Origin of the sequence: Phocaeicola acetigenes, from assembly GCF_027529745.1 — a bacterium.
GTDB classification, from domain to species: Bacteria; Bacteroidota; Bacteroidia; order Bacteroidales; family Bacteroidaceae; genus Phocaeicola; species Phocaeicola acetigenes.
In genome coordinates, this window is sequence record NZ_JAPZVM010000003.1 from 288,358 (window position 1) to 346,028 (window position 57,671).

Consider the following 57,671-nt stretch of genomic DNA (forward strand, 5'->3'; position numbering starts at 1 on the left):
CCTTTTTTAATATCACTTGAGGGGATAACACTCTTTATTGAAACTACAATAACATCCCCAACAGAGGCATAACGTCTCTTTGTACCGCCTAAAACGCGGATACAAAGAGCTTCTTTAGCACCACTGTTGTCACATACTGTAAGTCTGGATTCTGCTTGTATCATAATTACTTAGCTCTTTCGATAATTTCAATCAATCTCCATCTCTTAGTTTTGCTCAAAGGACGAGTTTCCATGATACGAACAGTATCGCCCATCTGGCATTCGTTCTTTTCGTCATGAGCATGGTACTTTTTCGTTTTAGAAACGAACTTACCATAAATAGGGTGTTTTTCCTTAAACTTAGCAGCAACAGTAATGGTCTTATCCATTTTATTGCTAATCACAACACCAGTTCTTTCTTTTCTTAAATTTCTAGCTTCCATGAGGACCATTATTATTTGTTAAGTTCTCTCTGACGCAATTCTGCTTTCATACGCGCAATAGTTCTGCGTAACTTCTTAATCTGTGCAGGATTTTCCAGCGGAGAGATCGAATGATTCAAAACCATTTGATTGTAATTGGCAACTTCAGTCTGAATTCTTTCTGCCAATTCGTTGGTAGCTATTTCTCTAATTTCTGCAATCTTCATATCCATTAAGCATTTTGACTTGCGTCGTAATCACGTCTAACAATAAACTTAGTAGTAACAGGAAGTTTCTGTGCTGCAAGACGCAGAGCTTCTTTTGCTACTTCGAAAGATACACCTTCAACTTCGATCAAAATACGACCCGGAGTTACAGGAGCTACGAAACCTTCCGGAGAACCTTTACCTTTACCCATACGTACATCGGCAGGCTTACGAGTAATAGGTTTATCCGGGAAAATGCGGATCCAAATCTGACCCTGACGCTGCATATATCTTGTTACAGCAATACGAGCAGCTTCAATCTGACGTCCAGTGATCCATCTTGTCTGCAATGACTTGATACCAAATGAACCAAAAGCCAGCTGATGACCTCTCTGGGCATTACCTTTTGCACTACCCTTCTGCTGTCTTCTGAATTTTGTCTTTTTCGGTTGTAACATAATTCCTAAAATTCAAATTCGTTAGCGATTGTTGTTTTTCTTTCTGCGGAAATTCTTTCCACCATTGTTACTATTTCCACCACGGTTGTTTTCTTTGCTCTGAGTAAAGTTAGGAGCCAACTCACGTTTTCCATAAACTTCACCACGGCAAATCCATACCTTAATACCCAGCAAACCAACTTTTGTCAAAGCTTCTGCGTGACAATAGTCGATATCAGCACGGAATGTATGCAGCGGAGTACGACCTTCTTTGTACATTTCAGAACGAGCCATTTCAGCGCCATTCAAACGTCCAGAGATCAACACTTTGATACCTTCAGCTCCCATGCGCATTGTGTTAGCAATAGCCATCTTGATAGCGCGACGGTAAGCGATTTTGCCTTCAACCTGGCGAGCGATATTATTAGCAACAATCACAGCGTCGAGTTCAGGTCTCTTCACTTCGAAAATATTAATCTGGATATCCTTATCAGTGATCTTCTTCAACTCTTCTTTCAACTTATCAACTTCCTGACCACCTTTACCAATGATAATACCCGGACGAGCAGTACATACAGTAATTGTCACCAATTTCAGAGTACGTTCAATAACGATTCTTGAAACGCTGGCTTTTGCAAGTCTGGCATTCAGATATTTACGAATTTTGCTGTCTTCCAACAAAGCGTCACCATAGTTCTTGCCACCGTACCAATTAGAATCCCATCCTCTGATAATTCCTAAACGGTTGCTTATCGGATTAACTTTCTGTCCCATCTAGTCTTAATTTTTATCATTAGTATTCTTAGAATCAACGAACAAAGTCACGTGATTTGAACGTTTGCGAATTCTGTAACCTCTACCCTGTGGAGCTGGTCTCATTCTTTTCAGAGTTGCACCTCCGTCAACATAAATCTTTGTTACAAAAAGTTCGCCATCTTCAGCTTTGCGTTCGTTTTTCTGTTCCCAGTTAGCAATAGCAGAGCGCAACAGTTTTTCCACTCTTGCAGAAGCTTCCTTAGAAGAAAACTTCAATACACCAAGTGCTCTATTTACCTCCATGCCACGAATCATATCTGCAACGAGACGCATCTTACGTGGAGAAGTAGGCACATTTTGCAATTTTGCAAAATACATGGTTTTAAGGGCTTCTTTTCTTTTTTCAGCCGATATTTTTTTTCTTGCTCCCATTATTTATTACTTTATTATTTCAAATAAGTGTCCTGTTATTTTTTCTTGTTACCAGCGTGTCCACGGAAAGTACGAGTTGGAGCAAATTCGCCCAACTTATGACCAACCATGTTTTCTGTAACGTAAACAGGAATAAATTTGTTTCCGTTATGAACTGCAATTGTATGCCCAACAAAATCAGGCGAAATCATTGAAGCTCTAGCCCATGTCTTAACAACTGATTTTTTGCCGCTTTCATTCATAGCAAACACTTTATTTTCCAGTTTTACATTAATATATGGACCTTTTTTTAATGAACGACTCATAAATACTCAATTAATCAGTTGTTATTATTTTCTTCTTTCAATAATATACTTAGAAGACTGTTTCTTAGGTGCTCTTGTCTTCAAGCCCTTAGCATACAAGCCTGTACGTGATCTCGGATGACCTCCTGACTGACGTCCTTCACCACCACCCATCGGGTGATCAACAGGGTTCATAACAACACCACGGTTGTGAGGACGACGACCTAACCAACGAGAACGTCCTGCTTTACCAGAAGCTTCCAAAGCATGGTCTGAATTACCAACACTACCAACTGTAGCTTTACAAGCACTTAAGATCTGTCTTACTTCACCTGAAGGCAATTTGATTACACAGTATTTACCTTCGCGAGAAGTCAACTGAGCAAAGTTACCAGCCGATCTTACCAAAGCAGCACCTTGACCCGGGCGCAATTCAATGTTGTGAATTACAGTACCCACTGGGATGTTTTCAAGCGGAAGTGCGTTACCAATCTCAGGCGCCGCATTCGCTCCAGACATCAGAGTGCTACCAACTTGCAGTCCATTAGGAGCAATAATATATCTCTTTTCACCATCAGCGTAGAACAACAGAGCGATACGTGCCGAACGGTTTGGATCGTATTCGATTGTTTTTACAACTGCTGGAACACCGTCTTTATTTCTCTTGAAATCGATAATACGGAATTTTCTCTTATGACCGCCACCAATATAGCGCATTGTCATTTTACCTACGTGGTTACGACCACCAGTAGAACGCTTTCCATATACAAGAGATTTTTCTGGTACCGATGCAGTAATCTCTTCAAAAGTACCAATAATTTTGTGTCTCTGCCCCGGTGTTGTGGGCTTAAATTTACGTACTGCCATCTTTTATTTAAATATTGCTATAAAAATCAATAGTATCACCTTCTTTCAATGTAACGATTGCTTTCTTATAAGCATTTGTACGTCCATTGATAAGACCTGATTTAGTATAACGGCTCTTGTTCTTTCCGGCATAACGGATAGTATTTACATCAACAACAGTCACGTTATACAAAGCTTCGATTTCACTCTTAATTTCTAACTTGTTAGCTTCAGGACGAACAATAAATCCAAAGCGGTTGAACTTTTCAGATATTGCCGTCATCTTTTCTGTAACCAACGGTTTAATAATCATTCCCATATTACTTCAGCCTCCTTTAATTATTTAACTAAGGTTTCCTCGATAGCTTTCAATGCGCTTTCTGTAACAACAAGAGTTTCTGCGTTCAATACAGAGTAAGTATTCAGCGCAGAAGCAATTGCAAGATTTGTACGCTCTAAGTTACGAGCAGACAAATATACGTTTTTATTTGCTTCCGGCAAAACCATAAGCAGCTTTTTACCAGCTACTTTAAGATTATTCACAACATTTACAAATTCTTTAGTTTTAGGAGCTTCAAAAGTGAAGTCTTCTACTACGATAATGTTGTTAGCCTGTGCTTTATAAGCCAAAGCAGATTTACGTGCCAAAGCCTTAACTTTCTTGTTCAATTTGAACCAATAGTCACGTGGTTTAGGACCAAACACACGAGCACCACCTACCAACAGCGGAGAGTTGATGTCACCACGACGTGCACCACCACCACCTTTCTGACGGCCTAATTTACGAGTAGAACCACTGATTTCGCTTCTTTCTTTAGACTTGTGAGTTCCCTGGCGCTGATTAGCCATGTACTGTTTTACGTCAAGATAGATAGCGTGATCATTCGGAGTGATTCCGAAGATAGCTTCATTCAAAGCAACCTTTCTTCCGGTATCTTCACCCTTAATATTTAATACGTTAACTTCCATTATTTCTCAATTATTACGATTGAACCTTTGCAACCTGGAACAGAACCCTTAATCAAAAGCAAGTTGTGTTCAGGAATCACTTTTAATACCTGTAAGTTGTGAGTAGTTACTCTGTCACCACCCATTTGACCACCCATGCGCATTCCTTTGAATACTTTTGCAGGGTAAGAACAAGCACCGATAGAACCCGGCTTACGAGCACGGTTGTGCTGACCGTGAGTAGTCTGACCTACACCACCAAAACCATGACGTTTAACAACACCCTGGAAACCTTTACCCTTAGAAGTACCGATTACGTCTACATAGTTAGTATCGTTAAACAATTCTACAGTGATAGTATCACCTAAATTCAATTCTTCTGAGAAATCTTTGAACTCGGCCAAGTGTCTCTTTGGAGTTACCCCAGCTTTTTTAAAGTGACCCATCAACGGTTTAGTAGTATGTTTTTCCTTTTTGTCCTGGAAACCTACCTGAACAGCTGCATAGCCATCTTTTTCTACACTCTTAATCTGAGTAACTACACAAGGACCAGCTTCGATAACAGTGCATGGTACATTCTTACCATCAGCACTGAAAACGGATGTCATTCCGATTTTCTTTCCTAATAATCCTGGCATTTCAGTTAATTTTTAATTGATTAAACTTTAATTTCTACTTCTACCCCACTCGGTAATTCCAATTTCATCAAAGCGTCTACTGTTTTTGCAGTTGAGCTGTAGATGTCGATCAGTCTCTTATAAGAAGACAATTCAAACTGTTCACGTGACTTCTTGTTTACGAAAGTCGAACGGTTTACAGTAAAGATACGTTTGTGAGTTGGCAATGGAATAGGACCGCTAACAATAGCACCTGTAGCCTTCACAGTTCTTACAATCTTCTCTGCAGACTTGTCAACCAAGTTGTGATCGTAAGATTTCAGTTTAATTCTGATTTTCTGACTCATTTGTTTAATTTAAATTATAATGTTTAATGAATAAGATGAAGCATGAGGGCTAAGAGTCATTCGCTAGCCCTCATCGGCTTCAAGCTATTTTATTTACGACTAATTGTATTATACCAAGTCTACGCGACCCTTCACTTCTTCCAACACAGTCTTAGCGATTGAGCTAGATACCTGTGCGTGGTGATCGTATGTCATAGAAGAAGTTGCACGACCAGAAGTAATAGTACGCAAAGCAGTTACATAACCGAACATTTCAGACAGTGGCACCATTGCTTTAACGATACGTGCACCAGAACGGCTTGTTTCCATACCTTCTACCTGACCACGGCGTTTGTTCAAGTCACCGATTACATCACCCATGTTTTCTTCCGGAGTTACTACTTCCAGTTTCATGATCGGTTCCATCAATACAGGAGCTGCTTTAGCACAAGCATTTTTGTAAGCCTGGATTGCACAGATTTCGAATGACAACTGGTCAGAGTCTACCGGGTGGAATGAACCATCTTTCAAGACAACCTTCAGAGAATCGAGCGGGAAGCCAGCCAAGATACCATTCTTCATTGCAGTCTGGAAACCTTTCTGTACAGAAGGGATGAATTCCTTAGGAACGTTACCACCCTTCACTTCGTCGATAAACTGCAAGCCACCCTGTTTGAAGTCTTCATCAACCGGACCAACAGTAACGATGATATCAGCAAACTTACCACGACCACCAGACTGTTTCTTATAAACTTCACGCAATTCTACAGTCTTAGTAATAGCCTCCTTGTAGTTAACCTGAGGACGACCCTGATTACATTCTACCTTGAACTCACGTTTCAAACGGTCGATAATGATATCCAAGTGAAGCTCACCCATACCAGAGATAATTGTCTGACCACTCTGTTCGTCTGTACGTACAGTAAATGTCGGGTCTTCTTCAGCCAATTTAGCCAAACCGTTAGACAATTTATCCAAATCTTTCTGAGTCTTAGGCTCTACAGCGATACCAATAACCGGTTCCGGGAATTCCATAGATTCCAATACGATCGGAGCTGTTTCATCACACAAAGTATCACCAGTACGGATATCTTTGAAACCTACACCAGCACCAATATCACCAGCACCGATTACTTCTACCGGATTCTGTTTGTTTGAGTGCATCTGGAACAAACGAGAAACACGTTCTTTCTTACCAGAGCGAGCATTAAAGATATAAGAACCAGCTTCTACCTTACCAGAATAAACACGGAAGAAAGTCAAACGTCCTACATATGGGTCTGTAGCGATCTTAAATGCCAATGCTGAAGTTTTTTCATCTTCAGAAGGCTTACGATCTTCTTCAGCTCCAGTGTTAGGATTTGTACCGATAATATTCGGAGTATCCATCGGAGAAGGCAAGAAAGCACAAACATAGTCAAGCAATGTCTGAACACCCTTGTTCTTGAAAGAAGAACCACAGAACATAGGAACGATATCCATCTTCAAAGTACCTGCACGCAATGCACGCAAGATTTCTTCTTCTGTAATAGTAGAAGGATCGTCAAAGTATTTTTCCATCAAAGCTTCGTCGAACTCAGCTACTTTTTCCAGCATCTTATCACGCCATTCCTGAGCTTCGTCAACCAAGTTTGCAGGGATTTCTTCTACATCATAGTCAGCACCCATTGTTTCATCGTGCCACAAGATAGCTTTCATCTTGATCAAGTCAACAACACCCTTGAAAGTTTCTTCTGCACCAATAGGAATTACCACCGGACATGGATTAGCACCCAAAACATCCTTCATCTGGCGAACTACTTCAAAGAAGTCAGCACCAGAACGGTCCATCTTGTTTACATAACCAATACGAGGTACATTATATTTGTCAGCCTGACGCCATACTGTTTCTGACTGAGGTTCAACACCACCTACAGCACAATATGTAGCAACAGCACCATCCAATACACGCAAAGAACGTTCTACCTCAGCAGTAAAGTCAACGTGTCCCGGAGTGTCAATCAAGTTGATTTTATATTTATTACCAGCATAGTTCCAGTAAGTAGTAGTAGCAGCAGATGTAATAGTAATACCACGTTCCTGCTCCTGTTCCATCCAGTCCATAGTTGCAGCACCATCGTGAACTTCACCAATTTTGTGAGTCAGACCAGTGTAAAACAAGATACGTTCAGAAGTAGTTGTTTTACCAGCATCGATGTGCGCCATGATACCGATGTTACGGGTCAAATGCAAATCATGTTTAGCCATTTTATCTTCCTGAATTTTAAATTAATATTTGACTTGATTAGAATCTGAAGTGAGCGAAAGCACGGTTAGCTTCAGCCATACGGTGCATATCTTCTTTACGTTTGAAAGCACCACCCTGTTCGTTGTAAGCATCCAAGATTTCAGCAGCCAACTTGTCAGCCATAGTTTTACCACCGCGTTTACGAGCGAAGGCAATCAGATTCTTCATAGAGATTGACTCTTTACGATCAGGACGAATTTCAGTAGGAACCTGGAATGTAGCACCACCGATACGGCGAGATTTTACTTCCAACTGAGGAGTTACATTTTCCAATGCTTTTTTCCATACTTCCAAAGCAGAAGTTTCTTCGTTAGGAAGTTTTGTACCAACTGTTTCCAGAGCATTGTAGAAGATTTCGTAAGAAGTATTCTTCTTTCCATCATACATCAGATGGTTTACGAATTTAGAAACCTTCTGATCATTAAATACTGGATCCGGAAGGATCACACGTTTTTTTGGTTTTGCTTTTCTCATTTTGTTTGATAATAATGTTTAGTTTGGGGCTGCATCTCTGTTTTCTTCAACGCTTCCTCTGAAGCATTTACTCAACCTTAAAGCTTTTCCAACAAACCAAAACGAATTAATAAAAAGTCTTTTTACTTATTGCAACAAATTATTTCTTACCTTTTGCTGCCGGAGCCTGTCCTGGTTTCGGACGTTTAGCACCATATTTAGAACGTCTCTGAGTACGTCCAGCTACACCAGCTGTATCCAATGTACCACGAACAATGTGATAACGTACACCCGGAAGGTCTTTCACACGACCACCACGAACCAATACGATTGAGTGTTCCTGCAAGTTGTGTCCTTCTCCCGGAATGTAAGAGTTCACTTCCTTAGAGTTTGTCAGACGCACACGAGCAACTTTACGCATTGCAGAGTTCGGTTTTTTCGGAGTTGTAGTATACACACGTACGCAAACACCACGTCTCTGAGGACATGAATCCAGCGCCGGAGACTTACTCTTCTCAACCAAAACCGTTCTTCCTTTTCTTACTAATTGTTGAATAGTAGGCATTTTGTTTGATTTTTAATTATTATTATATTGTTTATTCGTATTATCTAATCCTATTCGAAACTATACATTTCGGGCTGCAAAATTACAAATAACTTTTTAATATACAAACAGATTTAAGAGAAAAAAGTTATTTAACTTCTTTTTTCTTAGGGAGAAAGAAAAATCGGGAGATTAAACAGAACAAATTTATTACAAAGCCCCTGATTGTGTATCGTAAAAGCCATTTTCAGCCTTTCCGGACAAGCAAAAAAAATATCGCAGTCCTGATTATAATTCAGAACTGCGATTATTTTTTATCTATTTTTAACAAAGTCAATACAAATTATGCTTCGCCTTTAAAATCGCTCAATGGCGGAACAAAAGTTTTACTACCTGCCTGCTGTTGTTCTTCCGGCATACGGATAGGACCAAATTCTTTTTCAAATTTAGCTACATTGTCCTGCAATGCATACATCAAGCGTTTTGCATGTTCGGGAGTCATCACAATACGAGACTGAACTCCAGCCTTCGGCAATCCCGGCATGATACGGACAAAATCCACAACAAATTCAGAAGTAGAATGAGTAATTATAGCAAGATTTGCATAAGTGCCTTGAGCAACTTCTTCTTTCAGCTCAATCTGAAGCTGATTATTTTTGTTTTCGTTTTCCATGATTAAATTGATTTAAATTTAGTTGTTTTTTATTGTGATGGCAAAAGTAAGGAAAAAGTTGAACTTACCTAATAAAAATTAAAATTATTCGTCATTTTCTTTCTTCAAAGCCTTCCGAAGCCATTCTAATGGCATTTTTCATTTCTTTTTTATTATTTCATTATCCGCTTTTTCTCATAATTTACGAATAGGCACTACGTACTTCCCGATTATTTATTGAAAAAATATTCAACTTTCGAGAACAATACCATACTTTTCTTTGTTTTATATACAGAATAAAGAAAGAGAAAAAGTTTAATTGCTTTCCGAAGGGCGGAAGGCGCAAAAAGATGAAAATTATGAAAACAAACGAAGATGTAATTACCATGTTACAGTATCAAATCAAGCGTTACCAGACAATGGGAAACGGAACTATGTGTCAGACACTGCAAAGCAAACTGCATAAACTTATAACTAAGCAAAGAGCAGCTACAGTATAACACCAAGACTAAACATCACTATACAACAACTAACTGCCTCAAAATGCTGGATGCATTTTTGAGGCAGTTTTTTATTTTATCCTATCCTAAGTTGTCTTCACTCTTCCTTCTTCCAACAAAAGCTATCGTCATTGGCCCCAGACAATTCAAATAAAATCTCATATTCAACGCCGATGGCTTTAAAACCAACGTCGCCGGCTATAAATTCAGCGACGTTATCTGTACAGCCAGCGACGTCGGATGAAGCACTCTCCTCTTCCCCAAACACAAGAAGTACTATTCCAAAGACAAGAAACAGCTTTTCTTGCATGCTGTGTACACTTTCTTAACAGACTTATCGGATATACTTACAAGTATCAGAATAAGTAAACTCTGTATCCGGCTCGTTTTCCATCTTTATACGAAGCATAAAATGATAGTTCTTACCTTCCTGTAATTGTTCAGAAGTATTCAAAGCCAGTTTTACCTGTTCATATGACTTTACAGCTGGAATATCTGCATGTGCAATAAGGCGTTGTTTATCTCCTTCTACAAGATAAAGTTCAAGTTTCGATTTACCCGAAGTTTTCAGGCCGTAATTGTCGACCAGGACTTCCAAAGAAGCAGAACTTCTTATTATCGGCTTTCTTGCAGACAAGATAGGTGGAGTATAATCAACCCAAGGAAGACGCATATACCCAAAAACCATATCACCGGTTTTCGTCTGTCCGATAATCTTAGGAGCAAACTCATCCCCTTTAATATGACAGGCCTTTGCATCAAATATTACAATCATATCATTTCCTTTCTGTAAAGTACCAACTACTTTACTGCCTTTTCCAGAGTTTACTTCCTCAGACGAACCGAAGCGCAAGCTCTTCAATTCCAAATCGCGGGAAGGCTTGAAATCTTTCTCAGCCTGAATCAATACCCGCGCCTCTTTTGTTTCTGCAGTGATGGGCTTTTCATTCAACATGGTCAGCAACATACCCGGATTTAATGGAATGGTCAAATTCTTGGAACTATGCCTATCATTAGGTAAATCTTCATTCTTCAACGTATCTATAACCGCAAAGTTGGCTTGGACAGCTCTTCCATATTCATCTTGCAGCACTTTCAGACGCTCATACTTGAACCAGTTCTCACATAATCCATCTTTATGTACAGAAATTATCCCTGGCAAATAAGCCTCCCCCGGATCTGTCACCCAATGTACCCCATCTTTCGAGCGCTGATAGAAAGCAATTCGTCCCAACCAGTCATTTACAATCAGATGATATTGCACATGATCCCTCCATACCACCGGATCTTCAAACTCCCCTTCCACATCTGGATAAACTCTTTTATCCGTAATCTGATTATAGGTAGACAAACCGGTTTCACTAATCCAGACACCACCTCCACGACAAACCATCAGAGTCGAACCGTCTTCTCTTTTTGCAAAAGTCAGATTGCTCAACCCCTCTATAATTTTACGGTCGCGTGCATCAAAATCAAATGTCTTGTAAGTCCAAGGACCATTGACACTATCCGACAGATAATATCCATCAATCACATAAATCACATATTTTCCATTCTTTGCCTGAAAAATTTCAGGGTTATGTCCCGGTCCTATCGTATCCCTTATCACATAAGGTCCTACAGAATTATCACATATGGCATGATAAACAATGGACTCAGGCCAGGTATGATGGCCCTTGGGAGACTTTTCGGGCCAACCACATACATACAAATGGTATTTTTGGTCAGGACCTTTTATAATTTTTCCACCCCAATAAGAACGTTCTTCATCTTCAATGCCATTGTCTATATAGCGAGGCAGCACATTATTTCCACCCCACACATCTTTCGATAGCTTTCCTTCATGCATTGGAAGAAAACGGTCAATAAAACGTGCTCCTTTCACTAAATTATTCCACTCTGCCGGACGAGGGCGGGTTGTAACTTGTGCATTCAGCATTACATTGCCTAAACCCAGCAGCAAAACAACAGAGAATACAAACTTCATAGTTTTAAATATTTAGAACCTGTTTCAATGCTCAGTGCACATTAAAACAGGTTCTTATGTATTTTAGATTTATTCAAAGATTTAAAGTACAAAACTACCTTTTAAAGGTAAATTATCAGACGCTCCTCCAATCATTACATTATACTTACCGGACTCTGCAGTGAAAATTAAATCCTTATTATAAAAAGACAAGTCTTTTCGGGTTAAGGCAAAGGTTACCTCTTTGCTTTCTCCTTTTTTAAGGAAGATTTTCTTAAAACCTTTGAGCTGTAAAGCAGGAACTACTATGGAGCTTACCTCATCGTTTACATACAACTGTACAACTTCTTCCCCATCGTATTTTCCGGTATTTGTTACCGTACATGTAATATACTGTATCACATCGCCGCCATCACCTGCCGATAATTTCATGTCACTATACTCAAATTTAGTATAACTTAATCCATATCCAAAAGAATACAGCGGTGTTCCGGGAGAATCCATATAGTCGCGCTGAACACCCTGAGAATAATGAACCGGTATCTGACCTTCATTACGTGGCACGGAAACAGGCATTCTTCCGCTTGGATTATAATCTCCAAACAAGACATCAGCTATACCATTTCCACCCTGCTCTCCAGGATACCAAGCCATGAGCAACGCATCTGATACGTTTTCTGCCAAATTCATATTCAACGGACGACCAGCTATATATACAATAACAAGAGGTTTGCCTGTTTGCGCTATTGCTTTTATCAGTTTTTCCTGATCGCCCAACAGGTTGAGTGTAGCACGGTCGAAGCCTTCTCCGCATTCCATATCGGGTAAAATACCACTATCTTTTGCTACTGTAGCTGCACCGGTATGAATATACTTGGTCTTAAAATCACGGGCACTCGAACCACCTACAGCCAAAATAACTACATCCGACTTACGGGCTGCTTCTACCGCAGCCTGAATGTTACTTTGTGTTGTATCCCGAATAGCACAGCCTTTTACATATTCTACTTTGGCCTTAGGCAGTTTATTCTTGATACCATCCAATAGAGTTACTATTTTTTCACGCTCTTGAGGTGCAGTATAATCGCCCAGATAATTATACATGACATCTGCATTAGGGCCAATCACTGCAACTTTCTTCAAATTTTTCTTAAGTGGCAGCAGACCGTTATTCTTTAACAATACGGTACCTTCTTTTGCCACCTGACGGGCAAGCTGTTTATGTTCATCACAGTTCACTACTTGTCTGGCACGCTCGGGTGAGACATAAGGATTTTCAAACAACCCCATCTGAAATTTCAATCGCAATACATTGGCTACTGCTCGATCGATATATTCTTCTTCTATCTTACCGTCTTTTACAGCTTTTACCAAAGTGCTGTACGACTTAGCTCCCAAATCCATATCTGTTCCTGCCTTTACAGACTGAACGGCTGCATCCTGCAAATCAACAGCTACATGGTGGGTTTCTGCCACTCCATCAATACTGGCCAAATCCGAATAAACAAAACCTTCGAATCCCCATTGCTTACGTAATAACGAATCAATAAGAAAAGAATTGCTGGTACATGGAATACCGTCAATAGAATTATAAGAAGTCATCACAGTTGCAGCTTTTCCTTCTTCTACAGCCTGACGGAAACCTGGTAGATACTCATTAAGCAAAGCTCTCATTCCTATGTCAGCTGGATTTCCGTTGTGTCCTCCTCTTGGAACGCCATAGGCTGCCAAATGCTTCAAGGTAGAATAAACATGGGCTCCATCTTTGATGTCATCTCCCTGCATACCCTGCACAAAAGCTGTACCCAAACATCCTGTCAGATAAGGATCCTCACCAAAAGTTTCTTCTACACGCGACCATCTAGGCTCACGGGAGATGTCCAATACGGGACCATAGCCAATGTTTGCACCCTGAGAACGTGCTTCCAGACCAATGACCTTTCCCATTTGATAAATCAAATCTCTATTCCATGTGGAAGCCTGAGAGATGGAAGTAGGAAATACAGTTGTCCCAATAGCCATATGTCCATGCGGACATTCTTCCGCAAACAGAATAGGTATACCTAAACGTGTGTTTTCTACTGCATATTTTTGCAAGGCATTCAAAGCTTTTGCAGACAACTCCGGATTAAGTCCGGTTTCCAATGTTTTCTGAGTCCACGGATCGGCTCTAAGTACAGCCCAATACGAACCCAAAGGAGCTGCACTCATCTGCTTTTTAAACAATTCAGAGATAGTTACACTATCTGAACTTACCTTAGTATACATTTCCCAACCTAAGGGACAACAGATTTGACCGACTTTCTCTTCAAGAGTCATTCTATCCAACAAGTCTTCTATACGGTCTTCCACCGAAGCAGAGGCCTGCTTATAAATAGGCTGTTGGGCTGTAGCGGTGATACCGCATGCACATAGCATGATAGCTAAAAATTTTGTTTTCATTGTATTTATTTTTCGTTTAAGGGAAAGTCAATGCTTCGATATACTTTCAAAACCATAACTTAACCTGTTTCTATTGAAGGTAACACTATTGTCAAGGCACTAAATTTTCTTCAAAAACAAAATATAATATAAAGTATAATATTATGTTCTTCTACTTAAATTGATGGAATGACCGCCTTAACTAGCACAAATTTAATAAAAGAATCTTATTACAAAATGCCATACAATCTTTTATTGTAACTTTTTAAATATAAAGCTATCATACTGAATATAAGGTTATTGTATATTTTACTTTGGACTAGTCCTCGTCTCAAAAAGGAAATAGTTTAAGTATACAACCCTATAGTTATCAACCTTTTGTTCTTACAATTTTCCAGCTTAAAGAAACAAACTTCAGTCAATAGTTATTGTAAAACAAACAAGAAGCCTTTATAAAAAAAGAGCTGTGTCAGAAAACTGACACAGCTCTTAACTAACAATTTTATTTTATCCTATAACTATAATAGCATTCAGGATGAGTCTTTATAGAAAAGATTATTCTACTTCACTATAATCAAGTACATTCTTGCGATTTGCCAAGATTCTGTCGTATTCTTCTTTCGAACCTACTACAATCTTTTCAAACTCACGCTGTCCTGTTCCGGCAGGAATCAAATGACCACAAATCACATTTTCTTTCATACCTTCCAGACGGTCTACTTTACCGTTGATGGCAGCTTCATTCAAGACTTTTGTAGTTTCCTGGAATGATGCAGCTGACATAAAGCTTGAAGTCTGCAATGCAGCACGGGTAATACCCTGCAGAATCTGAGTAGAAGTAGCAGGAACTGCATCACGTACTTCTACGAGCTTCATATCACGACGCTTCAGGATACTGTTTTCATCACGCAACTTACGCGCTGTCACAATCTGACCCGGCTGTAAGTTTTGAGAATCTCCAGCATCTACTACCACCTTCTTACCCCAGATACGATCGTTTTCTTCATTGAATTCCAAACGGTCTACTACCTGTTGTTCCAAGAAACGAGTATCTCCTGGTTCGTCAATCTGTACTTTACGCATCATCTGACGTACGATGATTTCGAAGTGCTTGTCATTGATCTTCACACCCTGCAAACGGTATACATCCTGAATTTCGTTTACAATGTATTCCTGAACTGCAGTAGGACCTTTAATTGCCAAGATGTCAGCAGGAGTAATTGCTCCATCCGACAACGGAGTTCCGGCACGTACATAGTCGTTTTCCTGTACAAGGATCTGCTTAGACAAAGCTACCAGATACTTCTTCACATCACCAGTCTTCGAAGTAACGATGATTTCGCGGTTACCACGTTTAATCTTACCCATTGTAACCTCACCGTCAATTTCTGAAACGACAGCAGGGTTAGACGGGTTACGAGCTTCGAACAGCTCTGTTACACGAGGCAAACCACCGGTAATATCACCAGCCTTACCTACGGCACGAGGTATCTTAACCAAGATATCACCAGCTTTCACCATCTGGTTGTTTTCTACTACAACGTGACCACCTACCGGCAAGTTGTATGTACGCAAGATTCCACCGTTTTCATCCAAGATATGCAATGAAGGAATCTTAGTCTTATCTTTAGACTCTGTAATAATGATTTCACGCAAACCAGTAGCTTCATCAGATTCTACTTTGTAAGTTACGTTTTCAATTACAGATTCAAAATCAATCTTACCAGCAGCTTCAGTAACAATTACCGCGTTGAACGGGTCCCACTTAGCAATAAGTTTACCTTTCTCTACTACATCGCCATCAGAAGCATACAATTTAGAACCGTAAGGAACGTTGTGAGTAGACAAGATAATACCAGTATTTACATCCACAAAGCGGAGTTCGGCCAAACGACCAACAACAATCTTAACTGGTTCTCCTGTTTCCTCTACAGCATCAACTGTACGGAGTTCTTCAAATTCCAGACGAGCATCATTTTTAGCAACAATACTTGCATTAGCAGCCATGTTACCAGCGATACCTCCGGCGTGGAATGTACGCAGAGTCAACTGTGTACCCGGTTCACCGATTGACTGTGCAGCAATTACACCGACAGCTTCACCCTTCTGAACCATACGGCTGGTTGCCAAGTTACGTCCGTAACATTTTGCACACACACCCTTCTTAGATTCACAAGTCAATACAGAACGTATTTCAACGCTTTCGATCGGTGATTTTTCAATTTCTTCTGCAATAGCTTCTGTAATTTCTTCACCTGCTGCTACAATCAGTTTACCTGTTGTCGGATGAATAATATCATGTACAGATACACGACCCAAAATACGCTCATACAAGGTAGCAATTACCTCATCATTATTCTTCAATGCTGTACAAACCAGACCACGCAATGTTCCACAGTCTTCTTCATTGATAATTACATCATGAGAAACATCGACCAAACGACGAGTCAAATATCCGGCATCGGCAGTCTTCAACGCTGTATCGGCAAGACCTTTACGAGCACCGTGAGTAGAAATAAAGTACTCCAACACTGACAAACCTTCCTTAAAGTTAGAAAGGATCGGGTTTTCAATAATCTGAGCACCTTCTGCACCGGCTTTCTGCGGCTTCGCCATCAAACCACGCATACCAGACAGCTGACGGATCTGTTCTTTAGAACCACGGGCTCCAGAGTCCAACATCATAAATACAGAGTTGAATCCCTGATCGTCATTCTTAATTGTCTTATATAGAATATCAGACAAATCACTGTTTACGTGTGTCCAAGTATCGATAACCTGGTTATAACGTTCGTTGTCGGTAATGAAACCCATGTTATAGTTCATCATGATCTGTTCGATTTCTTCATTACCACGTTTTACCAGCTCCTCTTTTTCCTTCGGTATGATAATATCACCTAAGTTGAACGACAAACCACCTTCGAATGCCATCTTATAACCTAAGTTCTTAATACCATCCAAGAATTCACAAGCACGTGCAACACCTACAGCCTTGATTACATCACTAATGATATCACGCAAAGATTTCTTAGAAATGATTGTATTCAGATAACCGCATTCATCTGGAACAAGTTCATTTACAATAACACGTCCTACAGATGTTTCTTTAATCATCTTCTTCACGATGTTACCATTTTCATCCAGATCGTTTGCAACCACACTGATAATTGCATGAATATCTACTTTACCTTCATTATAAGCAATCAAAGCTTCTTCCGGTCCATAGAAAATCAAGCCTTCACCTTTAGCGCCTTTACGTAACTTGGTAATATAGTACAAACCAAGTACCATATCCTGAGCAGGCACAGTAATAGGTGCACCATTCGCAGGGTTCAAAATGTTATGCGACTGAAGCATCAACATCTGAGCTTCCAAAACAGCTTCATTGCTCAATGGCAAGTGTACAGCCATCTGGTCACCATCGAAGTCGGCATTGAACGCAGTACATGCCAATGGATGCAACTGAATAGCTTTACCTTCAATCATCTTAGGCTGGAATGCCTGGATACCCAAACGGTGCAGAGTCGGAGCACGGTTCAACAATACCGGATGACCCTTCATCACATGTTCAAGGATGTCCCAAATAACCGGTTCCTTACGGTCTACAATCTTTTTCGCAGACTTCACAGTTTTTACAATACCACGCTCAATCAATTTACGAATGATAAACGGTTTGTACAATTCTGCAGCCATCAATTTAGGAATACCGCACTCACCCATCTTCAATTCTGGACCAACGACGATAACCGAACGTGCAGAATAGTCAACACGCTTACCCAACAAGTTCTGACGGAAACGTCCTTGTTTACCTTTCAAACTATCAGAAAGAGATTTCAACGGACGGTTTGCATCTGTTTTTACAGCACTTGATTTACGAGAGTTATCAAACAATGAATCCACAGCTTCTTGCAACATACGTTTTTCATTACGCAAGATTACTTCAGGAGCCTTAATTTCAATCAATCGTTTCAAACGGTTGTTACGGATGATAACACGGCGGTACAAGTCGTTCAAGTCAGAAGTTGCGAAACGACCACCATCCAGCGGTACCAACGGACGTAATTCAGGAGGAATAACCGGTACAATACGTACAATCATCCATTCCGGTTTGTTACGTCCACGAGAAGCACGGAATGATTCCACTACCTGCAAGCGCTTCAAAGCTTCATTTTTACGCTGCTGTGAAGAATCATTATTTGCTTTATGACGCAATTCATAAGAAAGAGCATCCAAATCCAAACGAGTCAGCAAATCATAGATTGCTTCTGCACCCATTTTGGCAATAAACTTATTTGGATCGCTATCTTCCAAATATTGATTTTCTTTCGGAAGAGTATCCATAATATCCAGATATTCTTCTTCAGACAACAAATCATATTGATTAATGCCATCCTCAGCCTTAATACCCGGCTGAATTACCACATAACGTTCATAATAAATGATAGCATCAAGTTTTTTTGTCGGTAATCCCAACAAATAACCAATTTTATTAGGCAAAGAACGGAAATACCAAATGTGTGCTACAGGCACTACCAATTGGATATGTCCACTACGTTCACGACGAACTTTCTTTTCTGTAACCTCTACACCACAACGGTCACAAACAATACCTTTATAGCGAATACGTTTATATTTACCGCAATGGCATTCGTAGTCTTTTACCGGACCAAAGATACGTTCACAGAACAGACCATCTCTTTCCGGTTTATAAGTACGGTAGTTGATCGTTTCCGGTTTCAATACTTCACCATAAGAATTCTCCAGAATCTCTTCAGGAGAGGCCAGTCCGATTGTAATCTTTGAAAAATTACTCTTTATCTTAGTATCTTTTCTAAAAGCCATACTTTATATTTTATATAAATAAAGAATTAAGAATGAAGAATTTTCAAGGAATGAAGAGTTAAGAATAATAATGATTAATTCCACCTTCTTCTTAATTCTTCATTCTTCATTAAAAAATTTATTCCAGCGTAATGCTTAAGCAAAGACCTCTCAACTCATGCAATAACACGTTCAGAGATTCAGGAATACCCGGAGTTGGCATCGGCTCACCCTTCACAATAGCTTCATAAGCTTTAGAGCGTCCTACAACATCATCAGACTTAATAGTCAAGATTTCCTGAAGTACATGGGCAGCACCAAATGCTTCAATAGCCCAAACCTCCATTTCTCCAAAACGCTGACCACCAAACTGTGCTTTACCACCAAGCGGCTGCTGAGTAATCAAAGAGTACGGACCGATAGAACGTGCATGCATCTTATCTTCAACCATGTGTCCCAATTTCAACATATAAGTGACACCTACGGTAGCTGGCTGGTCGAACTGTTCACCTGTACCACCATCATACAAATATGTCTTACAATAGCGTGGCAAACCAGCTTTATCAGTCCACTGATCCAAGTCGTCCAATGTAGCACCATCAAAAATAGGAGTAGCAAACTTCACGCCCAATTCTTTTCCGGCACGTCCCAATACAGCTTCAAATATCTGACCAATATTCATACGAGAAGGCACACCCAACGGATTCAAAACGATATCAACAGGAGTACCATCTGCTAAGAACGGCATATCTTCCTGACGTACCACACGAGAAACAATACCCTTATTACCGTGACGACCCGCCATTTTATCACCAACACCAATCTTACGTTTCTTAGCAATATAAACTTTAGCCATCTGAATAATACCAGAAGGAAGCTCATCACCGATAGTAATTGCGAATTTCTTACGTTTCAGTTCAGCATCCAATTCTTTGTATTTCTTCAAATAATTTACAATCAAATCACGAATCAAATCATTCTTATGAGCATCAGCAGTCCATTTACTCAATTGAATAATTGTATAATCCAAAGATTCGAGATCACGTTTTGTAAACTTAGCCCCCTTTGCAATTACTTCAGTTCCCAAATAGTCTTTTACACCTTGAGAAACCTTATCAGCAGTCAAAACGAGCAATTTGTTTACCAATATTTCCTTAAGAGCAGCGGCTTTTTCTTCGAACTCTTCATTCAATTTCGGCAAAATAGCTTTATCTGCATTCTTTTCACTACGAGTTTTAATAACGCGTGAATACAACTTCTTATCAATTACAACACCACGCAAAGAAGGAGAAGCCTTCAAAGAAGCATCTTTCACATCACCTGCCTTATCACCAAAAATAGCACGCAACAACTTTTCTTCAGGAGAAGGATCTGATTCTCCCTTAGGAGTGATCTTACCAATCAAAATGTCTCCTGGCTCAATACGAGCACCAATACGTACGATACCATTTTCATCCAAGTCTTTGGTTGCTTCTTCACTAACATTCGGAATATCTGAAGTAAGCTCTTCCATTCCTCGTTTAGTCTCACGAACTTCCAAGATATACTCATCTACGTGTACAGAAGTAAGAATATCTTCACGAACGACACGTTCATTCAATACGATAGCATCCTCATAGTTATATCCCTTCCAAGGCATATAAGCAACCAAAAGATTCTTACCTAAGGCCAATTCTCCATTCGCAGTAGAATATCCTTCTGTCAAGATATCTCCCTTCTTCACTCTTTGTCCTTTACTACAAATCGGACGAAGGTCAATAGTCATGCTTTGGTTTGTCTTACGGAACTTCGGAATACGATATTCTTTCAATGCAGGCTCAAAACTTACAAACTCTTCGTCTTCTGTACGGTCGTACAAAATACGAATAGTTGTAGCATCTACGAACTCAATTACACCATCACCTTCTGCAGCAATCTGTGTACGTGAATCCTCACACAATTGTTTTTCGATTCCAGTACCTACAATTGGAGCTTCAGTTCTCAACAAAGGAACAGCCTGACGCATCATGTTAGATCCCATCAACGCACGGTTCGCATCATCATGCTCCAAGAAAGGAATCAAAGATGCCGCAATTGAAGCAATCTGCTGAGGAGCTACGTCCATCAACTCAACTTGATCTGGAGTAACAACCGGATAATCTGCATCACGACGAGCTTTAACTTTGTCACGAATAAATGTACCATCGTCATTCAATGGTGCATTACCCTGTGCAATAATCTTATCTTCTTCCTCTTCTGCAGATAAATATTCTATACCTTCTGGAGAAAGATCTACCACAGCATTGTTTACCTTACGATAAGGAGTTACAATAAATCCTAGATCATTAATCTTCGCATATACACACAAAGACGAAATCAAACCGATATTCGGACCTTCAGGAGTTTCAATCGGACACAAACGACCGTAATGAGTATAGTGAACGTCTCGAACCTCAAATCCGGCACGATCTCTTGACAAACCACCAGGACCCAATGCAGACAAACGACGCTTATGAGTAATTTCTGCCAACGGGTTTGTCTGGTCCATGAACTGAGACAATGCATTTGTTCCGAAGAACGAGTTAATTACAGAAGAAATTGTTTTTGCATTAATCAGATCAATCGGAGTAAATACTTCATTATCTCGAACATTCATACGCTCACGAATAGTACGAGACATACGAGCCAAACCAATAGCAAACTGATTAGAAAGCTGTTCGCCGACAGTACGTACACGACGGTTACTCAAGTGGTCGATATCATCAACATCTGCTTTCGAGTTAATCAACTCTATCAGATATTTAATGATTTCAATAATATCTTGTTTTGTCAACACCTTGACATCCATATCCGTATCCAAATTCAATTTTTTATTGATACGGTAACGGCCTACCTCACCCAGGTCATAACGTTTTTCAGAGAAGAACAAGTTGTTAATTACCTCACGTGCACTTGCATCATCCGCAGGATCAGCATTACGCAACTGACGGTAAATATACAACACTGCTTCTTTTTCCGAGTTACTTGGGTCTTTCTGCAATGTGTTGAATATAATAGAATAATCAGAAGAATTTGCATCTTCATTATGAACAAGGATATTCTGTACTCCCGATTCAATTATCAAATCAATATGTTCAGCTTCAATAACTGTTTCACGATCAATAATAACCTCATTACGTTCGATAGATACAACTTCACCAGTGTCTTCATCTACGAAGTCTTCTGTCCATGTTTTCAATACACGAGCAGCCAACTTACGTCCAACGACTTTTTTCAGATTTGCCTTATTTACTTTGACATCTTCTGCAAGATTGAAAATTTCAAGAATATCTTTATCATTTTCAAAACCAACAGCTCTCAACAAAGTCGTAACAGGTAATTTCTTCTTACGATCAATGTATGCATACATTACATTATTGATGTCTGTAGCAAACTCAATCCAAGAACCTTTGAATGGAATAATACGTGCTGAATACAATTTTGTTCCATTTGAGTGGATACTCTGTCCAAAGAATACACCCGGAGAACGATGCAACTGAGAAACAACAACACGCTCTGCACCATTAATAACAAAAGTTCCTTTTGGAGTCATATAAGGAATAGGACCCAGATACACATCTTGAATGACTGTATCGAAATCTTCATGATCGGGGTCTGTACAATAAAGCTTCAATTTAGCTTTCAAGGGAACACTATAAGTCAACCCACGTTCCAGACAATCGTCAATAGAATAGTGAGGCGGATCAATATAGTAGTCAAGGAACTCGAGCACAAAGTTATTACGCGTATCTGCAATAGGGAAATTCTCTGCAAATACTTTATACAAACCGTCATTCTTACGTTTTTCGGGCGGCGTATCTAACTGCAAGAAGTCTTGAAACGACTTCAATTGAACTTCCAAGAAATCCGGATACTGCATCGGATTTTTAATAGAAGCAAAGTTAATTCGTTGATTGTTAATGTTTGAAGACATCTGTATAGAGTTTTTATTGTTATAGGGAAAAACACAGAATTGACGACATATAAGAGAAGAAATCAGTCAATTTAATCTGTATAACCCTGTCAACTTAATATAGACGCAAAAAGGTTAAGAATCCCCTCTAAAGAGGATTCTTAACCGAACTACCTGATTTACAGGATAATCTTATTTAAGCTCAACTTCAGCTCCAGCTTCTTCCAAAACTTTCTTCAAAGATTCAGCTTCGTCTTTAGCCAAACCTTCTTTAACTACGCTAGGAGCACCGTCAACCATGTCTTTTGCTTCTTTCAAGCCAAGACCACAAGCTTCTTTAACGGCTTTAACAACCTGCAATTTAGCAGCACCTGCGCTCTTCAAAACTACATCGAATGAAGTTTTTTCTTCAGCAGCAGCTGCAGCACCTGCAGCAGGACCAGCAGCAACAGCTACAGCTGCAGCAGCAGGTTCAATACCGTATTCTTCTTTAAGGATAGTTGCAAGTTCATTAACTTCTTTTACTGTCAAGTTAACTAATTGTTCTGCAAAAGCTTTCAAATCTGCCATTTTTGTATGATTTTAATTGTTTGTTACTAATTGAATGTAAAGTTTTTTATTATTCTTTGTAATCAGTGTAAAATTATTCAGCGCGTTCGCCCAAAGTTTTAAGCACACCATGAATAGTATTTCCACCTGATTGAAGAGCTGAGATAACGTTCTTCGCAGGAGACTGCAGCAATGCCACGATATCTGCGATAACTTCGTTCTTACTCTTAATTGTTGCGAGAGCTTCGAGTTGATCAGCACCTACATAGAATCCTTCTTCTGCATAAGCAGCCTTCAATGCAGGAACACCATCTTTGTATTCTTTCAACAACTTAGCAGGAGCGTTCGCAGTTTCGCAGAACATTACTGAAGTTGTACCTTTCAAAGAATCAAACAATGGAGAATAGTCAACATCCATGCCCATCAGAGCCTTGTGAAGCAAAGAGTTCTTCACAACTACCAGCTTAATACCAGCCTTAAAACATTTTCTTCTCAATTCACTAGTTTTAGCTGCATCCATTGCAGTAGTGTCAATCAAGTAGAAATGTCCGTATTGCTTAATAGTATCAGCCAATTGACTTATAATTACGCCTTTATCTTCCTTTCTCATGATTCCTCCTTAATAATTAGATTTCTTCTACTGTTTTAGGGTCAATCTTAATACCCTTACTCATAGTACTTGAAAGATAAATACTCTTAATATAAGTACCCTTAGCTGTAGTTGGTTTCAGTTTAATGATAGTAGCGATAAATTCTTTCGCATTTTCACGGATCTGGTCAGCAGTGAAAGAAACCTTACCAATTGAAGTATGAACGATACCGCTCTTATCAACTTTAAAGTCAATCTTACCTTGCTTAACTTCCTTAACAGCCTTAGCTACATCCATAGTTACAGTGCCACTCTTAGGATTCGGCATCAATCCACGAGGACCGAGTACACGACCCAGAGCACCGATCTTACCCATGATAGACGGCATAGTGATGATTACATCAATATCAGTCCATCCACCTTTGATCTTTTCAATATATTCATCAAGACCAACATAGTCAGCGCCAGCTTCTTTTGCAGCAGCTTCAGCATCCGGTGTACACAGAACAAGCACTCTTACCTGCTTACCTGTACCATGAGGAAGAGAAACAACACCTCTTACCATCTGGTTAGCCTTACGAGGGTCTACACCTAAACGTACGTCAATATCTAATGAAGCATCAAACTTAGTAAAAGTAATATCTTTTACAAGCTGAGCAGCTTCTTTCAGTGAGTATGCTTTCCCTGCTTCAATTTTTTCTGCAGCCAACTTTTGATTTTTTGTCAGTTTACCCATTATTAATTGAAGTTAATTAGTTATTACCCGGGAAGTCACCTTTTACAGCGATACCCATACTTCTAGCTGTTCCAGCTACCATTGTCATAGCAGCTTCGATAGTAAAGCAGTTCAAGTCAACCAACTTATCCTGAGCGATAGTACGAATCTGATCCCAAGTAAGTTCAGCAACTTTCTTACGATTAGGTTCAGCAGAACCACTCTTAATCTTAGCAGCCTCGAGCAACTGAATAGCTACAGGAGGAGTTTTGATTACAAAATCAAAAGACTTGTCTGTGTAGTAGGTAATGATAACAGGCAATACTTTACCTGCCTTGTCCTGGGTTCTGGCGTTGAATTGCTTGCAAAACTCCATGATATTAATACCCTTAGAACCCAAAGCAGGTCCAACGGGAGGTGATGGATTTGCAGCGCCTCCTTTAATCTGTAATTTGATTAGTCCAGCAACTTCTTTAGCCATTTTCTTAAAATTTAATATAAATAATCAACGAACAGAATAACACACGTAACAAAATGCATTATTCCTTTTCTACATCCGTAAAGCCTAATTCCAACGGAGTTTTCCGTCCGAATATTTTGACCATTACTTTCAGCTTGCGTTTTTCCGCACTAACTTCCTCAATGACACCACTGAATCCGCTAAAGGGTCCTACGCTAACTTTCACTGTTTCTCCTACGGTATAAGGAATGTTAGTATCCTCACTCACCTCCTGGAGTTCATCAACCGTACCCAGTATTCGATTCACTTCTGATTGTCTCAGAGGAACTGGATGCTCTTGTCCACCTAAGAAACCAATTACGTTAGTAATATTTCTCAAATGATGAGCAACTTCGCCTACCAAAGCAGCCTCTACCAAGACATAACCTGGAAGATAACTTCTTTCCTTCACAATTTTTTTACCATTGCGAACCTGATAAACTTTTTCAGTAGGAATCAACACCTGAGACACGTATTCACCAAGGTCAGTATTGCGCATCTCTGCTTCAACATACTCCTTAACCTTAGATTCTTTACCACTTACAGCACGAAGTACGTACCATTTTTTTTCAATCTCAGACATTTTTCAACTGTTTATTAGTGCGGATAGATAACGTCTTCCATGATAAACCGGAAGGCAGAATCCATAAGAAAAACAACGAGTGCAATAAGTAGGGAAGCATATAAAACAACTACTGCACTACTAGAAAGTTCTGAACGAGTCGGCCATGATACTTTATGGACTAATTCGTCATAAGATTCTTTACAATAATTCGTTATCTTTTTAAACATATTCATTTAATATTAGCACGGGAAGAGAGGCTCGAACTCCCGACACTCGGTTTTGGAGACCGATGCTCTACCAACTGAGCTATTCCCGTAAAAATAGTTCCCGAAAAATCGGGAACTATAATATTTATTTCAATGACAAATATTAGTCAAGAAGTTCAGTAATCTGACCAGCACCTACAGTACGTCCACCTTCACGGATAGCGAAACGCAAACCTACGTTCAATGCAACCGGATAGATCAACTCTACGTTGATAGTTACGTTATCACCCGGCATTACCATGTCTGTTCCTTCCGGCAAAGTGATTTCACCTGTACAGTCCATAGTACGCAGATAGAACTGAGGACGATATTTGTTATGGAATGGAGTATGACGACCACCTTCTTCTTTCTTCAAGATATAAACCTCAGCTTTGAATTTAGAGTGAGCTTTAACCTGACCCGGGTGACACAAAATCATACCACGTTTGATTTCATTCTTGTCGATACCACGAAGCAACAAACCAACGTTATCACCAGCTTCACCCTGATCCAACAATTTGCGGAACATTTCAACACCAGTAACAACTGATTTCTTATCTTCACCAAGACCCAAGATTTCAACTTCATCACCAACTTTGATCACACCAGCTTCGATACGACCAGTAGCAACTGTACCACGACCAGTGATTGAGAATACGTCTTCAACCGGCATCAAGAATGGTTTATCTACATCACGCGGAGGCAGAGGAATCCAGTTATCAACTGCATCCATCAATTCCATTACTTTTTCTTCCCACTGAGGAACACCGTTCAATGCACCCAAAGCAGAACCACGGATGATAGGAGTATTATCGCCATCGAAGTCATAGAATGACAACAATTCACGCATTTCCATTTCAACCAATTCCAACATTTCTTCGTCATCAACCATGTCGCATTTGTTCAAGAATACAACCAGACGAGGAACGTTTACCTGACGAGCCAACAAGATGTGTTCACGAGTCTGAGGCATAGGACCATCAGTAGCAGCAACTACGATGATAGCACCATCCATCTGAGCAGCACCAGTAACCATGTTCTTAACGTAGTCAGCGTGTCCCGGGCAGTCTACGTGAGCATAGTGACGGTTAGCAGTCTGATATTCTACGTGAGAAGTGTTAATAGTGATACCTCTTTCTTTTTCTTCAGGAGCGTTATCGATTGAATCGAAAGAACGCAATTCAGAAAGACCTTTCTTTGCCAATACAGTTGTGATGGCAGCAGTCAAAGTGGTTTTACCGTGGTCAACGTGACCAATAGTACCAATGTTAACGTGCGGTTTCGAACGTTCAAATTTCTCTTTAGCCATAGCTTTACTTGTTATTTATTTTGATTAATAATCAGCTTTACAAATCCACGAGCTGTTACCGGGACTTGAACCCGGGACCTCTTCCTTACCAAGGAAGTGCTCTACCGCTGAGCTATAACAGCAAAAGAAGAAAAAAGAGCGGAAGACGGGACTCAAACCCGCGACCCTCAGCTTGGAAGGCTAATGCTCTATCAACTGAGCTACTTCCGCAAATCAAAAGTGGGCAAAGATGGATTCGAACCACCGAAGGCGTAAGCCAGCAGATTTACAGTCTGCCCCATTTGGCCACTCTGGTATTTGCCCCACTTTCAAAGACCATAGTATCATCTTCTTCGAGCCTCTTGTCGGATTCGAACCAACGACCCCGAGATTACAAATCACGTGCTCTGGCCAACTGAGCTAAAGAGGCAAGAAACTTTGCAACCAAAGCTATTTTCATAACTTAGCGGCTGCAAAGTTAGATATTATTTTTTAATCACAAAATAAATCGTGCATTTTTTTATTTTCCTTGTTGTTTTTCTTTTGCTTTCAACAACTGCTTGGAAAGCGCATCCATGCACACATCTATCGATTCTTCGAATGTATCACTTATTTTTTCAGCGTAAAACTCTGTATTCAGCGCCAAAACACGCACCCCAGCCTCTTTATTCATAGCTGTTTCAGGTTTTACAACTTTTAAAGACACCTCTACTTTCTTTATATTATCACAAAACTTCTCGAGCTTTTCTGCTTTCTTTTGAATAAAGCCTTCTAGCTTTTCAGACGCATCGAAATGAATTGATTGAATTCTTACTTCCATAAATACCTCCTTTTCTTTACGCTCGGGGATGAGCTTGTTCATAAACTTTTTTCAACTCTTCAAAAGTTGTATGTGTATAAATCTCTGTTGCCATTAAATTTTCATGTCCCAACAATTCCTTTACAGCTTCAATTTCCGCATCATGATTCAACATCGAAGTTGCGAATGAATGCCGCAAAACATGAGGACTCTTCTTCTTTAATGTAACAACTTTTGCAAGGTTACGCTTTACTAAAAGGTATACTGCCGTCGGAGTCAGCATCCGCCCATCCTTCCGGACAAAAAACGCTTCACACACCCCAGCACAAATTTCATTTCTCAACGAAAGATAAAGCAACAAATCTTCCTTTAATTGCTCCGCAAAAGGAATCAAGCGCTGCTTATTTCTTTTTCCTGTCACTTTTATCACACAAGCCGAAAAATCGACATCCCCATCTCTCAGATTAACCAATTCAGACCGACGCATTCCTGTCAGATAAAACATCTCTATAATTAAACGATCCCGCACTCCTTCAAATCCAGAGCCAAAATCCGTCTGATCCAGCAATCGATCCATATCAGCCTCCTTCACAAAAACAGGCAACGGCTTTTTAACCTTCGGCCCCTGTACTTTTGCAACAGGATCCGCCGTCACATATCCTCTTTTTAAAAGGTAGCGATAAAACGACCGGAGCGAACTCAGCTTCCGATTTACCGACGTAGAAGCAAAACCACGATCCATCAAGCTGACAACCCAGCCGCGTATCAAATCCGCATCTACAGCAAGCAAATCCAAATCTTCGCTCACCCCCTTTAAGTATTCTTCAAACTCACGAAGATCCAACTCATAGCCTACCACTGTTTTATCGGAATAATTCTTCTCAAGTTCAAGATACTCCAAAAAAGATTCTTTCAACATAAGAAACATCGCCTTTTAATGTCAGCAACGAATTTATGAAAAAGAAATCAATAATTCAAGAAATTTTGCAGAATTATTACTCTTCTACTTGTTGCATTTTCTGAACGTAAACGGCACGTTCCATTTTCAGTCTTTTCAAAACAGACGGTTTATCATACTGCTGTCTGCTTCTCAATTCTTTCACAACACCTGTTTTTTCAAATTTTCTTTTGAACTTTTTCAGCGCTTTTTCAATGTTTTCGCCTTCTTTTACTGGAACTACAATCATGTTTTTAAAATTAAAATATGTTGTTAATTAATTATTTGCAGTCAAATTGCGGTGCAAAATTACACATACTTTCTTTATTTACAAAACTTTCCAACACATTTTCTTGATAATTACACAGAAATACTATCTTTGTCTGGTCAATACAACTTTTTTTAAGACAATATCAATATGAAAGATACAATAAAAGAAAGAATCGCCTCCCTGCGACGCTTCATGCAAAAAAAACAAATCAACGCTTTTATTATTCCCAGTACCGACCCACATGCAGGAGAATATGTACCGGAACATTGGGAAGCCAGAAAATGGCTGTCTGGCTTTACCGGATCTGCCGGAACATTAGTAATAACAGAGAAAGAAGGTGGATTATGGACCGATTCCCGTTATTTTCTCCAGGCAGAAGAGCAACTGAATGGAACAGGCATTGATTTACAAAAGGAAGGGCTTTCTTCTACTCCGTCTATAGCAGAATGGCTGGGAGAAAAGCTACAGGCTGGCAGTAAAATAGGTATAGACGGATGGGTAAACAGCATTTCTACAGTAGAAAATCTCAGCAAACAATTGCTCACACACCAGCTCACTCTTATTTCTACTGAAGATCCATTTACTTCTATATGGGAAAATCGTCCATCTATCCCAGAGAATCCTATATTTATTCTACCACTCGAATACGCAGGAGTTCCCTGCCAGCATAAAATATTACAAATACAGGAGCTCTTACAACAGAAACACACCGAAGGACTTCTTTTATCTGCTCTCGACGAAATAGCCTGGACACTCAACTTAAGAGGAAATGACGTACATTGCAATCCTGTATTTGTAAGTTATTTACTGATTACCAACAGGCAGGCTACACTTTACATTTCTCCCAAGAAGCTTACCGATGAATTGACGGAGTATTTACAACAGAATAACATTATCATCAAAGATTACAAGGATATAATATCCGACTTATCAAACTATAAGGAGAAAAATATCCAGTTATCCCCTTCTACCAATTATGCACTCTATCAGGCAGCCTCATCTGCTACACATATACTACAAGAGGTTTCTCCTGTCGTTTATCTGAAAGCTGTTAAAAACGATACAGAAATATCAGGCATACACCAAGCCATGAAACGGGATGGAGTAGCTATGGTCAGATTTTTGAGATGGATTAAAGAGGCTGTACAGCAAGGTAGTGAAAGTGAAATCAGTATCAGTAACAAGCTATATGAGTTCCGTAATGAACAGGCTCTATTCAAAGGAATCAGCTTCGATACCATTGCCGGTTACCAACAGCATGGTGCCATCGTGCATTACGAAGCTACTCCCGATACAGATATCCCTTTAAAACCCGAAGGACTTCTGCTTCTGGATAGTGGCGGACAATATATGGACGGAACGACTGACATCACACGTACAATTGCATTAGGAGCTGTGAGCCAGCAACAAAAGATAGATTACACTTTGGTATTAAAAGGATTCATCGCTTTATCGCAAGCGGTATTTCCACATGGAACATGCGGTACCCAGCTCGATGTACTGGCTCGTCAGTATATGTGGAAAGCAGGTATCAACTACGGACATGGTACCGGGCATGGGGTCGGACATTTCCTGAACGTACACGAGGGTCCACACCAAATCCGCATGAACCACATGCCTTCTCCTCTCCTTCCAGGAATGACCATTACCAACGAGCCCGGCATTTACCGCAGCGGAGAATATGGCATACGCACCGAAAACACCATGCTTGTGGTAAAAGACAATGAAACCTCCTTTGGAGCTTTCTACCGTTTTGAACCACTGACTCTCTGCCCAATAGATAAAGAAACTATTTGCAAAGAAATGATGACAGGCGATGAAATCCAATGGCTCAACAACTACCACACCCGTGTATACAAAGAACTTAGTCCATTGCTTTCTCCGGAAGAACGAATTTGGCTGGAGAATGCAACCAGTGCTTTATAAACTTATACTATATACTTAATATGGCTCTAATCAAATCAGTAAGAGGGTTTACCCCTCAAATCGGCGAGAACTGTTACCTTGCCGATAACGCGACTCTTATAGGCGACATCGTTATGGGACGTGATTGCAGCATATGGTTCAATACAGTGCTGCGTGGAGATGTTAACTCCATCCGTATTGGCGACAGAGTAAACATTCAAGACGGAACCGTTCTTCATACATTATATGAAAAATCAACAATAGAAATAGGTAATGACGTTTCCATTGGACATAATGTTACTTTACATGGTGCAAGCGTCAGAGACAATGCCTTAATTGGTATGGGCTCTACTTTACTTGACCATGCAGTGGTAGGTGAAGGTGCCATTGTGGCTGCCGGCGCTTTAGTTTTGGCCAATACTGTCATAGAACCTCATACCCTATGGGGAGGTGTACCGGCTAAATTCATCAAAAAAGTTGATCCACAACAAAGCAAGGAGTTAAACCAGAAGATTGCCAATGGCTATCTGATGTATGCATCCTGGTTTAAAGAAGAAGACAAAGACAAATAGTCTTGCCTATATAGAATACTGTTATAATACCCTATCTAATGATACAAGACCATCTCAAATCGTTTTTTGAGATGGTCTCTTTCTTTTTTCATTTCGGCTACACGATTTATCTGTCAAGAAATAAAAGCTTTAATTCTCTAGCTGTCCGGCAAGCCTGCATCGAGTTGTCCACCTGCAACTTCTCAAGAATATTCTGCCGGTGGCGATTCACTGTATTCACACTAATGGATAAAGTTTCTGCTATCTCCTTGCTGCTTTTCCCTTCTTCTATCAACAGTAATATTTCTTTTTCCCGCTTGGAAAGCAATCCCTTGCACGTTTCTTTATCCCATTCAGTCATTGTACCGTCTACCGAATTAATCACCATACAGTTAAAAGAAGAATCCGGCGAGAAACCATACAGACAAAGAGCCAGCCAGACATTACCATTGGCATGGGTAGCCACATAATACATCCGATGCCTCACCCATACATAAGTACCTTGTGCATTACGCATCCGTATCCGGCTATCTATATAATAATCTGTACGTTTCCCTTCGGGCAAACCTTTCAAGAACTGGAAAAAGCGGAGTTCCTGTAAATGTTTGTCCAATAAATCATCGGGATGAATACGAGCAAAAATTTCCTCTTCCCAAATAGAATGAAGAATTTTAGAGTCGCCCCGTTTACCCATTCCCAATGTCTCTGCTATCCCACCATAATATAAATAACTTGTATTAGCCTGCATATCACTCAATACAGCAATCACATTTTCGGTTGTTGCATATCCTGCGGCTATCTGGCGGAACTGATTCAATCGGGTATCGCTGCAGTTCTCCTGAATAAATTCCTGATTCAACAATTCATTGCTAAGTTTCTTCCTTATATCCATATCACAGAAGAAGACAAAATGGTTATTTTTAAGTATTGTTCACCCTGACACAAACCTCTACTTTTGCAAATGTAAGTAAAATAGACAAAACACATGAGTACAGAAAAAGAAAAAGCCCAAAGAGGTGAGTTATATGATGCGAACTATGACGTAGAACTTCTTGCCGAACGTGATATCTGCAAAGATATGTGTTATGAGTACAATCAATTACGCCCTTCTCGAAAAGCCGAACGACAGCAACTCATCCGTAAGCTATTCGGAAAGACAGGTCAGAACTTTCTGATCGAACAGCCTTTCTATTGCGACTATGGATATAACATAGAAATAGGAGAAAACTTCTATGTCAACGTGAATTGCGTAATGCTTGATGGCGCTAAAATCCATTTTGGAGACAATGTATTTATTGCACCTCATTGCGGCTTTTATACAGCGGGACACCCTTTGGATGTAACGCAGCGAAACCAAGGACTGGAATATGCCTATCCCATCCGAGTAGGAAATAATGTATGGATAGGGGCAAATGTATGCGTGCTTCCCGGAGTCAGCATAGGAAACAACTGTGTAATTGGAGCTGGCAGTGTAGTAAACAAAGACATTCCAGACAATTCTCTGGCAGTTGGCAATCCTTGTAAAGTAATCCGTACCCTCACAGAAGAAGATAAAAACAAATATAAATTAGTATGAAAAAAATTCTTTTAGGTTTGTTTGCTTTTTTAAGCGTACAAAGTGCATCCGCACAGACATTAGAAAAAATGCAATGGTTTAATGAACCTGAACAGTGGGAAATAAAAGACAACACCTTGTCAATGTTTGTAACTCCACAGAGTGACTATTGGCGTATTTCACACTACGGCTTCACTGTAGATGATGCTCCTTTCTACTACTCTACTTATGGAGGAGAATTTGAAGTAAAAGTAAAAATCACAGGCGATTATCAAGCCCGGTTCGACCAGGCTGGTCTGATGCTCCGTATCGACCACGAAAACTACATCAAGACCGGTATTGAATTCGTTGACGGAAAATTCAACCTCAGCACTGTAGTAACTCACAAAACGAGTGACTGGAGTGTAATTGCTTTAGACAAACCTGTTCCTTACATCTGGATTAAAGCAGTCCGCCGGCTGGATGCTGTGGAAATTTTCTATTCGTTCGATGACAAAAACTATACCATGATGCGCAACGCATGGCTGCAAGACAATACTCCCGTAATGGTTGGAGTAATGGGAGCCAGTCCGGATGGAAAAGGCTTCAATGCAAAATTCGAACATTTCAAAGTAACACATTTACCAGACCTTCGACGACTGGAGTGGCTGAAAAAGAATCAAGAAGCACAATAACAACCATGTTGTGAAGCTAAGCATTGAAGTAAGAACAACTCATGCAACAAAAATACTCGCCAGTCCTTTCAGGTAAATACTGCACTCATCACTAGAAAGTACTGCACTCATTTCAAGGAAAAAACTGACTCATTACCTGTAAGGACTGGCAAAGCATTTAATCGTATACTGCGACTTTTCTTATACCAGCATCAATCCTACTCCTTTGACAGTTTTTATCTGAACTGTTTCATCGGCTGCAAACAGTTTACGCAAGCGCGACACAAATACATCAAGGCTACGTGATGCAAAGTAATCGTCTTCCGTATCCCATAAACGGGCTAGAATCTGTTCCCGCTTTACCACCTCTCCCTTCTGCTCACACAGCATCCGCAAGAGTTTTGCCTCACGCTGTGTAAGGCTTTTTTCTTCTCCCCGCACATCGTAAAGCATCTGTTTCTCCGCATCGAACGTAAACAACTCCCCAATATGAAACACGTTTCCGTGTGCCGTATGTCCTGTTCCTCTCGTCAGTTTCAATAAAGCCGTAATATGTGCATTCAGCTCTTCGGCAAGAAAAGGTTTCTTGATATAATTGTTCACCCCCAGTTCATATCCCATCACCACGTCTTTGGGAGAGACACGTCCCGAAGTAAAAAGGATAGGAGTATCTCCGTCGGTTTCCCTAATACGGCGTACCATTTCGTACCCGTCCATTACCGGCATTTCGATATCCGATACAATGACATCGGGCTTCTGCTCACGCCACACGCGTAATCCTTCCTCGCCATTGGCAGCAGTAGTGACTTCATATCCTCCAATCATATCTTCCAGTCCGCCTTGAATAATATAGCACAGATTAGCATCGTCTTCTACCAAGAGTAGTCTTATCATAGAATCAGGTTTTATTTTGTTATACATTCTTCTATTTTATCCCCATGCAACATCCGCTTTTATTCTGTAGCGTCAGTCGCTTCTCTGGAAGTTTCCGGTTTGAGCTGCGGAAGGAGAAGCGTAAATTCACTGTATTCTCCCTCAATACTTTCCACCTCCACTCTACCTTTGTGCGCCTCCATCACCCGAAATACATAGTTCAGTCCCAAACCGAATCCGGTAGCTCCCCCACTTCGGGTTTGTAATGCAGCGTACGAACGTTCGTATTTTTCGAATATCCGGCTCTGGTCTTTCAACGGAATACCGAATCCATTGTCACGCACTTTGATATAGATGTAACCATCCGTTGCCTTTCCTGAAGAGAATGCTATTTCCACTTCTTCACCGGAATATTTCACTGCATTGTCTATCAAATTACTCAAAGCCTCTTCCAGAAACTCCTCATCGGCATATACCGTCTTCTCCTCCAACTGCCAGCTGTAACGAATCGGCTTGACTGATTTTGCCGCATATTTATCAGCCAATCCCTCAAGTATCCGCTGCAAATCGCAGTATTCTTTCTGCAACTTCAACTGATGATTTTCCAGTTTCGACAAAGTCAGTACTTTATTGGTAAGATGAAGTAAATGTTCTCCTTCTTCCTTTAGAATACGGAAATAGCGTGCTTTCTTTTCAGGCTGGCTGTCCAGTCGTCCGGTCTCTAAGATCTGCGTACCCATCAATATAGAACTCAGAGGCGTCTTCATATCGTGAATCATGGCATACGAAAAGTCCTCACGCAGTTTGGCAATCTTGTCTTGCCGGATAATAATCCGTATCTGATAGACAATGCACCCAATGACCAGAATCATAATCAAGACTGTTGCGATAAGCAGCAAAGTCATACGCTGAAAGATAACCCAATACGGATTGACGATGGCTCCTTGCAGGAAACGCTGGCCATCAAAATCAATCGGAACTTTTTCTGTCTTCAGTAAAGCATAAGAAGGGAAGTCGCCCGTCACAGAAGAACGAAGTACATTACCCATAGAATCGACTATACACGAACGCACCTTTGCAGGTATGCCTATCGAATCGAAAATATTTGTATAAATAGAATCGAGTGCCGACAAGTGTACATCTTGCTTAAACTTCTTAAGATAAGCCTCCTGAAAAGCAATATGAATGTTCTGCATCAGCCATCCGCTGGCATTGTTCTGTAATGCATCACGGGGCAAGGTATCTCCTTTCAAACCTGCATCCAAATCAACTCGCATACTGGTCACCGTATCACCATGCTCTTTTCTCCATTGGTCCAAACGGTAGAACACTTCTTCCAGAGTTGCATCACGAAAGACTTCATTATTCTTAGCCTGCAGGCTTTCTTTAGTCAACTTATAGGTATTGACCAGCCATACATATTGCAGTTCTACAATGGCAATCAGTCCTACAATGGCTATCCAGCGAATATGATTCATCTTCATCTCTCTTCTCCTTAACGTAACGTTAACCTTGCCTTAACCTATAAAATAGAAAAGGCTCTTTATCTTTGTCTCGTCGAAGATAGAGAAAAAAAACGAATCAATATGAAAAAGCAGAATTTTCTTGTCACATTGTTACTTTGTATTGCTGCAAGCATCGGAACAGTCACAGCACAAACCATACATGGAAAAGTAGTCAATACCGATGGGCAACCTGTAGATGGAGCTACCGTAGTATTGCAAACACCAGACTCCGTTTTTGTGGATGCAACCATCACCGATAAGGAAGGAAGTTTTCTCCTGAATCATACTTTAAGTCAATACCGGCTTATCATCCAGCATATTCTGTACCAGACACTACAGAAAGAAGGCCGGGGAGAAGAAGCAGGAGTCTTTACCTTACAGCCTAAAGATTATGCTTTGGGAGAAGTAGTGGTAAAGGGAGAGCGTCCTGTAGTAAAGGTCGAGGGTAGCCGACTGAGCTACGACATGCCTCAGCTGATAAAAAACAAACTGGTGAGCAGTGCATACGACTGCATCAAAGAATTGCCTGGAGTATTGGAACAAAATGAAACACTGACACTGGCAGGAACTTCCACTCCTGTCCTTATTCTGAATGGGAAACCGTCGACGATGACGCAAGACCAGATTATTACTCTCTTAAAGGGAATGCCGGCTTCGCGCGTGGAAAAAGCTGAGGTGATGTATAGTGCACCTCCGCAACTTCACGTGCGCGGCGCGGCTATCAACATCGTACTGAAAGGGTATAAAGCCGAAGAAGGCAGCAATATACAGGGAGAAGTACACGGTGCATACCTGCAAAAAGAAAAGGCGAGCGGAGAAGGCGGATTGGCTTTGGCTTATACTTCGCAAAAGATAGATGCCGATGTGATGTATAATTTTGCAGCAAACCGACACGAACGGCAGGATTTGGACCTGATTACCAAACATACTGTACAAGGGAAAGTGTACAACATGGAACAATATATGACGGGAGCAGGAGACAAACCGTCGCATACTCTACGTACCGGCATCACTTACAAACCCAATGACAAGAATCAGTTAGGCCTAGCTTATACTTCTCAACTTAGCCCGAATGACAAACAAAACACATACACAAGGGGGAATTTGTCTGATGCCCACAGTACAAGCAGGGACGAGAGTCAGATGCACAATATTGCGCTCGACTACACGGCTTCGTTTGGCTTGAAAACCGGAGTCAACTATACTTATTTCACATCCGACGGAGTACAAGACTTTCAAGAAATTTCAGGAGAAGGAAACGACATCCGTTTTATAAACCGTACCAACCAACGTATCGAGCGTTGGAATGTATATGCCGACCAGTCACACTCCCTCTCGAAAGGATGGACATTGAATTACGGTACGGCTCTTAACTATGTAAGCAATCGCAACCGCCAGCTTTATGAATCAGGCCAAGATATGAGCGACCGGAATACAGAAAGCGGTATTGATGAATATACCTATAATCTGTATGCCGGTTTCGACAAGAGTTTTAATCCACAATGGTCGTTGAGTGCTTCGGCTGCCGTAGAGTATTATCAAATGGAGGAATATAAAAAGTGGGCAGTCTACCCTACTCTTCAACTGAGTTACGTGTATTCACCTCAACATATCTTTCAGCTTACATTCAGTTCGGACAAAACTTATCCCGATTATTGGACGCTGAGTGGGGCTACCGGATATATGAGTAGTTACACCGAATCGCAGGGTAATATGTACTTACGTCCGTATACGGTCTATTCTACCCAACTGAGCTATATATTAAAAAGCAAATATATTTTCCAGGTAGGCTATGACTATATGCCCGACTTTTTCCAGCAAATGCTTTATCTGGACTCCAGCCAACTGAAAGCAATCTACAATTTCCGGAATTGGGATTACAGCAGTAAATTCAAAATAGTGAGTGTGCTTCCATTCAAGGCCGGAAACTGGCTGAACTCACAGCTTACTTTAGTAGGGATGCATATGCATGCCAAAGCTTCCGATTATTTCGATGCTCCGTTCGACCACAAAAAATGGATAGGCATTGTCAATCTAAGCAATACATTTACTCTCTCTCAAAAGCCAAACATCAAACTGGAGATTTCGGCTTTTGCACAGAGTGAAGGTCTTCAGGGAAACTACGACATCAGTCCTCTCTGGATGATGGATAGCGCTTTGCGCTGGAGTTTTGCCGGCGATAAAGCCATGCTACAACTGAAAGGAACGGATATTTTCAATGGGCTTAACCCCAAGACCACGATCCGTAGCGGCACCCAACATATCGATATGGAAGTAAGGTCGTATGCCCGGAGCCTTACACTTTCTTTCAGTTACAAATTCAACGGATACAAGAAAAAAGAAGTGAAGGATGTTGATACCTCCCGTTTCGGACATTCCTAAAAAAGCAAAGGCGTAAGACTTTCACAAGCCCTACGCCTTCTTTTCTGTTAACCTAAACTAAAACTATTCAACCACACAAATGCTGACACGGTTTTGTTCAGGAGATGAGAACGGCTGTACCGTGTCGCCTTTGTAATCAACAATTATTCTTTCCTGGCTTATACCTGCCTCCTTCAATGCTTTGGCAACTACCTCTGCACGTTTTTTAGAAAGGCGTTTATTGTAAGCGGCATAACCCGTATTTTTATCTGCATAACCACATACATTTACTTTTAGTTCTGAATGTGTACGCAAAAATTCTACCAGTTTTTCTATCTTTTCTTTTTCGGATGTACGAATCGAAGCCGAATTGATAAGGAAGTAGACATTTTCAGTCATTGTTTCTTTTTCCTGTACTACAGGAGTCGGCTGTGTTACTACCGGTTCAGTTTTTTCTTCTACTACCGGAGCAGGTTGAACAGGAGCCGGTTCATATGATACCACTTCCGGAGCAGCTTTTGCTTTCTTACCAAACTTAAAGGTCAGACCTGCCAAAGCATTGAATTGCCAATCGGCATTACCAGCTTTTTTCGAATTAAACTTGTCAGAAAGTACATTGGCATTCACTTCCAGATTAAAGTAAAGTTTGCTACTCAAACGCAAATTAGCTCCCAAACCAGCACGTCCTACCACAGAGAACTGATTGTCCTTCCATAAATACTCCAACTGATATCCCGAAGTATTCAAGGCTACTGCTTCATCATTATTGAATGCTCCATTCAATCCTACACCCACAAAAGCATAGGGATTAAATACACGATGCTCATTATAACCTGCAAAAAGGTTTCCCAAATCAAGAGTTGCATCTACATTTCCCTGTAAATAATTATATTTATAATCTTGGCGGGGAGAAACCCATGCTCCTTTTCCCTGCCATCCACTGATACCGGCGCGCAAACCCCATAAAGGAGTAAATTGATAGCCTCCGTAGATTGCAGCAGCAGGAGAGATCAAATCTCCAGTCTTGACTTCTCCACGGGTAAATCCAGCACCAGCTTGTATTCCCATATACCAGTGGGGAGTAAATTCAGTCTTACTTTCATCTTTTGTTTGAGATGAATTCGAAGCACCTTGTGCAAAAGCTGTTGCTCCACACAGTAAAGCAAGAGCAAAGAGTGTCCGTCTCTGTTTCATACATTTAGGTTTTAAGATTAAACTTTATTAATTAAAGAAAAACCTCTAATAGAAGAAAAGGGGATGGCGTTCATGCCACCCCCATTCTTTTATTATAGCATCATAGAAGAATTATTCCATGCTATGTGCACTGCTCAAAATTTTCACAACACCTTCAGCATTATTAATTACTACATTAGGAACAGTCAATGTTACCTTAGAAGTAGCAAATTTATCTTTCTGAAGTTCTGTACCGTCATTGTCCCATACAATCTGAGATCCTGTCAATGTCAAGTTACCACCAAATGATTCCCAAGAATCTGTAGTAGATCCTGTCAAATCATAGTCAAAACTATAACCAGAATCAGCAAACTTATAAGTAGCTCCAGCAGATGTTACGACACCATTTTGATAGATGATTTCATTCAGAGGACCTGTTACAACAACAGCTTTAGCCAAATCAGCTTTAGAAGCTTCTGCCGGCAGGGTCTTCAATGTCAACTCATCAAGACTTACAGCATACGGAGATGCAAAACGTACAGTATAAGTAAGTTTCTGTATTTCACCGTTTGCTAATGTCATGTTCAAGTATACTACATAATCACGATAATCTCCTGTCAATGGAGCAGTCAACTGAATATCCTGAGTAGTAGCAACACCAGAAGTAATAGATGCACCTGTTTGCAACGGTTTCAATGAAGCAACCAAATCTTTATTATGGTTAGCAGGAGTTGTATAACCAACTAAGTAGTTTTCGAAGTGTTCCTTAATTGCAGAAATCATTGTCCACTTATCGACTACCAATCTACCCTTAACCTGAACCATATTTTCTCCAATCTTATAGTCTGGGTTCAGTTCAGGGAATGTAACGTTGTCTTCAATCTGATAAACAAACTTCACAACTACATTCGGATAAACTTTCTTATCCTTAGACTCAAATGTGATAGTAGCTTCACGTTTCTGACCAAGTTTAGCAACAACTGCAACCTGAGTCGGATCCATATCAATTGTAGCAGCATCAGTAGTTGTACCAGACTGATCATTCCACCAGTTATTAGTAAGTTCAACACCAGCTTCTGCAACCACATTAGCAGCTGTTGGTTCATTATAAGCAGCACGGAATTTATCTACTGTTAAATTATACTTAGCATAGAACTGGTTAACAATAGTCCATTCAAGTCCCTTAATCTGAGTACCAGCAGCCAATGCATCCAATGCCTGATAGTTGATAATACCACAATCTACAGTCAAGATTTCATCTTCCTTATCTGCAGCCGGAGCACTTTCTACTACTTCAAGTTTGATATAACCACTTGCAACTTCTTTACCGTTAACTAAAGCTTTTGCCAAGAAAATAGGAGTACGTCCAATAGCTGCAGTACCATATTCATTTACTTTTACTGTACTACCTTCCAATACTACGAAATCTTGTTGATTAGTTACACCATCATTACCTAAATAAGTTTTTGGCTTTTCGAATGTATAAGTCAAACCATCAATTTCAAGGCCTTCCAATGTAACATTATTAGGTTTCAAATCTTTAACCCATGTCCAAGCCAATGTATTCAAATCAAGGCTTTCATTATAAACCAATTTTGCATCTGCTGCAGCAGTCTTAGCAGGTTCTGTAGTTGGATATTCACTAGCAAAAGCACCACCGCCAAGAGATTCGTTTACAATAGCGAAGTTTTTCAAATCTTCTGAAACGACTTTGCCATAATCAGAAACAATCTGTTCACCTGTTGTTTTATTATTACCAGCCAATGCAAAAATTGCGATTTGATCCTGTGCCAGTCCTTCCAAAGACTTTCTTGATTTCAAAGTTACTGTCAGTTCGCCAGCGTCTACATTTTTATCACTGATAACAAGCAAATCGTTTACATTATCACCAGTTGCACGTACCTGAGCAGTACGGTCAATCATACTCCATTCCCATGCATTTACATCTGCATTTGCCGGATTCAAGCGATAATGAGCTTTAGCATCAGTACTTTCAGCAACCTTACCATCTTTAGCAATAATGTTATAGAAACCTATTTCAGAAAGACCACTTTCACTATCAATTACATAAGGAATCAAAGCCAAAGACTTCAAATCAGAAGTAATATCAATACGGATTGGTTCTTCTGCACCTTCTGCACCGTAAATCAACATATATCCTTCAGCAGGATTATATACTACACGTACACCTTCATCTGTTGCAGGAATCCACTGGCTGTCAGTTTTAGTCTTTACAACTTCACCTTCCTCGTTGTAAGAACATTCGTACCAGAATCCGTCTTCGTTTGGTTCATACCATTTACCATCCTTACCGTCTTCACCCGGTGTTCCAGCTTCACCCTGATCACCTTTTTCACCTTCTGCTTTGATAGGTTTGCCACCTACAGTTACACGGTTACCATCGATAGTCCAATAGCCTTCGCTGTCAACAGATACAGTAGAACCCGGTTTACCATCGGCACCATCAGCTCCATCTTTACCGTTTGTCAGTTCAAAGCTTTCACCATTACTTAATGTTACCTTCACACCATTGGCAGTGTTTTCAACCTTTGTAATAACAGCACCAGCTTCGATCTTAGCTTTCAAATCAGCCAAGGTCTTTTCAATACCATCTACACGTTCGTTCAAAGAGTTGATATCATCGTCATAATCTGAACAAGATACCATTCCTCCAGAAAGAAGCAGGCTACCCAACACAAGGGCTCCATAGATTTTTTTCTTCATACTGTAATAAAATTGATTAATAAATAATTTCGCAGTTCATTCTGTTTTTCAAATCGTGTGACAAAAATAGATAAGACAAACCGATGAAAGCTTGTCTGTTCGTATATTCGTACGTACCTTTCGACAAAAGTCTCACTTTTCCTTATCGCGTATTTTATTTTTCCTCCATACCGAAGGAGACACCCCCTCATTTTGCTTAAATTGTTTGCTAAAATGAGCGGAATCCGCAAATCCTACAAAGTCCGCAATTTCACTTAAGCTTAGCTCCGGAGACTCACACATTTTACTTTTAGCCTCTTTTACACGCAGTTCATTAATCCAGCCATTAAAGTTCGTTCCATAAACTTCATTTATGAAATTAGACAGATAAGTACGGTTTATACCCAACTCTTTGCTTAATATTTTAATCGTAATACTTGCCTGACGATATCCATGGTTATTCACCCATTCCGCTACTCTTTCCGCTATTTTATCATTATTCAAAATAGTCTGGCGACCTGTATGTACAGAAGCTGCAGAAGGTATACTCTTTTTCGTTTCTTTATCTTTATTTGGTACTCTTTGATAACGTTTTGTCAATGAATGCAATGCCCATATTACTTCATGATTATGATACAGCAGTACCAATATAATAAACAGTAAAGTATATAGGAAAGTAAAAACCAAAAACAATCTTCTATCAAGCCAAAAATTTACCAGCACAGACAAAGAACAGACTCCATACAAACCAACTTTTTCTAATCCTATCATCCAACGAAGACTAGGATATGCATGAGGATGCTTTAATTTGTATTTTAATATAGTCTGAGAAAAGAAATAAGCATAATAGACAAGTACTATAATATTAACGAATGAAAGAATATAATAAAAATAAGTTTGCAACCCTCCATCTGCAAAAATCCAATACACAACATTAATAGATAATACTAGTAGTACTATTATCAGTTGCCGCCACATTATCCGATCCAGATTTTCGTCCTGATGCATAGCATACAATATCGCCCATGAAAACAAAAAGATAGTTAATGGAAGAAAGCCTTGTATCAATCCAGCTTTTAATATCTCATAATATTTCTCCCCGCCCAGGCCTGTCACAAGAGTTAAAACACCAACTAATAGCAATAACAACTCTACCATAGTCCGTCCTCTACGCATATTTATTTCCTCTCTTAAGCATCCTATTTCCGAGAAGTGCATAAGAACTGCCATAATCAAGCATCCTACCCCTGATATAATATCCACAGTTAAAAATAGATTCATGTTTTTATAAGTATTATTTTTGCCCCAACAATTTATACATTCAAAGCACAGCAGATATATTTATTTTTACACCTGCCCGAAACTCTAAAGATGTCTATTCATAATTTTATTAATTGTACAAATTTAGATAATCATTTCTATTACAATCACAATAGCGAGAATATTTGTTTTACTTTTTTACTATTATACAAGAATAATACAGTTTTCGCACAAATAGACAAATTATAAGTCTGGCCCGAAATATTAATGTAACATATTTTCATTCCAATAATCATATTATAAATTAGCCTCATGTGATAATTTTCTTTATTAATAGCACAACATTATGAGATATTCATCATATCCGTTTTTCTTCAATATCCAACGACGCTGATTATGCATTCAGCCTCAACAATTCAGCAGCCAACGTCGCTGAACATACAATCATCGCCATCGACTCTAGCCCATTCATATATCCAACAAATAATGATGCCCTTCCTATACATCAACATAATATCCATAAATTTGCAACTTTTTTTACTGGCATTTTTGAGTTCCAAGAAACAGTCAATTATATAATATATACAAATTGAAAAACTTCTCTTTCATTTGTCTAGGCACTCATCTTTCACTATATTTGTTCATTCATTTTCAATAATTCATTATACAATGATAGAAAAACAATGGTATAAAGTAGGTGGATATTCTTTTTGTATCACAGTTGACTCAATTCCCAATTTGCTCGAGACATTAACCAATTGTCATCCGTTCCGAATTTCTGAAGAAGAAGCAAAGTCAACAGATGAAACTATCTTCAACTTAGCTATCAAAGAATCCATACAAAAGCCTATATTTACAGGAAAGTTCATTGTTCAGTTCGAAGGAGAAGGAATTTATCTTGATTTATACGAATCCCCCAACGGCGAACAATTTTTTGCCATTTCCATGCAAAAACGTTCTATCGCCCTGTTAAAATTGGAACAGAATTCACCAAAGGCATCACTCATACTGGCAGCAGGTCTCAACCATCAACAACAGATTTTTGCCATAAACAATACACTCATGCTACTTTACGCAATTCATACTGCTTGTAAAAATGCGTTATTGATTCATGCTTCTGTCATAGCCTGTAAAAACCATGGATATGTATTTTTAGGAAAAAGTGGAACCGGTAAGAGTACACACAGTCAGTTATGGCTGCAACACATAGAACAGAGTTATTTACTTAATGATGATAACCCCGTGATCCGATTACATGACAACGAAGTGATTGTATACGGTACTCCTTGGAGTGGAAAAACACCTTGTTATCGTAATGAAAGTATGCCTTTAGGAGGAATTGTCCGACTCAGCCAATATCCGGAGAATAAAATTGAACGCCTGACTGGTGCTGCAGCCTATGCAGCTATAGCACCTTCCGCTTCAGCCATTCGCTGGAAACAAGAATATGCAGAAGGTTTACACTCTACCCTATCCAAAATAGTTTCTCATATTGGTATCTATCATTTACAATGCCGTCCGGATAAAGAAGCCGCACTGTTATGTTATGAGACTATTAGCAAGTAAAATAAAATATGACAAACAAAATCATTGTTCCAAACGTTATTCTTTTGTCTGAGGTAGAACGAATGCTAAAAGAAGGCAAGCAAGTCACACTCCGTGCAAAGGGTAATAGCATGCTGCCATTTATCCGAAATGGACGAGACAGCGTTATGCTGACAGGGAAATTTCAATTACAAAAAGGAGACATTGTGTTGGCCAAAACCAATCAGGGGACTTTCGTTTTACATCGTATCATCCGGCTCGATGAACAAACCATCACTTTAATGGGAGACGGAAATCTGAGGGGAACAGAAACATGTGAAAGAAAAGATGTTTTTGGAAAAGTTACCGCCATTTTGAAAAATGGGAAAACGATAAACCCATATAATCCATGGAATTCTTGGAAATCGGTTTGTTGGATTAAACTTCTTCCTCTCAGAAGATATTTATTGGCAATATATCGCCGACTATAAACACAAAAAATAAAAACATATAAATTTAATAGTATAATGAGAATTAAAGAAGGATTTGTATTACGGGAAATTGCAGGAGAAAAGATTGTTTCAGGAGAGGGCTTAAATCAAATCAATTTCAATAAGATGATAACTTTAAATCCTACGGCTGCCTATCTTTGGGAAAATATACTTGGTAAAGAGTTTGATAATGAAATGCTAGCTGCACTTTTAGTAGAAAAATATGATGTGGATTATGACACTGCACTAAAAGATGCTACTGCATTATCGCAAAAATGGATACAAGCAGAGATTGTCTGCGAATAATCTACAAAAAACATGGAGCAATCTGTCACACAGCTTTTCGTCCTTATCCGCAGCGGATTATGGAAAGAGCAACCGAATTTTAATCTATTCGGCAACGATACAAATTGGAACGAAGTATTTCAACTTGCCCAAAAGCAAACTGTATTAGGCTTCGTGATAGACGGACTGTCTATGCTACCAATAGCATTGCAACCCAACAAAGGTATGCAAATAAAAGCTCATTCCCTTCAGATACGCACCACGCAGCACCATCATCTGCTAAACGATGTAATCAGTGAATTATCGTCTCGTCTGAAAAAAGAAGGCATACATTCTGTGCTACTGAAAGGACAAGGACTGGCTCAAAATTATCCTGACCCTTTCAAACGGGCCTGCGGCGACATTGATTTGTATGTAGGAAACCATAATTATAAAAAGACCTGCCAGCTACTCAAACAATGGGGGATGCTGAAGGGAGAAGCGGAAGAAAGCAGCCACCATCTTCATTTCTTTTATAGAGAAGTACCTATCGAAATACATCGTATTGCAGGCATTCTTTATGGTTTGTTCCGAAACAAGCGTTTCCGTAAATGGAGTGATACTCTCCTTCAGGGTGAGGAATGTCGATCTTGTAATCTTGGAGGAGAAGCGGTATACCTTCCACCTATACGATTCGACGCCATGTTTATTTTTTATCACATGTATCGTCATCTGATTACAGGAGGAGTAGGACTTCGTCAGCTTTGCGACTGTGTGATGTATCTACACAGATTCAAGGATGAAATCAATCGTAATCTTCTACACGAAGATTTATGCCGTATGGGATTGATGCGTATATGGAAAATCTTTGGATGTATTGCAGTACATCATCTTGGTTTACCCAAAGAAGAGTTTCCATTCTATTCAGATACTGCAGAGATTAAGGAATTATCTGAATTTCTACTTGAAGAGGTCATTTTACGCAATGGAAACTTTGGACATTATAACCCCGACAAACAAGCACGCCCGAAAGGTTACCTTGCCGGAAAGTTATTCTCTTTACGAAACACACTGCTGTATCTAAGAAAAATGCAACGGATATTTGGCAGTGAGACACTAAATTTCCTTCTCTTCTATATTTATAAAGGAATAAGCAATATTTTGCATGATACAATTTACGGAAAGAAAAAGAAATAAAAAAGTACCCAATCCTTAATTGATATTACCGTTTATAAAAGTTACCTCAAAATAAGATTTAACTAGTATTTTGTCATTCTGAACGAAGTGAAGAATCTCCAAAATATGAGCTGATGCATATAAAACCAGCTTTGCCGACTTTGTTTCTTCACTACGCTCAGAATAACATATTGAAATAAGAATTTCTTACTATATTCATCCTTTTTTATGTGACTTTATTGGCAAAAATTGCCTATAATACTCATAATCTGAAACGAAACAAGTATAAAAACAAGCTACGCCAATATTTATTCTCACATGATTAAAATATCCGCTGGAATAGTTCCAGAGACATCACACAAAAGAAGATATCATGAGAAGATTAAAAGAATTCACTTCCGAAAAGCAGGAGTCTTTATCTCTACTTTCTTCCAATGAGCTGGACAAACAGACTGTATCCGTTCCACACCTCCTTTTGCAGCTACATTCCATCCGGCAAAACCATAAATGATTGCTTGTAGCACTCCTCCTGCTCCAGTAAGGAAATAAGGGTTGGTACCACCTTTTGTTTCTGCCATAACCCGGAAAGGAGGAAGCAAATAAGGCTCATATGCCTCCCGGAACCAATATCCTGCTTTTTTCTGATCTCCCAAACGGGCATATAACAAAGCAAAGACAGCCTGTGTCATGGCAGGAGTACCTGCATCAGGCACTTTCTGACTGTAATATTCCAAATCAAGTTTAATTTGTACAGAGTCGGTAATCAACTTCAACGGATAGGCAAGCAAATTAACATCTGCCTGCTTGATATGCTGTCCCTTATATGAGTCATGCTCCCGAGTTACTCCATTTTTCATTTTCGTAAATACCAGATGCGAAGCAATATACTGCCATGCTGTATCGGCAGGAAGTCCTAACTCCTGAGCTGCACGAGTCGCATATTCCAAATTCAAGCGGGCTGCTGCATTCGTAAATGCATTGTTGTCTACATTCTCTGCCCATTCATCGGCACATACCACATTTTTTATTTCATAGCGTCCTTCCTTGTACACCACCCTACTCTTCCAAAAACGAGCAGTCTGCTCCAACAGTGGCCATCCTTTTTCACGCAACCATTCCTTATCCTTTGTTACCAGATAATACTGCCATGCAGCCCAAGCTACATCAGCCGTAATATGATGCTCGTAAGGTCCGGACAACGAACTAACGGGAGTCTTTTCAACACCAGTTACTGCACTTTCCCAAGGAAACATTGCACCATCGTATCCATGAAGAAACGCATTCTGCCGTGCTTCTTCTAAACGATTTACCCGATATTCCAACAATTCTTTTGCCAAATCGGGATGAAGAACAAGCAACACCGGATACATCCACATTTCTGTATCCCAAAACACATGTCCGGTATACCCTTGTCCTGTCAGTCCCATAGGAGACAGTGAATAACCTGTTCCTTTACGCACCGATGCATACAGATGATACAGCATATTGTGCACATCCTGTTGTACCTGCTTATCACCTTCTACCACAATATCGCCTTCCCATAATTTTTCCCACTCACGGTTGTGTGCCTCTATCAATGCCTCTCTTCCCTGAAGTGCAGTATATACCGACATTCGTTCAGCAGCATTATAAGGGTCGGCAGTATGCATAGAAGAGAGCAGTGTACCCACCAGCGAAAAAGTATACTCTTCGTCTTTCTGTAAATGACGGGTAAACTGCATAAGATGAGAATCTGTATGTCGCATTTCATGAATAACACGAGGTTCCTCGCCTTTCTTTTCAGGAAAAATAAAACTATTGCTTGCCACAACCGTTGTCTTCCCCGAAGGAGTCTGGGCTACCGTTGTAAGCAAAGGGATATAAGCATGAGGAGGGTTCACCTCATTAAAATAGTTTCGGTTGTCACGATAGGCAGCCGGAGTCTGTACAATATTTTCTGCAACAATTGCAGTTTTACGAAGAGCTTTCACTGTAACATCCAACATCACCGAATGAGGTAAATGGCGCAAGGCATAATACATATAATGCACTGTAGCCACATCCTTAAAACGGAAAGAACCGGTTAATGTTCCATTATGCATATCCAGACATTGGGTATAATGAGATATGTTTGCAGGTGAAAGTTCCTCCCAGCCTATAAGCAAACGAAGATCCAACAAGTTAAAAGCAGAAATTCGCCCAGAAATGCGTCCTGGCCCATACGAATCATATAAACCAGCCAATACCACTTCTTTCAACTTCAGCGGCTCGGGAGAAGAAACAAGTCCAATCATACCGTTTCCAGAGGTTACTCCATAGTACTGAGTCCGGTCAATACTATCTGCCCGAAGCAGCCAACGGTCTTGTGCCGTAGCCGAAGCCAGACACAAGACCGTTGTCAACAAATAAAAAGCAAAACGTTTCATTATAATTCTTTAATACTGATTGCTACACCGCCACTAGGTGCCAAACGTTGTTTCAAAACAGTTTTACTGCTCACCTTTTTGGTTGAAATTACATAGTCTTTAGGATTGGTACGCCAATCAGCTTTCTTTCCATCTGCATAGATAGTAGCCTGATACTTCTTTCCTGCAGGCAAGAAGCTCAAATCAATTACCGCTTCACGAGCATTCTCGTCCGTAATACCACCAATATACCACTCATTCTTTCCTTTTGCTTTACGGGCAATCGTGATATAATCACCCGGTTCTGCTTCAAGAATATATGTATGATCCCAATCTACAGCTACATCTTTTATAAACTGGAAAGCATCCAAATGCTTTTCGTAGTTCTGATACAAGTCTGCAGCCATCTGAAGCGGACTATACATAGTCACATAAAGAGCAAGCTGTTTTGTAAGCGTACTGCTGAGTTTATTATTCTTCGAACCACCATAAGTAGACAAATCTCCTTCGAAGATACCCGGAGTATAATCCATCGGACCACCCATCAGTCGGGTAAACGGAAGAATTGTAGTATGGTCGGGAGTAATACCATTGAATGATTCAAATTCTGTTCCACGTGCAGATTCCTGTGCAATCCAGTTCGGATAAGTACGACACATACCGGTAGGACGCACTGCCTCATGCGAATTGACCATAATCCGATAATGCGCAGCCGTTTCTGCCACATAATTGTAGTGGTTCACCATCCACTGTCCATCATGATGCTCACTGCGTGGAATCATTTTTCCTACATAGCCAGTCTTCACTGCATCATATCCATTGTCTTTCATAAAACGGAACGCATCCTGCAACTGACGTTCATAATCTGCCACCGAAGAAGTTGTTTCGTGATGCATGATAATCTTTATCCCCTTCGATGCTGCATAACGATTCAGCTCTTTCACATCGAAATCAGGATATGCTTTTGTAAAGCTATAAATTCGCTCTTTACCAAAAGCCCAGTTGTCTTCCCAACCTTCATTCCATCCTTCTACCAGTACTGCATCAAATCCGTGCTTTGCGGCAAAATCAATATATTCTTTCACATGAGCAGTATTAGCTCCATGATGTCCGTTCGGCTTTAATGTAGTATAATCAGTTTTTCCTATGATGATGTCCTGATTATCGGTATAAGCCCACGAAGAGTTCGTTCCGATAAAATACTCCCACCAAACTCCTACATACTTGGTTGGCTTAATCCATGAAGTATCTTCTATCTTACACGGCTCATTCAAGTTCAGAATCAAGTTAGATGCCAGAATATCACGTGCATCATCGCTCACTACCACCGTACGCCATGGACTTGTTGTACCAGTTTGGATAAATCCTCTAAATCCGTTACGGTCTGGAGTAAGGTGAGCACTCATGCGGAAAGTCTTGTCGTCCAGATTCAAACACATAGCTGGATAATCCACCAGTGCAGCTTCATGAATATTTACATAGAGTCCCTCGTCTGTCTTCATCATTAGCGGTGTCTGCACTGCCAGTTCTTTAGGAGGAGCTTGAGCAGCAAGCGGTTCTTTCAATACGGCATCTTTCAAGCCTGCCACCTCCGACAAACGAGATGTAGTTACCGGATACTCATTTGAATCATAGTCAGCCGGAATCCAGAATGCTTTATGATCTCCTGCCAAACTGAATTCTGTATTTTCCTGCATAATGATAAAATGACGCAGTTCTTTTTGTACCGGGAATTCATATCGAAATCCCAGCCCGTCATCGAAGAGACGGAAACGAATATTCAACAGCCAACCAGTTTTTTTCTGACGTAAGGCTACAAACATTTCCTTATGATTATCACGAATCTCCTTGTTTTGTCCCCACACTGTTTCCCATGTGGTATCCGATTCAGCGAACTTTGTATCAACTATTTCAAAATCTTGATTGAACTGAAAATCCGGATGCAAGACAAATCCCATCTTACTTTCTTTAATAATCGGCTTACCTTTATAATCCAAAGAGTAAACAGGGGTTTCTGTACCCGACAAATGAAAATCTAATACCAGATTGCCATCTGGTGACTTCAAGGTTTGTGCCCATGCACTTCCTGTAGCAAATAGACTTAAAGCTAATGATAAAATAAAATGTCTCATGTGTATTGTTTAATAGATAGATGTGCGAATATAATAATTTTCAATATAGTTTTTGTCCTACAATTTGAAGTATTTTACCTGAAGCATAGAGTTCATTCTCCTTATTACAAAAAAGAATTCCAGGAAAGCACATAAACCTAGAAATGAAAATACTTATACTCTTTCTCCCTATATCGTAGTTTACAAGAATAAGCCATATAATGAAATGATAAAAATATATTGTTTTTCGATAAAATATTTATATTTTTCTTTTATAATTAAAAAATAAGACATACATTTGCATATCGAAAAACGATAAATATTTATCGAAGAAACAAATTATAACATTAAACACAACACACACATGAAAGCAATCGTATTGAAATCTGTATTCGTAATGGCGTTTGGGGCCATGAGTTTTACTACTGTTCATGCCGAACCTCAAGGCACATTTATCTATGGCGAAGATGAACACACACTGTTAGTATCGACCTTAAACCAGGATGGTAAGACACTGACTCCATGCATCAAATACGAATACAAGCGAAACACAAACGGAGCAATCACAGAAAAAAAAGCGTACCGTTGGGATCAATACTGCCAGCAATGGCAACCAGCCTACCTGCTAACGGTAGAAGACGGTCCCAGCACTACCATCTTGACTTATGTAGAATGGAACAGAAAGAAGAAAAGTTTTACCGAGAATGAACAGCAATATATTTACTATTCAGACTCGAACAATACCTTATTGGCAGTCACAGTCACAACGCAAGAAACACAATTTACTTACACGACCTTTTAACAACAGATTTAATTCACACATAAAAATAGTACAATTATGGGACGCACTATCAAACTTGCATTGTATTTTATCGGCTATCAGTTAGCCTTCGCTTTCGTAGGGATGTTCATCTATGTACTTCCTCTGTACGTTAGTACCGGTACATTGGAGATACCGGAAGCAACTACTCCTACCTTTATCACGGTTACACTCATCTCCGGAATTGTATCCACTTTGGCCATGGCCGCACACATCTTAGGATGGAAATATGTACAGCTGAATAAAGAAACACTCTCCGTATATTCTTACAGGCTATTAGCGGCAAGTTGTGTATTTGTCATCGGCATGGGTATGTGGACCAGTTACCTTAGCGAATGGATTACCACCCCTTCCGAAGAATTTATCCGAACCATGAAAATTATGATGGGTAATCCTTTAGGAGTAATCAGTGTGGTCATCCTGGCACCAATAGTGGAAGAGTTGGTCTTTCGAGGCGCCATCATGGGACATCTGCTGAAAACAGGTAAAAGCCCAGTTTTCGCTATCCTCGTTTCTTCTCTGGTCTTTGGCATTGTACATGGCAATCTGGAACAAGCGCCCTTTGCCTTTATTCTCGGACTAGCACTGGGATGGGTATATTACCGCACAGGAAGCCTTTTGCCCAGCATTTGCATGCATTTCGTAAACAACGGACTGACTACTGTCAACTATTACTTGTCTGACAATCCATTTGCCAGCATGCAAGAAGAGATGGGACTGGCAGGAGCTACCTTATATGCAATAGGAGGAATTTTTATCAGTCTTGCCTGCATCTTTTACATCCGCAAAAAGCTGGTACCACAACCAGCCAAGTGGAAAGAAGAATCCAAAGAATCTGTTTTACCCCAAGAAGTATAAACCATGTAAATTTACCGACCTATGAAACATATTAGTCTTTTAGGAATATTGGCTATCCTCATCATTATTGGAGAGTTTATATTCAGTTTGCCCGATATGAGCAAAGAATTTCAAGAAGGCTTCAACGACGGATATGAACAAAATAAAATAGTAATGGCAGAAAATGGAACAGTCAAGAAGATAGAACATTTCCATCGGGTATCAGTAGAGGTCACACCGATAGAAAGTATCCCAGCCGACACCTTACAGGCTACCATACCCTATCAGACCTCGCAAATAGAATGCTACATTGAACCTTCCACCAGTTTTCTGATATTTAGTCCAGCCATTCTAATAGGCCTTCTCGCTGTTCTGTACGGAATATACAGCCTGATACGTCTGCTCATCCGCATCTCACGCAAGGATGTGTTCTCACGCAAAAACATCTGGTGGCTGCGATGGTTCACCTATTCATACACCGGATTTTGCGCAATTTTAGGCTTGCTTAATCTTATGTTGGAACAGAGCGCACTCCAGCAAATCAATATACCGGGATATACCGTCGATGGAATAACCAGTCTCGGAATCGACTGGGGTACACTGGCAGTCATGATTCTACTCACCGAAATCTTCGCTGTGGGCGTCAAACTGAAAGAAGAACAAGACTTAACTATATAATATAAAGCTCAAAAACATATGCCTATTATAGTCAACCTTGATGTGATGATGGCCAAACGTAAGATTTCGTTGGGCGAACTGGCCGAACGGATTGAACTGACACCGGCCAACCTGTCCATTCTTAAAACCGGAAAAGCCAAAGCCATCCGCTTTTCCACACTCGAAGCCATTTGTCGGGAACTCAATTGCCAGCCTGGCGATATTCTTGAATATCAGCCCGACAAGGACTGAACAAATAAAGATACGGATAAATAGCGTATAATCCGCTAATTATCCGTATCTTTGCCATTGAATTAGATTTTTGAAATAGATGAAAACATTTGAAGAACTCGGCGTTTCACCCGAGATACGGAAAGCAATCGAAGAAATGGGATATGAAAACCCCATGCCTGTACAAGAAGAAGTGATCCCGTATCTGCTGGGCAACCGCAATGACGTAGTGGCTCTGGCACAAACCGGAACCGGAAAAACAGCCGCATTTGGTCTGCCGCTGATACAAAAGATTAACGTAAGCAAACGAGTACCACAAGCATTGGTACTTTGCCCTACTCGTGAACTCTGCCTGCAAATAGCAGGAGACTTAACTGACTACTCCAAGTATATTACCGATTTGAAGATATTACCCGTATATGGCGGCTCCTCTATCGACAGCCAAATACGTAGTCTGAAAAAGGGTGTACACATTATTGTGGCTACCCCAGGACGTCTTATCGACCTGATGGAAAGAAAAGTAGCTCATCTGGAAACCATTGCAGACGTTGTAATGGACGAAGCAGACGAGATGCTGAATATGGGATTTACAGACAGCATCAATGCCATCCTCGAACAGGTACCAGAAGACCGCAATACCTTAATGTTCTCGGCTACCATGAGTCCGGAAATTGCACGTATTGCTAAAACTTATCTGCATAATGCCAAGGAAATAACCATTGGTACAAAAAACGAGGGTAGCAAAAATGTACATCACATTGCGTATACCGTACATGCAAAAGACAAGTATCTGGCACTGAAGCGTGTAGTAGACTTTTACCCACAGATATATGGCATTATTTTCTGTCGTACTCGTAAAGAGACTCAAGAAATAGCCGACAAATTGATTCAAGACGGATACAATGCCGACTCGTTGCATGGAGAACTGAGTCAGGTACAACGCGACCTGGTAATGCAGAAGTTCCGCCAACGTCATTTACAATTGCTGGTTGCTACCGATGTAGCCGCACGCGGACTGGACGTAAACGACCTGACACATGTAATCAACTATGGCTTACCTGATGATACCGAAAGCTACACACACCGTAGCGGACGTACCGGACGTGCAGGAAAGACGGGTGTTTCTATTGCCATCATCAACCTCCGCGAAAAAGGAAAGATGCGCGAAATAGAACGTATCATCAATAAGAAGTTTACCATAGGTACACTTCCTTCCGGAAAGGAAATCTGCGAACAACAACTTATCAAGGTAATCGATGATATCGAAAAAGTAAAGGTAGACGAAGAAGAGATTGAAACATTCTTACCCAACATTTACCGCAAACTGGAATGGTTGAGTAAAGAAGACCTTATCAAACGCGTAGTTTCAATGGAATTCAACCGCTTCCTCGATTACTATAAGAATGCTCCGGAAATAGAGCAGCCTAAAGGAAACGACAAGAAAGAAACTGCAAAGGAACGGAAAGACAGAGGCTCCGACCGTGAAAAGACTGCACGCAAGGCAGAAAAAGGATATACCCGTTTGTTCTTGAATTTAGGAAAGACCGACGGATTCTATGCCAATCAGATTATAGAATTGGTAAACCGTAACCTAAAGAAACAGCGAATTCAGATTGGCCGTATCGATTTGATGCAGAACTTTTCTTTCTTCGAGATCATAGAAGCGCAAGCACCTATGGTAATTAAAGCTTTGAACAAGGTAAGCCTCAACGGACGCAAAGTGATTGTAGAAGTTGCCGGAGAGAATACCGGAAAAAGCGACAAAAGCGGAAAGAAGAAAGGTAAAACTGAAAAGAAAACAAGTAAACCCAGCCGGGAAGAACGAGGATATACTGCAGCACGTGGTCCAAAGAGAAAAGATGACTGGAAACAATTCTTCCAAGATGACAATTCATCCAAAGGTGAAAATCCGGGCTTCGAAGAAGAAGGATGGGCACGTCGCAAACGTAAAAAATAAAAAACAGGAGACCACTTCATTGCAATGAAGTGGTCTCCTGTTTTTTCTCAATATACTGATATCTATTTTACTTTTTCAAATTTGGCCAACCATCCTCCCCCAGACATCAGTGTCAGTGTCAACGGACGGAATGAACGGATTTTCTTCTCGTTTACTACAATTTCCTTTCTCCCTTTATCCGAAGCAACCGTCATCTTATAGGTTCCTTTGGGAAGAAAATTCAATGATAATTCTATTTTTCTTTCCTGCTCTCCATTTAATACAGATAAATACCACACATCTCCTTTTCTTCTTGCTATAGCCGCCAACTGACCTATTTCACTTTCAGGAAGTGCATAATGTTCATCCCATACAACAGGAACTTCTTCTATAAATTTACGTCCCGGACATGACAACATATCTTCCATATCAGCCGCAAAAATCAGCATCGGAGATGTAAACATATAGATAGAGGCCAACTGGTGAGTAAAGGTTACCGAAGGTGGACAGAATGCCCGGAAATTCAGAGGGGTATAATCTGCAGGACCTGCCAACCAGCGCGTAAAAGGAAGTACAGTATTATGATACGGCCATGCAGGTCCAGGCGCCCATGTATCTTCTCCTCCAACACTTTCCAATCCTCTTACAGCTTCTTTTGCCAATAAGTTAGGATAAGTATAACTATCTCCTGTAGGCTTATTCACTCCATGAAAAATTACCATCAAATGCTCACGAGCTGCATCCCGAAGTATATTCTCCATTAAATTGACAGTATACAGATTTTCCGTATGGAAGAAATCAATTTTCAATCCTTTTACACCAGCCTGCGCACACTTCTTCATGAAATCCTTACGCTCATCCGGATCATTCAAACCAATATCAGTTTTGTTTCCATTTCTTGGTGAAGACGGACGCCATACCCATATATCGACCTGTTTATTACGGGCATAATCCACCAATTCAGACAAATACTCCCATTTGGTTTTGCTCTTACCCTCCGGTTCTGTTTCAGGCCACAGTTCCCAGCCGTCATCCACTACAACCGACTGTAAACCTAATTCTGAAGCACCATCCACATATCTCTTATGATTTGCCACACTCAGTCTATTCTGCCCTTCTACTAACCAAGTAAATACAGAACGTCCTGGTCTTATCCAAGAGGTATGCTGTCCTTCAGGAAACAATGTTTGATCCGGCTTATCACACACTTGTGCTATAATGCGATTATTTACTAATCCATTTAAATCTTTTGCAAGCATCAAAACTCTCCACGGAGTTCTGATTTCATGCAAACTACTATCCGGATACACAATCCAAGGAACATCCTTTACAACCTCATGCCAATATTTAGATGCAGGAATCCCTGTAATAGTACCTGTTTCCAAATGTCCTTTATTCTCTACATATCCAACAC

The 57,671-nt window shown here is 40.1% G+C and carries 55 protein-coding genes and 5 tRNA genes (2 of these 60 only partly in view); 15 read left to right on the top strand and 45 right to left on the bottom strand.

Annotated features, from left to right (window positions below; genetic code table 11):
* The 16 genes from rplN to O6P32_RS05870 form a co-directional block, all read right to left on the bottom strand.
* A protein-coding gene (gene rplN / locus O6P32_RS05795; RefSeq protein WP_007559377.1) for a 50S ribosomal protein L14 crosses the window boundary here: on the bottom strand, positions 1 to 164 show its 5' end (the start). Its footprint begins 202 nt before the window's first position; the window shows 164 of its 366 coding nt (coding positions 1–164); its start codon is at positions 162 to 164; its stop codon lies off the left edge, out of view.
* Between the two features lie 2 nt (positions 165 to 166).
* Entirely contained in the window at positions 167 to 424 is a 258-nt protein-coding gene (rpsQ, locus tag O6P32_RS05800; RefSeq protein WP_178266913.1) for a 30S ribosomal protein S17, read from the bottom strand.
* Between the two features lie 11 nt (positions 425 to 435).
* The gene (gene rpmC / locus O6P32_RS05805; RefSeq protein ID WP_007559379.1) at positions 436 to 630 is read right to left on the bottom strand and encodes a 50S ribosomal protein L29; all 195 of its coding nucleotides are present in this window, start codon (positions 628 to 630) and stop codon (positions 436 to 438) included.
* A 5-nt stretch (positions 631 to 635) separates the two neighbouring features.
* Positions 636 to 1,067 (bottom strand): 50S ribosomal protein L16, encoded by a 432-nt coding sequence (gene rplP, locus O6P32_RS05810; RefSeq protein WP_177592001.1) that lies wholly within the window; start codon positions 1,065 to 1,067, stop codon positions 636 to 638.
* Between the two features lie 21 nt (positions 1,068 to 1,088).
* The gene (rpsC, locus tag O6P32_RS05815; RefSeq protein ID WP_178266914.1) at positions 1,089 to 1,820 is read right to left on the bottom strand and encodes a 30S ribosomal protein S3; all 732 of its coding nucleotides are present in this window, start codon (positions 1,818 to 1,820) and stop codon (positions 1,089 to 1,091) included.
* 6 nt (positions 1,821 to 1,826) lie between these two features.
* Complete coding sequence (rplV, locus tag O6P32_RS05820) at positions 1,827 to 2,234, bottom strand: 50S ribosomal protein L22 (RefSeq protein ID WP_007559383.1); 408 nt, start codon at positions 2,232 to 2,234, stop codon at positions 1,827 to 1,829.
* 35 nt (positions 2,235 to 2,269) lie between these two features.
* On the bottom strand, positions 2,270 to 2,539 hold the full coding sequence (rpsS, locus tag O6P32_RS05825; RefSeq protein WP_269877393.1) for a 30S ribosomal protein S19: 270 nt from the start codon (positions 2,537 to 2,539) through the stop codon (positions 2,270 to 2,272).
* 24 nt (positions 2,540 to 2,563) lie between these two features.
* Complete coding sequence (gene rplB / locus O6P32_RS05830) at positions 2,564 to 3,385, bottom strand: 50S ribosomal protein L2 (protein ID WP_007567350.1); 822 nt, start codon at positions 3,383 to 3,385, stop codon at positions 2,564 to 2,566.
* 7 nt (positions 3,386 to 3,392) lie between these two features.
* Entirely contained in the window at positions 3,393 to 3,683 is a 291-nt protein-coding gene (gene rplW / locus O6P32_RS05835; RefSeq protein ID WP_007567348.1) for a 50S ribosomal protein L23, read from the bottom strand.
* A 20-nt stretch (positions 3,684 to 3,703) separates the two neighbouring features.
* Positions 3,704 to 4,333 carry a 50S ribosomal protein L4 gene (rplD, locus tag O6P32_RS05840; RefSeq protein ID WP_178266915.1) on the bottom strand — a complete coding sequence of 210 codons (630 nt, stop codon included), beginning with the start codon at positions 4,331 to 4,333 and terminating at the stop codon, positions 3,704 to 3,706.
* Positions 4,333 to 4,950, bottom strand: coding sequence for a 50S ribosomal protein L3 (gene rplC, locus O6P32_RS05845; RefSeq protein WP_178266916.1), 618 nt, complete (start codon positions 4,948 to 4,950; stop codon positions 4,333 to 4,335). Before rplC ends, rplD begins: the two co-directional genes overlap by 1 nt.
* 20 nt (positions 4,951 to 4,970) lie before the next feature.
* Positions 4,971 to 5,276, bottom strand: coding sequence for a 30S ribosomal protein S10 (rpsJ, locus tag O6P32_RS05850; protein ID WP_002558075.1), 306 nt, complete (start codon positions 5,274 to 5,276; stop codon positions 4,971 to 4,973).
* Between the two features lie 108 nt (positions 5,277 to 5,384).
* Positions 5,385 to 7,502, bottom strand: a complete 2,118-nt coding sequence (fusA, locus tag O6P32_RS05855; protein WP_269877408.1) for an elongation factor G — start codon at positions 7,500 to 7,502, stop codon at positions 5,385 to 5,387.
* A gap of 37 nt (positions 7,503 to 7,539) precedes the next feature.
* A complete protein-coding gene (gene rpsG / locus O6P32_RS05860; protein WP_269877410.1) occupies positions 7,540 to 8,016 on the bottom strand; it encodes a 30S ribosomal protein S7 in 477 nt (158 codons plus the stop codon).
* A 139-nt stretch (positions 8,017 to 8,155) separates the two neighbouring features.
* Positions 8,156 to 8,560, bottom strand: a complete 405-nt coding sequence (gene rpsL / locus O6P32_RS05865) for a 30S ribosomal protein S12 (protein WP_154043500.1) — start codon at positions 8,558 to 8,560, stop codon at positions 8,156 to 8,158.
* 322 nt (positions 8,561 to 8,882) lie between these two features.
* Complete coding sequence (locus tag O6P32_RS05870; RefSeq protein WP_269877411.1) at positions 8,883 to 9,212, bottom strand: DUF3467 domain-containing protein; 330 nt, start codon at positions 9,210 to 9,212, stop codon at positions 8,883 to 8,885.
* Between the two features lie 338 nt (positions 9,213 to 9,550).
* Between O6P32_RS05870 and O6P32_RS05875 the strand changes: the two genes are divergently transcribed.
* Positions 9,551 to 9,691, top strand: a complete 141-nt coding sequence (locus O6P32_RS05875) for a hypothetical protein (RefSeq protein WP_269877412.1) — start codon at positions 9,551 to 9,553, stop codon at positions 9,689 to 9,691.
* Between the two features lie 97 nt (positions 9,692 to 9,788).
* Here the strand turns inward: O6P32_RS05875 and O6P32_RS05880 are convergent, their stop codons facing one another.
* The 20 genes from O6P32_RS05880 to rpsU form a co-directional block, all read right to left on the bottom strand.
* On the bottom strand, positions 9,789 to 10,001 hold the full coding sequence (locus O6P32_RS05880; protein ID WP_269877413.1) for a hypothetical protein: 213 nt from the start codon (positions 9,999 to 10,001) through the stop codon (positions 9,789 to 9,791).
* Positions 10,002 to 10,025: 24 nt separating this feature from the next.
* Entirely contained in the window at positions 10,026 to 11,678 is a 1,653-nt protein-coding gene (locus O6P32_RS05885; RefSeq protein ID WP_269877414.1) for a glycoside hydrolase family protein, read from the bottom strand.
* An 81-nt stretch (positions 11,679 to 11,759) separates the two neighbouring features.
* Positions 11,760 to 14,099 (bottom strand): glycoside hydrolase family 3 N-terminal domain-containing protein, encoded by a 2,340-nt coding sequence (locus O6P32_RS05890; RefSeq protein WP_269877415.1) that lies wholly within the window; start codon positions 14,097 to 14,099, stop codon positions 11,760 to 11,762.
* Between the two features lie 534 nt (positions 14,100 to 14,633).
* Positions 14,634 to 18,920 carry a DNA-directed RNA polymerase subunit beta' gene (gene rpoC, locus O6P32_RS05895; protein WP_269877417.1) on the bottom strand — a complete coding sequence of 1,429 codons (4,287 nt, stop codon included), beginning with the start codon at positions 18,918 to 18,920 and terminating at the stop codon, positions 14,634 to 14,636.
* A 118-nt stretch (positions 18,921 to 19,038) separates the two neighbouring features.
* Complete coding sequence (gene rpoB / locus O6P32_RS05900; protein ID WP_178266924.1) at positions 19,039 to 22,851, bottom strand: DNA-directed RNA polymerase subunit beta; 3,813 nt, start codon at positions 22,849 to 22,851, stop codon at positions 19,039 to 19,041.
* Between the two features lie 171 nt (positions 22,852 to 23,022).
* The gene (gene rplL / locus O6P32_RS05905; protein ID WP_178266925.1) at positions 23,023 to 23,400 is read right to left on the bottom strand and encodes a 50S ribosomal protein L7/L12; all 378 of its coding nucleotides are present in this window, start codon (positions 23,398 to 23,400) and stop codon (positions 23,023 to 23,025) included.
* A 73-nt stretch (positions 23,401 to 23,473) separates the two neighbouring features.
* Positions 23,474 to 23,989, bottom strand: a complete 516-nt coding sequence (gene rplJ / locus O6P32_RS05910; RefSeq protein WP_178265701.1) for a 50S ribosomal protein L10 — start codon at positions 23,987 to 23,989, stop codon at positions 23,474 to 23,476.
* Positions 23,990 to 24,005: 16 nt separating this feature from the next.
* Complete coding sequence (rplA, locus tag O6P32_RS05915; protein WP_178265700.1) at positions 24,006 to 24,704, bottom strand: 50S ribosomal protein L1; 699 nt, start codon at positions 24,702 to 24,704, stop codon at positions 24,006 to 24,008.
* A 16-nt stretch (positions 24,705 to 24,720) separates the two neighbouring features.
* Positions 24,721 to 25,164 carry a 50S ribosomal protein L11 gene (gene rplK / locus O6P32_RS05920; RefSeq protein ID WP_178265699.1) on the bottom strand — a complete coding sequence of 148 codons (444 nt, stop codon included), beginning with the start codon at positions 25,162 to 25,164 and terminating at the stop codon, positions 24,721 to 24,723.
* Between the two features lie 58 nt (positions 25,165 to 25,222).
* Positions 25,223 to 25,765 (bottom strand): transcription termination/antitermination protein NusG, encoded by a 543-nt coding sequence (nusG, locus tag O6P32_RS05925; protein WP_178265698.1) that lies wholly within the window; start codon positions 25,763 to 25,765, stop codon positions 25,223 to 25,225.
* A 14-nt stretch (positions 25,766 to 25,779) separates the two neighbouring features.
* Positions 25,780 to 25,974, bottom strand: coding sequence for a preprotein translocase subunit SecE (secE, locus tag O6P32_RS05930; protein WP_178265697.1), 195 nt, complete (start codon positions 25,972 to 25,974; stop codon positions 25,780 to 25,782).
* Between the two features lie 16 nt (positions 25,975 to 25,990).
* A tRNA-Trp gene (locus O6P32_RS05935) sits at positions 25,991 to 26,063 on the bottom strand.
* A gap of 53 nt (positions 26,064 to 26,116) precedes the next feature.
* On the bottom strand, positions 26,117 to 27,301 hold the full coding sequence (gene tuf / locus O6P32_RS05940; RefSeq protein WP_007564154.1) for an elongation factor Tu: 1,185 nt from the start codon (positions 27,299 to 27,301) through the stop codon (positions 26,117 to 26,119).
* A 50-nt stretch (positions 27,302 to 27,351) separates the two neighbouring features.
* Positions 27,352 to 27,423 (bottom strand) — tRNA-Thr (locus O6P32_RS05945).
* A gap of 15 nt (positions 27,424 to 27,438) precedes the next feature.
* Positions 27,439 to 27,511, bottom strand: a tRNA-Gly gene (locus O6P32_RS05950).
* Between the two features lie 10 nt (positions 27,512 to 27,521).
* A tRNA-Tyr gene (locus tag O6P32_RS05955) sits at positions 27,522 to 27,604 on the bottom strand.
* Between the two features lie 32 nt (positions 27,605 to 27,636).
* A tRNA-Thr gene (locus O6P32_RS05960) sits at positions 27,637 to 27,710 on the bottom strand.
* A gap of 90 nt (positions 27,711 to 27,800) precedes the next feature.
* Positions 27,801 to 28,100, bottom strand: coding sequence for a ribosome hibernation-promoting factor, HPF/YfiA family (gene hpf / locus O6P32_RS05965; RefSeq protein WP_178265696.1), 300 nt, complete (start codon positions 28,098 to 28,100; stop codon positions 27,801 to 27,803).
* Positions 28,101 to 28,116: 16 nt separating this feature from the next.
* The gene (locus O6P32_RS05970; RefSeq protein WP_269877423.1) at positions 28,117 to 28,998 is read right to left on the bottom strand and encodes a tyrosine recombinase XerC; all 882 of its coding nucleotides are present in this window, start codon (positions 28,996 to 28,998) and stop codon (positions 28,117 to 28,119) included.
* A 76-nt stretch (positions 28,999 to 29,074) separates the two neighbouring features.
* Positions 29,075 to 29,266, bottom strand: coding sequence for a 30S ribosomal protein S21 (gene rpsU / locus O6P32_RS05975; protein ID WP_178243599.1), 192 nt, complete (start codon positions 29,264 to 29,266; stop codon positions 29,075 to 29,077).
* A gap of 168 nt (positions 29,267 to 29,434) precedes the next feature.
* Between rpsU and O6P32_RS05980 the strand changes: the two genes are divergently transcribed.
* Together O6P32_RS05980 and O6P32_RS05985 are read left to right on the top strand one after the other, a co-directional pair.
* Entirely contained in the window at positions 29,435 to 31,213 is a 1,779-nt protein-coding gene (locus tag O6P32_RS05980) for an aminopeptidase P family protein (protein ID WP_269877424.1), read from the top strand.
* A gap of 20 nt (positions 31,214 to 31,233) precedes the next feature.
* Entirely contained in the window at positions 31,234 to 31,764 is a 531-nt protein-coding gene (locus O6P32_RS05985) for a gamma carbonic anhydrase family protein (RefSeq protein ID WP_178265693.1), read from the top strand.
* Between the two features lie 106 nt (positions 31,765 to 31,870).
* On the opposite strand, the gene O6P32_RS05990 is transcribed toward O6P32_RS05985, so the two are convergent.
* Entirely contained in the window at positions 31,871 to 32,635 is a 765-nt protein-coding gene (locus O6P32_RS05990; protein ID WP_269877425.1) for a LuxR C-terminal-related transcriptional regulator, read from the bottom strand.
* Between the two features lie 93 nt (positions 32,636 to 32,728).
* On the opposite strand from O6P32_RS05990, the gene O6P32_RS05995 reads away from it, so the two are divergent.
* The gene (locus O6P32_RS05995) at positions 32,729 to 33,319 is read left to right on the top strand and encodes a sugar O-acetyltransferase (RefSeq protein ID WP_269877426.1); all 591 of its coding nucleotides are present in this window, start codon (positions 32,729 to 32,731) and stop codon (positions 33,317 to 33,319) included.
* Entirely contained in the window at positions 33,316 to 33,972 is a 657-nt protein-coding gene (locus O6P32_RS06000; RefSeq protein WP_269877427.1) for a DUF1349 domain-containing protein, read from the top strand. The genes O6P32_RS05995 and O6P32_RS06000 overlap by 4 nt, the downstream gene beginning before the upstream one ends.
* A 180-nt stretch (positions 33,973 to 34,152) precedes the next feature.
* On the opposite strand, the gene O6P32_RS06005 is transcribed toward O6P32_RS06000, so the two are convergent.
* The gene (locus O6P32_RS06005; RefSeq protein WP_178265689.1) at positions 34,153 to 34,845 is read right to left on the bottom strand and encodes a response regulator transcription factor; all 693 of its coding nucleotides are present in this window, start codon (positions 34,843 to 34,845) and stop codon (positions 34,153 to 34,155) included.
* Positions 34,846 to 34,904: 59 nt separating this feature from the next.
* Positions 34,905 to 36,308, bottom strand: a complete 1,404-nt coding sequence (locus O6P32_RS06010) for a sensor histidine kinase (RefSeq protein ID WP_269877430.1) — start codon at positions 36,306 to 36,308, stop codon at positions 34,905 to 34,907.
* 102 nt (positions 36,309 to 36,410) lie between these two features.
* Between O6P32_RS06010 and O6P32_RS06015 the strand changes: the two genes are divergently transcribed.
* Positions 36,411 to 38,711 carry an outer membrane beta-barrel family protein gene (locus tag O6P32_RS06015; RefSeq protein WP_269877431.1) on the top strand — a complete coding sequence of 767 codons (2,301 nt, stop codon included), beginning with the start codon at positions 36,411 to 36,413 and terminating at the stop codon, positions 38,709 to 38,711.
* A gap of 63 nt (positions 38,712 to 38,774) precedes the next feature.
* Here O6P32_RS06015 and O6P32_RS06020 read toward each other — a convergent pair whose 3' ends face one another.
* The 3 genes from O6P32_RS06020 to O6P32_RS06030 all read right to left on the bottom strand — a co-directional run bounded on the left by O6P32_RS06020 (position 38,775) and on the right by O6P32_RS06030 (position 43,847).
* Entirely contained in the window at positions 38,775 to 39,884 is a 1,110-nt protein-coding gene (locus O6P32_RS06020; RefSeq protein WP_269877433.1) for an OmpA family protein, read from the bottom strand.
* A gap of 111 nt (positions 39,885 to 39,995) precedes the next feature.
* Positions 39,996 to 42,587, bottom strand: a complete 2,592-nt coding sequence (locus tag O6P32_RS06025; RefSeq protein ID WP_269877434.1) for a PL29 family lyase N-terminal domain-containing protein — start codon at positions 42,585 to 42,587, stop codon at positions 39,996 to 39,998.
* 132 nt (positions 42,588 to 42,719) lie between these two features.
* A complete protein-coding gene (locus O6P32_RS06030; RefSeq protein WP_269877436.1) occupies positions 42,720 to 43,847 on the bottom strand; it encodes a helix-turn-helix domain-containing protein in 1,128 nt (375 codons plus the stop codon).
* Positions 43,848 to 44,495: 648 nt separating this feature from the next.
* Here O6P32_RS06030 and O6P32_RS06035 point away from each other — a divergent pair.
* The 4 genes from O6P32_RS06035 to O6P32_RS06050 are packed head-to-tail and all read left to right on the top strand — an operon-like array spanning position 44,496 to position 47,302.
* Positions 44,496 to 45,392: a ParB N-terminal domain-containing protein gene (locus O6P32_RS06035; protein ID WP_269877437.1), complete on the top strand. Its 897-nt coding sequence runs from the start codon at positions 44,496 to 44,498 to the stop codon at positions 45,390 to 45,392.
* An 8-nt stretch (positions 45,393 to 45,400) separates the two neighbouring features.
* Positions 45,401 to 45,841 (top strand): S24/S26 family peptidase, encoded by a 441-nt coding sequence (locus O6P32_RS06040; RefSeq protein WP_269877438.1) that lies wholly within the window; start codon positions 45,401 to 45,403, stop codon positions 45,839 to 45,841.
* A 36-nt stretch (positions 45,842 to 45,877) separates the two neighbouring features.
* On the top strand, positions 45,878 to 46,147 hold the full coding sequence (locus tag O6P32_RS06045; protein ID WP_178265684.1) for a PqqD family protein: 270 nt from the start codon (positions 45,878 to 45,880) through the stop codon (positions 46,145 to 46,147).
* Positions 46,148 to 46,159: 12 nt separating this feature from the next.
* Entirely contained in the window at positions 46,160 to 47,302 is a 1,143-nt protein-coding gene (locus O6P32_RS06050) for a nucleotidyltransferase family protein (protein WP_269877439.1), read from the top strand.
* Positions 47,303 to 47,673: 371 nt separating this feature from the next.
* Here O6P32_RS06050 and O6P32_RS06055 read toward each other — a convergent pair whose 3' ends face one another.
* The gene (locus O6P32_RS06055) at positions 47,674 to 49,686 is read right to left on the bottom strand and encodes a glycoside hydrolase family 65 protein (RefSeq protein ID WP_269877440.1); all 2,013 of its coding nucleotides are present in this window, start codon (positions 49,684 to 49,686) and stop codon (positions 47,674 to 47,676) included.
* Positions 49,686 to 51,797, bottom strand: a complete 2,112-nt coding sequence (locus tag O6P32_RS06060) for a glycoside hydrolase family 97 protein (RefSeq protein WP_269877442.1) — start codon at positions 51,795 to 51,797, stop codon at positions 49,686 to 49,688. Before O6P32_RS06060 ends, O6P32_RS06055 begins: the two co-directional genes overlap by 1 nt.
* A gap of 343 nt (positions 51,798 to 52,140) precedes the next feature.
* On the opposite strand from O6P32_RS06060, the gene O6P32_RS06065 reads away from it, so the two are divergent.
* The 5 genes from O6P32_RS06065 (at position 52,141) to O6P32_RS06085 (ending at position 56,278) form a co-directional block, all read left to right on the top strand.
* Positions 52,141 to 52,578, top strand: a complete 438-nt coding sequence (locus tag O6P32_RS06065) for a DUF3836 domain-containing protein (protein ID WP_269877443.1) — start codon at positions 52,141 to 52,143, stop codon at positions 52,576 to 52,578.
* 36 nt (positions 52,579 to 52,614) lie between these two features.
* Positions 52,615 to 53,454 (top strand): CPBP family intramembrane glutamic endopeptidase, encoded by an 840-nt coding sequence (locus O6P32_RS06070; protein ID WP_269877444.1) that lies wholly within the window; start codon positions 52,615 to 52,617, stop codon positions 53,452 to 53,454.
* 21 nt (positions 53,455 to 53,475) lie between these two features.
* Entirely contained in the window at positions 53,476 to 54,111 is a 636-nt protein-coding gene (locus O6P32_RS06075; protein WP_269877446.1) for a DUF2975 domain-containing protein, read from the top strand.
* Positions 54,112 to 54,129: 18 nt separating this feature from the next.
* The gene (locus O6P32_RS06080) at positions 54,130 to 54,342 is read left to right on the top strand and encodes a helix-turn-helix domain-containing protein (RefSeq protein ID WP_178267334.1); all 213 of its coding nucleotides are present in this window, start codon (positions 54,130 to 54,132) and stop codon (positions 54,340 to 54,342) included.
* Positions 54,343 to 54,421: 79 nt separating this feature from the next.
* Positions 54,422 to 56,278 (top strand): DEAD/DEAH box helicase, encoded by a 1,857-nt coding sequence (locus O6P32_RS06085; RefSeq protein ID WP_269877447.1) that lies wholly within the window; start codon positions 54,422 to 54,424, stop codon positions 56,276 to 56,278.
* 62 nt (positions 56,279 to 56,340) lie between these two features.
* Here O6P32_RS06085 and O6P32_RS06090 read toward each other — a convergent pair whose 3' ends face one another.
* Positions 56,341 to 57,671, bottom strand: partial view of a glycoside hydrolase family 97 protein gene (locus tag O6P32_RS06090; protein ID WP_269877449.1) — the 3' portion only. Its footprint extends 583 nt past the window's final position; the window shows 1,331 of its 1,914 coding nt (coding positions 584–1,914); its start codon lies off the right edge, out of view; it ends in the stop codon at positions 56,341 to 56,343.

Bases quoted from the DNA above. Each gene is read 5' to 3' on its own strand.
- nusG (WP_178265698.1), bottom strand. From the start codon at position 25,765: ATGTCTGAGATTGAAAAAAAATGGTACGTACTTCGTGCTGTAAGTGGT.
- O6P32_RS05875 (WP_269877412.1), top strand. From the start codon at position 9,551: ATGAAAACAAACGAAGATGTAATTACCATGTTACAGTATCAAATCAAG.
- O6P32_RS05985 (WP_178265693.1), top strand. From the start codon at position 31,234: ATGGCTCTAATCAAATCAGTAAGAGGGTTTACCCCTCAAATCGGCGAG.
- rplP (WP_177592001.1), bottom strand. From the start codon at position 1,067: ATGTTACAACCGAAAAAGACAAAATTCAGAAGACAGCAGAAGGGTAGT.
- O6P32_RS05990 (WP_269877425.1), bottom strand. From the start codon at position 32,635: ATGGATATAAGGAAGAAACTTAGCAATGAATTGTTGAATCAGGAATTT.
- O6P32_RS06035 (WP_269877437.1), top strand. From the start codon at position 44,496: ATGATAGAAAAACAATGGTATAAAGTAGGTGGATATTCTTTTTGTATC.
- O6P32_RS06055 (WP_269877440.1), bottom strand. From the start codon at position 49,686: ATGAAACGTTTTGCTTTTTATTTGTTGACAACGGTCTTGTGTCTGGCT.
- O6P32_RS06065 (WP_269877443.1), top strand. From the start codon at position 52,141: ATGAAAGCAATCGTATTGAAATCTGTATTCGTAATGGCGTTTGGGGCC.
- fusA (WP_269877408.1), bottom strand. From the start codon at position 7,502: ATGGCTAAACATGATTTGCATTTGACCCGTAACATCGGTATCATGGCG.
- O6P32_RS06080 (WP_178267334.1), top strand. From the start codon at position 54,130: ATGCCTATTATAGTCAACCTTGATGTGATGATGGCCAAACGTAAGATT.
- O6P32_RS06015 (WP_269877431.1), top strand. From the start codon at position 36,411: ATGAAAAAGCAGAATTTTCTTGTCACATTGTTACTTTGTATTGCTGCA.
- rplW (WP_007567348.1), bottom strand. From the start codon at position 3,683: ATGGGAATGATTATTAAACCGTTGGTTACAGAAAAGATGACGGCAATA.
- rpoB (WP_178266924.1), bottom strand. From the start codon at position 22,851: ATGTCTTCAAACATTAACAATCAACGAATTAACTTTGCTTCTATTAAA.
- secE (WP_178265697.1), bottom strand. From the start codon at position 25,974: ATGTTTAAAAAGATAACGAATTATTGTAAAGAATCTTATGACGAATTA.
- O6P32_RS05870 (WP_269877411.1), bottom strand. From the start codon at position 9,212: ATGGAAAACGAAAACAAAAATAATCAGCTTCAGATTGAGCTGAAAGAA.
- rplB (WP_007567350.1), bottom strand. From the start codon at position 3,385: ATGGCAGTACGTAAATTTAAGCCCACAACACCGGGGCAGAGACACAAA.
- rpsJ (WP_002558075.1), bottom strand. From the start codon at position 5,276: ATGAGTCAGAAAATCAGAATTAAACTGAAATCTTACGATCACAACTTG.
- rplL (WP_178266925.1), bottom strand. From the start codon at position 23,400: ATGGCAGATTTGAAAGCTTTTGCAGAACAATTAGTTAACTTGACAGTA.
- rpsL (WP_154043500.1), bottom strand. From the start codon at position 8,560: ATGCCTACTATTCAACAATTAGTAAGAAAAGGAAGAACGGTTTTGGTT.
- O6P32_RS05995 (WP_269877426.1), top strand. From the start codon at position 32,729: ATGAGTACAGAAAAAGAAAAAGCCCAAAGAGGTGAGTTATATGATGCG.
- O6P32_RS06005 (WP_178265689.1), bottom strand. From the start codon at position 34,845: ATGATAAGACTACTCTTGGTAGAAGACGATGCTAATCTGTGCTATATT.
- O6P32_RS06010 (WP_269877430.1), bottom strand. From the start codon at position 36,308: ATGAAGATGAATCATATTCGCTGGATAGCCATTGTAGGACTGATTGCC.
- rpoC (WP_269877417.1), bottom strand. From the start codon at position 18,920: ATGGCTTTTAGAAAAGATACTAAGATAAAGAGTAATTTTTCAAAGATT.
- O6P32_RS06030 (WP_269877436.1), bottom strand. From the start codon at position 43,847: ATGAATCTATTTTTAACTGTGGATATTATATCAGGGGTAGGATGCTTG.
- rplD (WP_178266915.1), bottom strand. From the start codon at position 4,333: ATGGAAGTTAACGTATTAAATATTAAGGGTGAAGATACCGGAAGAAAG.
- O6P32_RS06000 (WP_269877427.1), top strand. From the start codon at position 33,316: ATGAAAAAAATTCTTTTAGGTTTGTTTGCTTTTTTAAGCGTACAAAGT.
- rpsQ (WP_178266913.1), bottom strand. From the start codon at position 424: ATGGAAGCTAGAAATTTAAGAAAAGAAAGAACTGGTGTTGTGATTAGC.
- O6P32_RS06040 (WP_269877438.1), top strand. From the start codon at position 45,401: ATGACAAACAAAATCATTGTTCCAAACGTTATTCTTTTGTCTGAGGTA.
- rpsU (WP_178243599.1), bottom strand. From the start codon at position 29,266: ATGATTGTAGTTCCAGTAAAAGAAGGCGAAAACATTGAAAAAGCGCTG.
- O6P32_RS05980 (WP_269877424.1), top strand. From the start codon at position 29,435: ATGAAAGATACAATAAAAGAAAGAATCGCCTCCCTGCGACGCTTCATG.
- O6P32_RS06085 (WP_269877447.1), top strand. From the start codon at position 54,422: ATGAAAACATTTGAAGAACTCGGCGTTTCACCCGAGATACGGAAAGCA.
- O6P32_RS05885 (WP_269877414.1), bottom strand. From the start codon at position 11,678: ATGAAGTTTGTATTCTCTGTTGTTTTGCTGCTGGGTTTAGGCAATGTA.
- O6P32_RS06025 (WP_269877434.1), bottom strand. From the start codon at position 42,587: ATGAAGAAAAAAATCTATGGAGCCCTTGTGTTGGGTAGCCTGCTTCTT.
- rpsC (WP_178266914.1), bottom strand. From the start codon at position 1,820: ATGGGACAGAAAGTTAATCCGATAAGCAACCGTTTAGGAATTATCAGA.
- rpmC (WP_007559379.1), bottom strand. From the start codon at position 630: ATGAAGATTGCAGAAATTAGAGAAATAGCTACCAACGAATTGGCAGAA.
- O6P32_RS06045 (WP_178265684.1), top strand. From the start codon at position 45,878: ATGAGAATTAAAGAAGGATTTGTATTACGGGAAATTGCAGGAGAAAAG.
- O6P32_RS06020 (WP_269877433.1), bottom strand. From the start codon at position 39,884: ATGAAACAGAGACGGACACTCTTTGCTCTTGCTTTACTGTGTGGAGCA.
- rpsG (WP_269877410.1), bottom strand. From the start codon at position 8,016: ATGAGAAAAGCAAAACCAAAAAAACGTGTGATCCTTCCGGATCCAGTA.
- O6P32_RS05970 (WP_269877423.1), bottom strand. From the start codon at position 28,998: ATGTTGAAAGAATCTTTTTTGGAGTATCTTGAACTTGAGAAGAATTAT.
- rplJ (WP_178265701.1), bottom strand. From the start codon at position 23,989: ATGAGAAAGGAAGATAAAGGCGTAATTATAAGTCAATTGGCTGATACT.
- rplA (WP_178265700.1), bottom strand. From the start codon at position 24,704: ATGGGTAAACTGACAAAAAATCAAAAGTTGGCTGCAGAAAAAATTGAA.
- O6P32_RS05890 (WP_269877415.1), bottom strand. From the start codon at position 14,099: ATGAAAACAAAATTTTTAGCTATCATGCTATGTGCATGCGGTATCACC.
- tuf (WP_007564154.1), bottom strand. From the start codon at position 27,301: ATGGCTAAAGAGAAATTTGAACGTTCGAAACCGCACGTTAACATTGGT.
- rplK (WP_178265699.1), bottom strand. From the start codon at position 25,164: ATGGCTAAAGAAGTTGCTGGACTAATCAAATTACAGATTAAAGGAGGC.
- O6P32_RS06070 (WP_269877444.1), top strand. From the start codon at position 52,615: ATGGGACGCACTATCAAACTTGCATTGTATTTTATCGGCTATCAGTTA.
- O6P32_RS06050 (WP_269877439.1), top strand. From the start codon at position 46,160: ATGGAGCAATCTGTCACACAGCTTTTCGTCCTTATCCGCAGCGGATTA.
- rplV (WP_007559383.1), bottom strand. From the start codon at position 2,234: ATGGGAGCAAGAAAAAAAATATCGGCTGAAAAAAGAAAAGAAGCCCTT.
- hpf (WP_178265696.1), bottom strand. From the start codon at position 28,100: ATGGAAGTAAGAATTCAATCAATTCATTTCGATGCGTCTGAAAAGCTA.
- rplC (WP_178266916.1), bottom strand. From the start codon at position 4,950: ATGCCAGGATTATTAGGAAAGAAAATCGGAATGACATCCGTTTTCAGT.
- O6P32_RS06075 (WP_269877446.1), top strand. From the start codon at position 53,476: ATGAAACATATTAGTCTTTTAGGAATATTGGCTATCCTCATCATTATT.
- O6P32_RS06060 (WP_269877442.1), bottom strand. From the start codon at position 51,797: ATGAGACATTTTATTTTATCATTAGCTTTAAGTCTATTTGCTACAGGA.
- O6P32_RS05880 (WP_269877413.1), bottom strand. From the start codon at position 10,001: ATGCAAGAAAAGCTGTTTCTTGTCTTTGGAATAGTACTTCTTGTGTTT.
- rpsS (WP_269877393.1), bottom strand. From the start codon at position 2,539: ATGAGTCGTTCATTAAAAAAAGGTCCATATATTAATGTAAAACTGGAA.